We start from the raw sequence: 57,671 nt of genomic DNA, 5'->3' as shown, positions 1-57,671 counted from the left end.
CACGTCTTGTTTGGACACCTACACGTGCATCCACAGCCCCACCAGTTTAATCAGACGGTTTATTATGATCAAGCAGTCGGTTATGGGCGACCTCGTTTAAACGAATGGCAAGAGACAACTTTCATGTCAGAATGGCAACATGATTTGAAAATATTAGATTTAGCTGAAAAATAAAAAAACTTTGCAAAATGGCTTGATTTTTTATTCAAAGTTTTGTATTCTAATATAGTTGAATGATTCACGGAGGGGTAGCGAAGTCTGGCTAAACGCGGCGGACTGTAAATCCGCTCCTTCGGGTTCGGTGGTTCGAATCCACTCCCCTCCATTTTATCATTGGGCTATAGCCAAGTGGTAAGGCAACAGGTTTTGATCCTGTCATGCGCTGGTTCGAACCCAGCTAGCCCAACTACCAAACAGTCACTTAGGTGGCTGTTTTTTTGTGCCTTCATACGCAATTTATGAATTTATATTAATATGCTGGTTTTGAACGTATTTGTCTAACTATTTTAAAGTGTTTTGCTTATCAAGTTGTCGTTCTATTGGTATAGTAAGACTAATTGAGAATTATGAGCGTGTAAGCTTTACAAAACAAACTGATATTTGTACGATAAAATTTATTATGACTAATTGGTTAACTTAAGGAGCGAATTATAAATGAAAATTGGATTTATCGGTGCCGGCAACATGGGCCGCGCGATTATTGATGGTTGGCTCAAGACTAAGGCCGTCAAACCAGATGAGTTATATATTCACAGCGCTCACACGGCCAGCTACGAACCGTACGCCAAGGCTAATGGGTTGCATGCAATGGCCTCTAATTTAGCCGTTGCTGAAGCGGCTGACGTCATTGTATTGGCAGTGAAGCCTGATATTACATTAAAGGTACTCAAAGCCGTTAAACCAGCTATTACAGCTGGTAAATGGGTGATCACGATGGTTTCTGGAATTGAATTAGCCGATTATGAGGCCGCAGTCGGCAAATTACCAATTTTGCGAATTATGCCGAACGTCAATGTTGCGATTGGCGAAGGCATGACGGCGTTGGTTGGCAATCAAAGTTTGACTGCTGATCAATATGCCGCCGGTCAAAAATTATTTGATGCCATTGGTGAAACTAGTGAAATTTCAGAAAAACACTTTAGTACGTTTTCAGCATTAGCTGGTAGTTCGCCGGCTTACGTTTACTTTTTCATTGATGCGATGGCACGCGCAGGTGTGAAACATGGACTGGACAAGGCCACTGCCACTAAGATTGCGGCACAGGCAACGCTTGGAAGTGCCAAGATGGTCCTAGCTTCAGACAAAATTCCTTTCGACTTAATTGATCAAGTTTCTTCACCAGGTGGTACGACAGTGGCAGGCTTGTTAGCCATGGAAGAAGCGGGCTTCATGACATCGGTGGTTAAAGGAATTGATGCGACGATTGCTAAGGAACTCGGAGAATAGGTTGGTTTTGATGCACTGGATGAAACAAGCTTAATAGCTCTGGCACTGCTGGTACTCTTTGAGGTTGCATATTTGGTCTATACCGATTATAATGGAACCAGTAAATCCAAGGAGGAATTGTTCATGAGCAAAGTTTTAAAACATGCCATCATTTATACTGGTCTAGAAAAGATTGATGACGGCTACATTCGTTTCGGTAAGGAAATTGAAGCGGTCGGGCCAATGGACGAGTATGTTGCCCAACCTGACGATGATATTGAGTTTGTCAGCGGCAAGACAATTGTACCTGGTTTCATCGATGTGCATAGCCATGGTGGTTATAGTTTTGATTCAATGGATGGTAATCCAGCAGAAATTAATGAAATGGTCAACGATATGGTTGCACGTGAAGGGATTACGTCATACTTCTGTACAACGATGACCCAATCTAACGAAAATCTGGATCATTCGATGGCCGGTATCAACAAAGCCGCTCAAGAAAATCCTGTGATTCAAGGGGTTCATTTGGAAGGACCATTCATTTCAGCCACTTTCAAGGGTGCTCAACCAGAAAAGTATATTAAGAATCCTAATGTCGACTTACTTGATAACTGGAACAAGTTATCTGGCGGTCGTGTTAAGTTAATTACGTATGCCCCAGAAGATCCTGGTTCGCGTGAATTTGAAAAGTACTGTCTGGAAAATGGCATCGTGCCTTCAGTGGGTCACAGTAATGCGACTCGTGAACAATTGTTAGCAAGTAAAGCAACCCACGTGACCCATTTATACAATGCGCAGCGTGAATTCAAGCACCGTGAACCAGGGGTTACTGGTCACGCCATGCTTGAAAATAACATGTATTGTGAATTAATCTGCGACGGCTTCCACATTGTCCCAGATATGATTAAATTAGCTTATGAACAAAAAGGTGCCGACCGGATTGAATTAGTTACTGACTCAATGCGTGCCAAGGGCGAACCTGATGGTATTAGTGAATTAGGTGGGCAAAAGGTCATCGTTAAAGATGGTCAAGCACGCTTGGAAGCTGGTAACTTAGCTGGTTCCGTTTTGACTTATATCAACGCCTTTAAGAACGTTCAAAAATTCACTGGTTGTGGCATCTTTGAAGCAGTCAAGATGTCGTCAGTCAACCAAGCTAAGGAATTTAAGTTAACCTCTAAAGGAACTTTGGAAGCTGGCAAGGATGCTGACATCAACGTTTTGGATGCCAACCAAGACTTAGTTGCAACTTACAGTTACGGTAAAAAAGCAGTTAAATAAATAATAGAAGACAGGGATGAGATCCATGAGTTCGCCAATTTATATTCAAATTCATAACCAAATCAAACAAGCCATTGAAGCCGGTCGTTGGGCAGTTGGTGATCGTATTCCATCTGAACGCGAACTTGCTGGTCAATTTGATGTGAGTCGGATGACGTTACGCCAAGCGATTCAAACCTTGGTTGATGAAGGAATACTTGAACGGCGAGTGGGCGCTGGTACTTTTGTTGCAAATCAAAAAGTGCAGGAAAAGATGTCTGGGGTCACCAGTTTTACTGATTTAATGCTGGCTCAGGGAAAAGTTCCTTCTAGTAAAACGATTTCTTATCATGTGACCAGCCCATCTCTTTCTGAAAGTGAAAAGCTAGCGTTACAACCTAATGAGCAAGTGCTACGAATGGAACGGATTCGCTACGGCGATGATGTGCCGATTTGTTTTGAGGTTGCAACCGTCCCAGAACGTTTGGTTAAGCAATTTACAAAGGATGAAGTGACGAGTTCACTTTATCGAACTTTGGAAGAAAAAGCGGGCTTTGTCCCTGGTAAGGCGCAACAAACGGTATCAGCGATGTCTGCTTCAGAGCGGATTGCAGAATATTTATCTGTTCGTCGCGGTGACGCCTTGTTACGCTTGCGTCAGATTTCTTATTTGCAAACTGGTGATCCGTTCGAATATGTGCGGACACAGTATGTGGGTAATCGATTTGAGTTTTATTTAGAAAAATAAGTTTGTCTGTTCAAAAAAACGATTCACCAGTTTAAAAAACTGATGGATCGTTTTTCGTTTATTTATTTGATTGTTTTGCAATCTTTTTGACTAAGCGCAGGTACCGTGGCAGGACGAGCATTCGTTTGAAACGACTAGGTTCTTGAATCAAACGATATAGCCATTCGATATGGTGCTTTTGCCAAAATTTTGGGGCTCGTTTGACGGTTCCGGCAAGGACGTCGAAACTACCGCCGACGCCCATCCATAGGCCATCAACACGATGACGATATTTGGCGATAAAGAATTCCTGTTTGGGGAAACCGGTCGCAATGAAGATCATGTCCGGATTGGCGGCCACGATTTGGTCGACAACGGCGGCTTCATCGTCGTAGTAGCCATCTAAAGCCCCGACGATAACGAGGTCGGGGACTGATGATTTTAAGTTTGCCACGACTTGTTTCAGGACAGTGGGCTTAGCCCCAAGCAGGAAAACGCGCTGGTGCTGCTGGGCGCCCCATTTTAACAATTCCTGTAAAGTATCATAACCGGTAATCCGTTCTGGAAGTGGTGTGCCCAGAATCTGTGCCCCTTGAATCACGCCAATACCGTCTGGGGTAATATAGTCTGCCTGCCGGAGAACTTGTTGATACTCGGGATGTTCACGGGCGTACATTAAAATCTCAGGATTCGCGGTAACGACAAACCGGTTTTGATGAGCTAGGATCTCTTGCTCAAGTTGGGCAACAAAAGCCTGGTTAGTCGTCTTTATAAACGGAACTTCTAAAATCGAAACGGTATCAAATGGTACAGACATAAGCGGCCTCACTTTCAACAATTAATTAAAGTATAGATATTTCAGAAATTTCTGCAACTTTTTCAGGTGCTTACATTCATTAGTTTTACAAAAAATGATAGAATAGGTTTAACTAAATACAATGTCGTTAACAACCTATGAAATGGAGAATTAAACTCATGACTCAAATCTATCCGGATGATAGTTTAACCTTGCATACGGATGCTTATCAGATCAACATGATGCAAACTTATTGGGAACAGGGAATTCACAATCGACACGCGGTGTTCGAAGTCTTCTTTCGGAAGATGCCGTTCCAAAATGGCTATGCGATTTTTGCTGGTCTTGAGCGAGTAGTTAATTATATCAATAATCTTCACTTTACGGAGACGGATATTGCGTATTTACGTGAAGCTGAAGATTATCCAGAAGGGTTTTTAGATTATTTAAAGAATTTCAAGTTTGATGCCACGATTCGTTCTGCGCGCGAAGGGGATCTCGTTTTTAACAACGAACCTTTGATGCAGGTTGAAGGGTCATTGGCTACTTGTCAGCTCATTGAAACGGCTTTGTTAAACATTATCAACTATCAAACATTGATTGCGACCAAGGCAGCCCGAATCAAGTCAGTTGTCGGTGAAGAAGATGGCTTACTAGAATTCGGTACCCGGCGTGCACAAGAAATGGATGCGGCCATTTGGGGGACGCGGGCCGCTTATATTGGTGGCTTTGATGCCACCAGTAATGTCCGTGCCGGTAAGATTTTTGGCATTCCAATCAGTGGGACACACGCGCATGCGTTAGTTCAAACCTATCGGAATGATTATGCCGCGTTTAAAGCCTACGCTGAAACGCATCACGATTGTGTCTTTTTAGTGGACACGTATGATACGTTGCGGAGTGGGGTGCCTTCTGCCATTAAGGTTGCTAAGGAAATGGGCGACAAGATTAATTTCCAAGGGGTTCGGATCGATAGTGGCGATATGGCTTACTTGTCGAAGCGAGTGCGTGAACAATTAGACGAAGCTGGGTTCCCAGATGCTAAAGTTTATGCTTCCAACGACTTAGACGAGAAGACAATTCAAAACTTGAAGATGCAAGGTGCCAAGATCAGTGTTTGGGGTGTTGGGACCAAGCTAATCACCGCATTTGATCAACCAGCTTTGGGGGCCGTTTATAAAATGGTTTCCATCGAGGATGATAATGGTAAGATGGTCGATACGATCAAGTTGTCGAACAACGCCGAAAAGGTTTCAACGCCAGGGCGTAAACAAGTTTGGCGAATTACGAAGCGTGCCGATGGCAAATCTGAAGGGGATTATGTGACCCTGTATGACGAAGATCCACGCAACGAAGAATCTATTTACATGTTCCATCCAAGCTATACGTACATTAACAAAACAGTCAGCGATTTTGATGCGCGGCCAGTATTAGTGACGATTTATGATCAAGGTAAGCAAGTTTATGAGCTGCCCGCGTTGAAAGAAATCAAACAGTACGCGTACGATAGTTTGGATTCACTCTGGGATGAATATAAGCGAGACTTGAATCCACAAGATTACCCAGTTGATTTATCACAGAAATTATATGATCACAAAATGAATATTATCCACTCGGTCCGTGACTGGGTAAGCAAAAAAGATTATTAGGAGGACCTTTACCGATGCGGCCATTACAAACTGAAATTATTAACGCCTTACATGTGAGTCCCAAAATTGATCCAGAAACTGAAATTCGACGTAGTGTGGATTTCTTAAAGGCATACTTAAAGAAGAATTCATTCTTGAAGACGTATGTCCTAGGTATTTCGGGTGGCCAAGACTCGACGTTAGCCGGTAAAATGACTCAAATGGCCATTACGGAAATGCGAGAAGAAACTGGTGATCAGGATTATCAGTTTATTGCAGTCCGCTTACCCTATGGTGATCAAGCCGATGAATCTGATGCCATGGATGCGATCAAATTCATGCAAGCAGATGTCATTGATCGTGTGGATATCCAGCCCGCAACGGATGCGATGGTTGCTGCTTTGGAAGCCACTGATTTAACGATTCATGATTTTAACAAAGGCAATATCAAGGCACGTCAACGGATGATTGTGCAATACGGGATCGCCGGCGAACGCCATGGTGCCGTTGTTGGCACGGACCATGCCGCAGAAGCTGTGACTGGCTTCTATACGAAGTACGGTGACGGTGGTGCTGATATTGTGCCATTGTATCGTTTAGACAAGCGTCAAGGCCGCGCCATGCTGGAAGTCTTACAAGCGCCAGAACATCTTTACAAAAAGGTGCCAACGGCTGATTTGGAAGATGATCGGCCAGCCTTACCAGATGAAGTTGCCTTAGGTGTGCATTATGATGACATCGATGACTATCTGGAAGGCAAAGACGTTGCTGTTGCCGCAGCTGAGAAGATTGAAGCTTGGTATTTGAAGACGGCCCACAAACGGCATGCCGCCATTAATGTGTTTGACGATTTTTGGAAATAAATTGCTTATCGCTGACTGCTGAAAAGTGGTTGGCGTTTTTTGTTGAAGTTGGCTAAAATTGTCCCTCCGGCTTGACTGACTGAGGCTGGAACGTGTGCCCACCACGTTCCAGCCACGGCCAGCTCGCTCGGAACGGAATTAGACACGCAGTCAAAAAAATCGTATCAGTAGACAGTCCGCAGGGAATCTGTTATATTAACCATACAATCATAAGGGAGTAACTAGCAGTGTAACTGCGGCAATATCGTCAACAAGAAGCCAATCCGGTATTGTCTTAAATAGTGAGACTTATGTATGTCACAACTACACGTGCATACATGGGTCTCATTTTCTATATCTGGACCATTTAGAAAATGAGGCTCGGATGCGAGGAGGAGACACACATGTCAAAACAACCTAAGTACCAACAACCGTTAGAGACAATCTATCAGGAGCTCAAGGCTGACGAACGGGGCCTGCAACAGAGCGAAGCGAGTCAGCGCTTGGAACAATACGGCCACAACGCCTTGAATCAGCAAAAGACAACATCGATGCTACAGAAGTTCTTCGCACAGTTTAAGGATTTCATGATCATCGTTTTATTGGTGGCGGCCCTAATTGCGGCCTTTACCGGTGAAGTGGTGGACGCTGTTATTATTCTCTTAGTCGTCGTACTGAATGCGGTCTTTGGGGTGTTCCAGGAATCCAAGGCAGAAGAAGCCATTAATGCTTTAAAAGAGATGGCCGCGCCGGATGCGACCGTTTTACGTGACGGCGAGTTTAAAACGGTCAAGAGTGATGAATTAGTTCCTGGCGATATTGTCACTTTGGAAGCTGGCGATATTGTTCCGGCTGACTTACGTTTGATTGAAAGTGCGTCGTTAAAAGTTGAAGAATCCGCATTGACCGGTGAATCTGTCCCAGTCGAAAAACAAGCTGAAACATTGACCGCTGATGATTTAGCGATTGGTGACCGATTAAACATGGCTTATATGAACAGCAACGTGACTTACGGCCGCGCGACTGGGATGGTCGTTGCGACTGGGATGCAGACCGAAGTTGGCCGAATTGCTGGCATGATTGAAGCTGCCGATGAAACAACGACGCCACTACAAGCCAACTTAACGCAACTTGGAAAATCGTTGACGATTCTTATTTTAGTTATCGCTGCGGTGGTCTTTGGAATTGGGATGCTTCGTGGTAGCGAGAGTCTGATCAACATGTTGCTGACGGCGATTTCTTTAGCGGTTGCAGCTATTCCAGAAGGACTACCGGCCATTGTTACGATTACGTTAGCTTTAGGAACGCAACGGATGGCAAAGCGGCACGCCTTAGTACGGAAGTTGCCAGCCGTTGAAACTCTGGGGAGCACCGACATTATCGCTTCAGATAAGACTGGGACGTTAACCCAAAATAAAATGACGGTTGAAAAGTTGTACGTGAATCAAGAATTAGTTGACGCACGACCGACCCATTTGCCAACGGACAGCCACTTAGCCCAGGTCATGATCTTGAGCAATGACACGAAAATTATGGCGGACGGCTTAGCCGGTGATCCAACCGAAACGGCGTTAGTCCAGTACAATTTAGATCAAGACTACCCAGTCGATCAATTATTAACTGATCGGCCGCGAGTCAGCGAAGTACCGTTTGACTCTGAACGAAAATTAATGTCAACTGTCCATCCGCTTGATAACGGTAAATTTTTGGTGGCGGTCAAAGGGGCACCCGATGAATTGCTCAAGCGACTCACAGCCGTTGAAATTAATGGCGAAGTGACGCCGTTTACGAAACCATTGCGTGACCAAATTTTAGCAACAAACCATGACTTAGCAACACAAGCGTTACGGGTCTTGGCGTTTGCTTACAAAATTATTGATGTCATTCCAACAACGGTCAACTCTGAGACCCTGGAAAATGACTTAATCTTTGCCGGTATGGTTGGTATGATTGACCCTGAACGCCCAGAAGTGGCGCAAGCCGTGGTTGAAGCTAAATCTGCCGGTATTCGGCCATTAATGATTACCGGTGACCATCGAGATACCGCCGAAGCCATTGCGGTGCGGTTAGGCATCATTGATGAAGGCGATGACGCCGCTGTTATTACTGGGGCTGAACTGGATGACATGAGTGACGCAGATTTTGACAAAAAAGTCAGTGATTACTCGGTTTATGCACGAGTGGCACCTGAACACAAGGTTCGAATCGTCAATGCTTGGCAAAAGCGTGGCAAAGTGGTCGCGATGACCGGTGATGGTGTCAACGATGCTCCAGCTTTGAAGGCTGCCGATATTGGGATTGGGATGGGAATCACCGGGACTGAAGTCTCTAAAGGGGCCAGCGATATGGTCCTTGCTGATGATAACTTTGCGACGATCGTTGTGGCGGTTGAAGAAGGACGGAAGGTCTTTGCGAACATTCAAAAGGCCATCCAATACTTGCTTTCTGCTAACTTAGGGGAAGTTTTAACCTTATTCATGATGACCATGCTTGGTTGGCAAATTTTGGCACCGGTCCACATCTTATGGATCAACTTAGTGACTGATACGTTGCCAGCGATTGCGTTAGGTGTAGAACCAACGGAAAAGAACATTATGGCGAATAAGCCGCGTGGTCGAAATTCTAATTTCTTCTCGGGCGGTGTGTTCTCAAGTATCATTTATCAGGGGCTGCTTGAAGGTGGCATTACCTTGCTGGTTTACTGGTTGGCAATTACCTATCCAGTCCATGCCAGCGCCAGCTTAGCACATGCGGATGCGTTGACCATGGCCTTTGCGACCTTAGGCTTAATCCAGTTGTTCCATGCGTTCAACTCAAAGTCGATTCACGGTTCGCTGTTTACGGTCGGGTTATTCCGTAATAAATTTTTCAACTGGGCCATTTTAATCGCGTTTGCCCTCTTAGCGATGACGATTATGGTGCCAGGCTTTAATAGCTTGTTCCACGTCACTCATTTGGATGCTTACCAATGGGGAATCGTCTTCGCCGCCTCACTTGCGATGATCGTGGTCGTTGAAATTGTTAAGTTCTTCCAACGCCGTCATTTACGGCAAGCATAATCTCAGTGAATAGGGTAAAATAAGGGATAACTTAATCTAAGAAAAGAGCTTATCATAATGAAAAAAGCAACGATGGCAACTTATATGCCAGTTTTATCAAAAGTGATCGAAAGCACTGAAAAGATGGGTGAAGAACTCAATCCTTCATTTGAAAAATTGCGTAAAGCGATTGACGACGATGCGGTTGCTAAAATGGTTCCAGCTGAATTCAATGATATTCAGATGGAATTTACCGATGGGACTGAACAATATCAACAGAATGTGCAACTGCTTAAAAAGGCTAACGTGCCAGCACGATTGATTGGTCGGCATCGTAACTTGTTAGCCGCTTACGAATCCTATACTAATGGGTGTGCTGCCATGACTGCTAGCTTGAATGTTGCGGATCAAACCGTTGATGTTGACGCTTTTAATGCCGCCGAAAAAGTGCAAGAGACCGAAATGGAACGCGTTTCCAATGACGTGCAACGTATTATGAACATGGTGATGTAACTGTCATTAAATTAAAGACCAATGACTGAGCTTTTTCAGTGATTGGTCTTTTAATTTCACGAAAAATCGGGGTTAAACGCGTATAATAATAGTATTAAGCAAGCTAAAGATTGGGTGAAAAAATGGATAATGAAATTTTAAAACTCGTGCAACAAACACTGACTAATTTTAAGCCACAACAGATTAAAGCGGTTTTGAACATGATGGATGAGGGCAACACGGTGCCCTTTATTGCGCGTTACCGGAAGGAACGAACCGGTGATTTAGACGAAGTTGAAATTCGTGATATTAAAGAAAACTATGATCGCCTGGCTAGTTTAGAAGGCCGTAAAGCGGATGTTATCAAACTTATCGCGGAGCAACAGCAATTAACGCCGGCTTTGAAAAAGGCGATTGAAACGGCGGACAAGTTACAGGACGTTGAAGACTTGTATTTGCCATACAAACAAAAACGGCGGACTAAGGCGACGATTGCCAAGGAAGCCGGTTTGGAACCGTTAGCGGCTTGGTTACTCAGTTTTCCAAAGTCATCGCCAGCGCAACGGGCGCAACAATTTATTAATTCTGAAAAAGAGATCTCGGATGCGACTGCGGCATTGGCTGGTGCGCATGAGATATTGGCAGAAGCCTTTGGTGACAATGCGCAGCTGCGAAATTGGGTTCGTAATGAGACACGCAATCATGGCGAGCTAGTGGTTAAGGTTAAACCCAAGGCCAAAGCATTGGATGAACAGGGTGTTTATCAACAATATTATGATTTCACCAGTCCAATTAAGCAGTTAGTGCCCTATCGAGTGCTCGCGATTAATCGTGGCGAAAAAGAGAAGATTTTGCGTGCCAGCATCCAAATTGATCAAACTGGGATTGAACGGTATTGTCATTTCCGGTTTATCGGCCAACATCAAGGACCAGCTGTACCGTTGATTGAAGCGGCCTATCAAGATGCTTACAAACGATTTATTGGCCCAGCAATCGAGCGAGAACTACGCAATGAATTGTCGGATGCGGCGGATGAACAAGCCATCAAGGTGTTTGGTGATAATCTGTATCATTTATTGATGCAAGCGCCATTGAAGGGCCGTGTCGTACTAGGCTTTGACCCAGCTTATCGAACGGGCTGTAAGCTCGCGGTGATGGATGCCAATGGAAAGTTTTTGGACAAATTGGTCATTTATCCACATAAACCAGCCAATGCCGAGAAACGTGCCGCTGCGGCCGGTGAGTTCAAGGCCTTTTTGGAAAAGTATCAAGTTGAAATGATTGCGATTGGGAATGGGACCGCTTCGCGTGAGTCCGAAGAATTTGTCGCCAACATTTTGAAGACGTTGACGCGGCCAGTTTATTACGTCATCGTGAATGAAGCAGGCGCCTCGGTTTATTCTGCCAGCGATAATGCTCGAGCGGAATTTCCAGGGCTGCACGTGGAACAACGTAGTGCTATCAGTATTGGTCGGCGGTTACAAGATCCATTAGCTGAATTGATTAAAATTGATCCCCAATCGGTTGGCGTTGGTCAGTATCAGCATGACGTGCCACAAAAAGCTTTAACTGCGCAGTTGGATGTTGTGATCGAAACGGCGGTTAACCAGGTCGGGGTGAATTTGAATACGGCTAGTCCAGAACTGCTGACACATATTTCAGGATTATCGAAGACAATCGCGCAAAATGTGGTTGCTTATCGAGATGAAAATGGTGAATTTAGTAGTCGGCCACAATTGAAAAAGGTACCACGTTTAGGACCGAAAGCCTATGAACAAGCGGTGGGGTTCTTGCGGATCGTTGCGGGGAAGACAATTCTTGATAATACGGATATTCATCCCGAGAGTTATCCGGCTGCGAAAGCCTTACTCAAAGCCGCTAGTTTGGCAACCACGGATGTTGGTACCGCGAAAGCGCAAAAATTATCCCAACTTAATTTAACGAAATTGGCTGTTGAAACTGAAGTCGGTGAGTTGACTTTGAAAGATATCATCAGCAGTCTGCAAAAGCCGGGTCGTGACGTTCGTGACACGATGCCAGCACCGCTATTACGCCAAGATGTGTTGAAGATGAGCGACCTAACTCCCGGGATGCAGTTACAAGGCACGGTGCGCAACGTTGTGGACTTCGGTGCCTTTGTAGATATTGGTGTGAAACAAGACGGGTTGGTTCATATTTCAAAATTAACTGATAAGTTCCTAAAAGATCCACGTCAGGCAGTTGCCGTCGGGGATATCGTGACGGTTTGGGTCGAGGAAGTGGACGAGCAACGTCAGCGCATCGCTTTAACCATGATTGAACCGAAAGTGACGGCACATGACTGATGGCCAATTGCAACAACTAGTCATGCAAATCTCAAGCAATGACTTCCATCAACCTTTTTGTCACCGGGCTTATTTCAATGCACGGTTACGCACGACGGGTGGTCGTTACCAGTTAGAAAGTCATAATATTGACATCAATCCGAAGATGTTAACGGATTTTGATGAACAGACGTTAATTGGGGTTATCAAGCATGAACTCTGTCATTATCATTTACATTTGTCTGGTAGTGGTTATCGGCACCGTGATGCAGATTTTAAACAGTTATTGGTACAGGTTGGCGGGTCACGTTATGCGCCGACACCCAAGCAGCGTACCCAAGTGAAAACGCGTTATATCTATCAGTGTCAACGTTGTGGCCTCATCTATCATCGGAAGCGCCGGCTGGATACGACGCGGTATACTTGTGGCCGTTGTCGTGGGCACATCAAACTGGTTTGAAAAGGTTTGCTTATCCTGCAGTGATTCGATAGAATTAGGCTAACTATTAAGAATTTAGGAGGTTTCAATCGATGGAAACAATCAAAATTGGGATCGTCGGACTCGGCACAGTCGGGAATGGCGTCGTCAAAATGTTACAAGCCCATCAAGCCAAAATTTCTGAGATTACCGGGCGTAATCTGGAATTGGCTTGTGTGGTCGTCCATAATTTAAAAAAGCATCAACAGACTGATCTGGGGGATGTTCGTTTGACCGACCAAATTGAGACATTGATCGATGACCCCGAAATTCAGATTATGGTTGAAGTGATGGGATCAATCCATCCAGCCAAGGAATATATCACGCGCGCCTTACAAGCTGGTAAGCATGTGGTGACGGCCAATAAGGATTTAATCGCCCAATATGGTCGTGAATTGGTCCAGATTGCGCGTGAAAATCACCGTGACTTGTTCTACGAAGCAAGCGTTGCGGGTGGGATCCCAATTTTACGGACGATTGATAACAGTTTTGCGGCGGATAAGATCCAACGGGTGATGGGAATCGTCAATGGGACGACCAACTATATCATGACGCAAATGCTGACGAAAAATTGGTCCTATGACCAAGCGTTGAGCTCTGCACAGGATTTAGGCTTTGCGGAAAGTGATCCCACTAATGATGTTGAAGGGTTAGATGCGGCGTACAAGATGATTATCTTGACCCAATTTGCCTTCGGAATGAGCTTGTCGATGGACCATATTAAGGTGCAAGGCATTACTAATATTAGTCCAGAAGATATTGCAGAAGCACATCAACTCGGTTACACGATCAAGCTATTAGGGATTGCAGAAGAAATTGATGATCGCATTGCGGTTTCGGTCGGCCCCGTCCTCGTGTCAGATCATCACCCATTGGCAACAGTTCAAAATGAAAATAACGCGGTGATGGTTACTGGGACTGCGGTTGGCGATACGATGTTCTATGGCCCTGGTGCCGGTGAATTGCCGACTGCCAATAGTGTATTGAGTGATATTACCACGGTGGCAAAGAATATCGCCTTGAATACCACTGGCAATACCTTTAATTCTTATCGGCAAGAAACGGTTTTAGCTGCGCCAGTAGATGTCGTATATCCCCATTTTATCGCGTTAAAAATGCGAGATGTTCCCGGGATGATGCTGCGTTTGACCGAAATCATGACTGGTGCCAAGGTTTCGTTCAGTCGAATTATCCAGAATCAGTTGGGTGATGGCAATGCCCGAGTTGTGATCATTACTCATGCGATGAATGATCAACAGTTGGCTGAAATTACCACGGCGATTGCAGGTCAAACTGACATGCGATTGTTGGCGAGTTATAAAGTTTTGAAGAATGCGTAGGTCTTATCAATGTTAAAAATTTCCGTACCAGCTACCTCTGCCAATTTGGGGCCAGGCTTCGATTCAATTGGTTTGGCTTTAGATTTGCAACTGACATTAACTGTCATTGGTCCTAGCCAGACTTGGCAGGTCGATCATCCGTTTGGACAGGAAGTGTCAAACGATGCCAACAACCTGATCGTCAAGACGGCCTTATCCCTAGTGCCGGATTTGACGCCACAACGGATTCAAGTGACTTCTAAGATTCCGCTAGCGCGAGGCCTTGGTAGCAGTTCAACAGCTATCATTGCTGGGTTAGCAATGGCGAACGAACTAGCGTCTGCACCAGTTTCTAAGCAAGCACTATTACTCAAAGCGACTGAATTAGAGGGTCACCCCGATAATGTGGCACCCGCAATTTTGGGCGGCTTAGTGGTTGCAACCTATGTCGATCAAAAGGTGCAGGCGGTTCAACTGCCCACACCAGACCTGTTTGCCAGCGTTTATGTGCCTAATGAAGAATTGTTAACTTCTGCGAGCCGGAGTGCTTTACCAGCAACCTTGCCATTCAAGCAAGCCATTGCTGGTAGTAGTATTGGGAATACCTTGGTCGCGGCATTAGCGATGAAAAACTGGTCGTTGGCATTAGCTCTGCTAGAACAAGACCAGTTCCATGAGCAGTATCGTGCCAAATTGGTCCCAGCGCTCGCACTGATTAGGAAAATGGCTCATGAAATGGGGCTGGTAGGAACTTATTTGAGCGGTGCTGGGCCAACGATTGTGACACTTGGCAAGCAGGCAGATTTACTTAAATTACAAACAAAGCTACAACAAAATCCGGCTTTAACCGGTCAATATCATCTGTTACCAGTTGATGCACAAGGTGTAACCGTCACTAAATCTTAATTAGACCTTGTCAGACTCACGACATTTTGTTAAAATGGTTTTTGTGAGTTATTGATGCGGCCATGGCGGAATTGGCAGACGCGCAAGATTAAGGATCTTGTGAGGGTTAACCTCATGGAAGTTCGAATCTTCTTGGCCGCACTAAATTGTTGAAGCACTATAAACGTTGTTAAAACGGCGTTTGTGGTGCTTTTTTGTCTTAAAAAAAGAGGCGTTCTTTCTGACGTCGTTATGGGGTGAGAGTGGTTAGACTTGTTTTTTATTACATTATTTATAAGCAGTTTTACTTCAACCCAACAATTACCAGCATTATAATTAACCTAATCAAATTGTCACTTGAGTAACAATTAAAGAGGCGGTTAATATGCACAACAAACAATGGGGGTTAGTTGGGACATTCAGTCTGTTATTAGGCTTGGGATTAAGCCAGGTCACTCTTGCAAAAGCAGCAACTAGTGATCGCATTACCGGAATTCGAACGACTGAAGTCAAGACTTTTCGGACCAATAGTCAAAATGGCAATGGGTATCATATCACGGTCTTACCACAACAACGTGTGCGTTTACGGCCGAACCTACAACTGGCACAGCATCAAGACACGATTTGGACCCGGTCGGAGCAAGCCTATATCACCCGCCGTGGTCAGAAGCTTCTATATTATTATGTTGAAAATGCCGCTGGTCAAAGTGGTTGGATCTGGCAAGGTTATTTGAAGCCAACTAGTTATCATTTGGCTGTACCGATAGTTTCTCAGCTGCCGGAATTACCAACGGGTTGCGAAATTACCGCGGTTGATATGATGTTGCAATATGCAGGGGCGAAGGTTAATAAACTACAGCTGGCGAGTGAGATGCCTCGGAGCGATGATCCTAATCAAGGATTTGTGGGCGAACCAGATTCGGAATATGGCTATGGCCTCTATATTTATCCGCGTGGACTGCTCTCAACGGTTCAGCGCCATGTGGGGAGCGCGGTTGACTTGACTGGGATTAGTTTGACGCAACTCAAGGCCCAGATCCTACGAAGACATCCAGTCGTGGTGTGGGTTGCGAACATTGACGGCTTTGCCACCCATGCCTTAACGGTGACGGGTTTTGATGAAGATCGTATTTATTTCAATGATCCATGGACCGGACAAGCGACGCACTTATCGAGTGGTGCGTTTAATATTGCTTGGCAAGGTAACCAGTTTCGCGCGTTAAGTTATTAAGATAACGAAATAAGGGTTAAGAATATCAATTGTTTCGTAAAATTACATTAAAAAATACACTAATTTGATACACAAATTGCAATAGTGACCACTGTATCATAATTAGTGTATCAATTAAAAAGCACTAATACCGGCAATTGGCATTTAGTGTATTTTGGCACGGAATTTGCATATATAATAGTGAGTGCGAAAAGATTGCGCTTACAGAATCACAATAACTTAGGTTACAGGCTATTTAGACATTATTTATTCATTTCCTATGACTGTAACAAAAAAATAGGAGGTACAAAGATGGTAAGCATTATCATTGCTAGTCATGGCGAATTTGCCAAAGGCATCTATCAATCTGGTTCAATGATTTTCGGCGAACAAGAAAACGTTCAACCCGTTACGTTGATGCCTAGCGAAGGCCCTGACGACATTAAGGCTAAGTTGGAAAAAGCTATTGCTTCTTTCGACGATCAAGACCAAGTCTTGTTCTTAGTCGATCTTTGGGGTGGCACACCTTTCAACCAAGTCAACGGCTTGTTTGAAGCACATAAGGACAAATGGGCGATTGTTGCCGGTTTGAACTTACCAATGTTAATTGAAGCCTATGCATCACGGCTCTCAATGGACTCAGCTCATGAAATCGCCACTCACATTATTGAAACGGCGAAGGATGGGGTTAAAGTTCGCCCTGAAGCATTAGCACCTAAGGAAGCCCCTAAAGCGGCTGCTAATAGTGGTGCAAGTGCTGGCCGTCCCGGCAAGTTCGAATATGTGCTTGCACGGATCGACTCACGTTTGTTACATGGTCAGGTTGCAACAGCCTGGAGCAAGACGGTTAACCCAACTCGGATTATCGTCGTTTCAGATAACGTTGCCAAAGACAACTTACGGACACAAATGATTATCCAAGCTGCACCAAATGGTGTTAAGGCCCACGTGGTCCCAATTGATCAAATGATCAAGTTAGCTAAGGATGATAAACACTTCGGTGGTCAAAAAGCCTTGTTATTATTCGAAACACCACAAGATGCTTTGAAAGCCATCAAGGGTGGCGTGCCGTTGGATACCTTGAACATTGGTTCCATGGCACATTCCGTTGGTAAAGTTCAACCTAACAAAGTTTTGGCATTTAACCAAGATGATATCGACACTTACCATGAATTGGAAAAGATGGGCATCAAGATGGATGTTCGTAAAGTTCCAACTGATGGTCAAGATAATCTCGATCACATTATGGATAAAGCTGAAAAGATGCTGAAAGAACAAGCGAATAGTTAATTAACTATCGGAGAAAAATGGAGGATTAAATCATGAATTTGAACGCGATTCAAATGATTTTAGTCGTGTTAGTCGCATTTTTAGCTGGTATGGAAGGTATTTTGGATGAATTCCATTTCCATCAGCCAGTTGTAGCCTGCGCATTAATCGGCTTAGTTACCGGACAATTAGTCCCATGTATTATTTTAGGTGGTAGTCTTCAAATGATCGCTTTAGGCTGGTCAAACGTTGGTGCCGCTGTTGCCCCTGATGCCGCATTAGCAGCTATTGCATCTGCAATTATTTTAGTACTTGGTGGCCAAGGCCGTGCCGGAGTTTCATCAGCCATTGCCATTGCCGTACCTTTGGCTGTTGCTGGTTTGTTACTTACCATCCTTGCACGTACGATTGCAACCTTGATCGTGCATATCATGGACCGTGCTGCTGAAGAAGGTAGCTTTGCAAAAATTGACATGTGGCAAATGATTGCCATTGCAATGCAAGGCTTACGTATCGCTATTCCAGCTGCATTGATCTTAGCCGTTGGTGCTGGTCCCGTTAAATCTATGTTGAACGCTATGCCTACTTGGTTGACAGATGGTTTGTCAATCGGTGGTGGGATGGTCGTTGCCGTTGGGTATGCCATGGTTATTAACATGATGGCTACTCGTGAAGTATGGCCATTCTTCGTTTTAGGTTTCGTCTTAGCTGCGATTTCTGAATTGACACTTATTGCCTTAGGTGGTATCGGTGTTGCTATGGCCCTCATCTACTTGAACCTTTCTAAAATGGGTGGTTCTGGTAATGGTGGCGGTTCTGGTACCGGTGACCCTGTCGGCGATATCATCGACAAGTATTAGCGAAGGAGGAAAACTAAAATGGCTGATCAAATTAAATTAAGCAAATCAGATCGTATTCATGTTTGGTGGCGTTCAACGTTCCTCCAAGGTTCTTGGAACTATGAACGGATGCAAAACGGTGGTTGGGCTTACTCATTAATCCCAGCTTTGAAAAAGTTATATACGACTAAAGAAGATCGTGCCGCTGCTTTAAAGCGTCACATGGAATTCTTTAACACTCATCCTTACGTGGCTTCACCAATTATTGGTGTTACCATGGCGCTTGAAGAAGAACGTTCTAATGGGGCTCCCATTGACGACGTTACCATTCAAGGGGTTAAAGTTGGGATGATGGGTCCATTGGCCGGTGTTGGTGACCCAGTCTTCTGGTTCACGGCTAAGCCTATTATCGGTGCCTTAGCTGCTTCCCTTGCACTGGGTGGTAGTATCATGGGTCCTATCTTGTACTTCGTTGTTTGGAATATTATGCGGATGGCATTTATGTGGTACACACAAGAACTTGGCTACAAAGCCGGTTCTGCAATTACTGAAGATTTATCAGGTGGTATCTTACAAGACATTACCAAAGGTGCTTCTATCTTAGGGATGTTCATCTTACCAGCCTTGATCGAACGGTGGGTCAATGTTGACTTCAGTCCGGTTAAAGTTTCATCAATCAAGCAAGCTAAGGGTGCTTACATTGACTGGGATAAATTGCCAGCCGGTGCTAAGGGTGTCAAGGAAGCTTTAGTACAACAAAAAGCTGGTTTATCATTGGACAAGTACAAGGTTACGACCTTGCAAGATAACTTGAATCAATTAATTCCAGGTTTAGCAGCCTTGATCATTACTTTCCTTTGCATGTGGTTATTAAAGAAGAAAGTTTCACCAATCTGGATCATCTTCGGTTTATTCGCCTTTGGTGTTATCATGCACGTTCTTGGTGTTATGTAGAGATGATTTGATTCAATCTGAGTCATTGACTTAGGTCTTAAGAGATGGACTCATCTGAGTTCATCTCTTTTTGTCAAAACGGGGCTTTGCGAAAAAAGCGTCGGCGCCGTATAATCGGTGTTATCAAGAGAAAGAAATGGAGACATTTAAATGGTTCAATCGCTTAATACCAAGGTTGATATGGTTGTTGACGGCAATTCGCATTTAGGCCTGACTGATTACGGCAAAATTATGGTTGGTGATCACGGTTTTGAATTTTACGATAACCGTAATGCCAAAAACTACATCCAGATTCCTTGGAAGGAAGTTGACGTGGTGATTGTGTCAGTGATGTTTAAGGGCCGTTGGATTCCACGTTATGGTTTTCGAACCAAGAAAAACGGGACTTACACGTTTTCATCTAAGCAACCACGGAAAGTTTTACGGGAAGTTCGTAAATACATTAAACCGGACCATATCGTTCGTTCATTAACATTTTTTGATGTTTTGAAACGGGCTTTCAAAGGTAAAAATCAAAGCAGTTATTTGAAATAAGTACCAGTAAGCTGAAAAGGCGACCAGTGATGGTGGCCTTTTTTGCTGTCTAAAAGGCTAACAAGAATATCCGTAGTGTATTGATACACTTGTGTGTTAAGATTAGACATAATTAAGCGTTTACTAGAACGTAACGACTGTAATCCAAAGGAGTGGCTCAGTTGACTAGAAAAGCACGAATATTTGAGTTTGTCCGCCAGCATTGTGATGCCGCGGGACTGACAACTGAGATGGTTGCACAAGCGCTCGCATTGGCGCGCTCAAATGTTAGTAAGGAATTAAATACGTTAGTTCGTGAGGGTCAGCTGACCAAACTAACTGGCCGGCCGGTGCGATACACACAACCGGAACTGGCACCAACCAGCGCCGTGGCTCCCGCACAATCTCGGCCGACACAAGCTAAGCATCAGTCAAAATCCGTGGGGACAACGACTGCGCCAAAAGTGGCGGCAACGGATATTTTTGAGAGTATGATTGGCACCCACGAGAGCTTACAAAATCAGGTTGAACAGGCGAAAGCGGCGATTTTATATCCGCCACGTGGCCTGAATACATTGGTGATTGGCCCGACCGGTTCTGGGAAAACTTATTTTGCGAATACGATGTATGAGTTTGCTGAAACGCAAGGGGTATTGACGAATCCTCAAGGGCTGATTACTTTCAATTGCGCGGATTACGCCCACAATCCTGAACTCTTAATGTCACATCTGTTTGGCTACATTAAAGGGTCATTTACTGGTGCGAATGAAGATAAAGATGGTCTAATTCAAGAAGCTGATGGGGGGATGCTCTTCCTTGACGAAGTGCATCGGCTGCCACCAGAAGGTCAAGAAATGATCTTCTATTTTATGGATCATGGCACTTATTCTCGACTCGGTGAAACGGCTAAGAATCATCATGCTAACGTCCGCTTGGTTTGTGCGACAACTGAAGATCCCAAAAGTTCGTTATTACAGACTTTTGTGCGCCGGATTCCGATTACAATCCAATTACCTGCCTTTAACCAGCGTTCGGCTAAAGAACGTTTGGCCTTGCTTAAGGCCTTGCTTTCTTTGGAAGCAGCCCGGATTAATAAACAGATTCGGCTCACTGAAGACGTGGTACAAGCTTTACTCGGGTCAGTGACTTATGGGAACGTTGGACAATTAAAGTCCAATATCCAGTTGGTTTGTGCCCAAGGTTTTGTAAACAGCATTGAAAATGATACAGAAATCAACATTACCATGGACGATTTGCCCCAAAACATTCGTAGTGGCTTGATGACTGTGGCGTCAAATCGCCATGAACTTGGTGCGATTTCAGAATTGTTGGATCCGGTTTTGATTGTTAAGCCGAATGATGGGCCAACACCATTGCGCAACAAGAATGATAATTATGAATTACCTTATAATTTGTATGAAATTATTGGCGATAAAGCTTCTTTATTACGGCGAGAAGGATTAGACAAAGAACATATTAACCGGTTCATCACGACGGATATTAATTTACATTTGAAGTCATTTTATAAGCAGACTCAATTGAATGTTTCCCCAGAAAATAAACTTGCTGAAATTGTGGATCAAGATGTCATCGACTTTACGAAAACGGCGCAAGCAACGATTCAGGAAATGCTCGGCTATAATTTTAAAGATAATTTTATTTATGCCGTTAGTCTACACATTAGTTCGTTCATCAAGCGAATTCAGGCTGGCAAACCGATGCGTCAGATGAGTGCGGATATGTTGGCAATGGTTAAGGAGTATCCCGCTGAAATTAAGGCGGCCCAAGTCTTAAAGCAGAGCTTGGATGAGCGTTACCATTTACCAATCCCACAATCAGAAGTGTATTATTTAGCGATTTTATTGATTTCATTGAAATCCATGCAATTGGACGGCAAAGTTGGGGTGTTTGTCGCGGCCCATGGAATGAGTACGGCTTCTTCAATGACGCAAGTCGTCGGCCAATTACTGGACGATTACGACGCAGCGGCGTTTGACATGCCGCTTGATATGGACCCGGAAGTGGCATATGGTCACGTTAAAACTCAGATTCAAAATTTGGATGCTGGCAATGGTGTCTTAATGTTAGTTGACATGGGTTCACTGACGACCTTTGGCAAACGGCTACAAAAAGAGACCGGGATTCCTATTCGGACGATTGATATGGTGACGACACCGGTCGTTTTGGAAGCAGTTCGTAAGTCGGGACTGATCGATAGTGATCTGGAAACGATTTATCGTGAATTGGTCGGTTTTAAGGGCTACTCGCGAATTTCTCGTAATTTGCCGACCGAAAAGGCGACTGAGTTGATTGAACCAGCCACGTCCACGACACCAGATGAAAATCATCGAGCAATTATCGCCATTTGTGCGACCGGTGTGGGGACTGCTGAACGAATTAAGACCATTCTTGATAGTTTGTTAGCGCAAAACTTTATTGAAGGGATTACGGTCTTTCCGATTTCGGTTGTGGACATGTCGACTCGACTGGCACAAATCAGCCGTAGTTACAAAATAATTGCGGCCACTGGGATTGCTAAGCCCAAGTTAGATGTGCCATTTATTTCGTTAGAGGAATTGTTACAGGGCGGTGGTGAAAAGTTTATCGATCAGTTGGCGATGGGCTTGAATTCACCACAAAGTAAGTTAACCGATGCTCAGAAATTAACCCCGGAGTTATGTGAAAAGTATCTTGGCGATTATTTCACTTTCTTAAATCCGCGTAAATTGACCCCAATCCTGTGGCAATACAGTGAAGTAATTAGCCAAAAACTAGCTGACCCGATGTCAAATGCTTTTCGAATTGATTTGATTATGCATTTGGCCGGGGCGTTGGAGCGCACAGCGATTAAGGATCAGATGACGGCACCGGAGGAAGAACTGCCGACGATGACCAGTTCCAAGTGGTATCCAGTTGTCCAGCAGGCGAACCAACAGTTAACAGATCAATTACAATTATCATTTTCTGACGCGGAAAATTATTATATTGTGCAATTATTAGAAACCCATCAGGCTAAGTTAGCTTAACCTGATACACTACTTGGCATGTTTCTTGCATGTATAGTAGTGATGAGATTATTAAAGAAAAAGGGAGGCTATTTTAAAATGCTAGCGTTTGTCGTTGTAAGTCACGGTGAGTTTGCCAATGGCGTGGTCAATTCATCTTATATGATTTTTGGACAACAGGAAAAAGTACAAACGGTCACGTTCAATTTGGACGAGGACCCCGAAGATTTAACAGAAAAGCTCGATGCTGCGATTGCCACGTTTGATGTTGATGATCAAGTCCTATTCTTAGTTGATTTGTGGGGTGGCTCACCATTCAATGCGGCCAGTCGGATTGTCGCAGAACATACCGACCGGATGGGCTTAATTACGGGGCTCAATTTGCCGATGCTGATTGAAGCCTATACTGTTCGTGATAAACCAATTGATGAAGTTATTGCGCATTTGGAAGAAACCGGTAAGATCGGAATCAAGCATCTTGAACTATTACAAGATGGCGGGGAAGATGACGTCCTATGACGATGACGGTCCGGTTAGCACGGATTGATAGTCGTCTATTGCACGGCCAGGTTGCAACGGTTTGGACGAAAACAGTCGCGCCAAATCGTATTTTGGTCGTGTCTGACAGTGTTGCCAAAGATGAATTGCGTAAAATGTTGATTGTTCAGGCCGCGCCACCTGGTGTCAAAGCGAATGTCATTACCGTTGATAAAATGATCCAGATCTATCATGATCCGCTATTTGATGGCGTCAAACCGTTGATTTTGACTGACACACCACAAAATATGGCGCGCTTAGTCGCCGGCGGCTTGGATTTTCGGGCGACGGGAATTGATATTGGTAGTTTGGCTTATACAGCAGGCATGGTGATGGTGACTAATGCGATTGCGGTCGGTCCAAGCGAGGCGGCGGCTTTGTATCAATTGCAGGCGGCTGGCTTAGCAATCTTTGCCCAGAAGGTTCCGACTGATAAACGTGTTGACGTCATGCCTTTGCTAGCAAAAAATGGCTTTGAAGCGACAACTAAATAGCTGTCTATGAATAAGTGCTGTCGGTTTCTGACTGAGACAGTACTTTTTTAGTACGATTGCTAACTATGTCAGCAGTTTTCACACGTTAATGAATGGGCGTTCCATGGCGCTTGTCTAAGGATTTGACTAAAATTCAGGCGCAAACTTTGACCTGACGCATTTTATTGATAAAATTAAACCAATAAACATAATTATATTGCGTCGAAAATTACGGGGGTCAGCAGATGACAATCTATAGTAAGATCACCGCCGCTGGGCAGTACGTCCCACAGCGCGTGGTTACCAATAATGAATTAGCAGCAATCATGGATACGACGGATGACTGGATTCAATCACATACCGGTATCGTGACACGTCACTTTGCCATGGATGATGAAAATACGTCGGCGCTCGCGACCCAAGTGGCGCAGCAATTGTTGACGAAGAGTGGGTTGTCGGCGAGTGCCATTGACTTGATTATTGTGACGACGATTACGCCGGATGCTTTGACGCCAGCCACCGCTTGTTTAGTTCAAGCGAATATTGGTGCGGACAATGCTTTTGCTTTTGACATGAGCGCGGCTTGTGCCGGCTTCACCTTCGGCCTGTCGACCGCTGACAAATTTATTCGAAGTGGTCAATATCAAAACGTGATGGTGATCAGTGCGGAAGTAAATTCCAAGATGATGGATTTTAAAGACCGAACGGCGGCCGTGTTTTTCGGCGATGGTGCTGGTGGTGTCTTGATGCAACCAACGAGTCATCCAGCCGAAAATAGTATCTTGGCCGAAAAACTCCAGACACAAGGTAACGCAACGGTGATTCATTCGGGCCGGGTCCAACCAATTAAGAACATTAGTGCCGATAATTATCCCCAAACGGATGCCTTTTATCAGGCCGGTCGCGAAGTGTTTCAATTTGCGACGACAGTCGTGCCTGAACAAATGAAAACGTTACTGAATACTGCTGAAGTTTCCCCTGAAGACTTGCAATACGTTATCTGTCATCAAGCTAATTTACGGATTATTGAACAAATTGCCGCGAAATTAGCGTTGCCAATGGCGAAGTTTCCACACAATGTGCAGAAATTCGGTAATACATCTTCGGCAGGTGTGGCCATGGCGTTAGCCGGGGTCTTCGACCAGTTGACTGGTCCAGTTTTATTGACGGCTTTTGGTGGCGGCTTAGCCTACGGATCAATTTTAATTAAAAAATAGAGGTAATCATGATGGACTTAAAGGATTTAGATCGGTTAGTTGAGAAATACGACCGGCAAGGCTACCAACAGATTCGCGTTAAAGCAGGCGAACTAGAAATTGAAGTCTCACGTCAGGCGACTGTGGCGAAGACTGATACAACCGATGTTGCGGCAGCTACGGATGAGGATCAGACCATTACGAGTCCAATGGTTGGGGTCATGCATTTATCGCCGGACTTAACAGTTGGTCAAACGGTGACGAAGGGGCAAGAATTGGGACAAATTGAGAGTATGAAATTATTCAATCCCTTGGTTTGCCCACAGACTGGGACGTTGACGACGATTTTAGTTGAAGAAGGCGCCACTGTTGAATTTGGACAACCATTATTTAAAATGCGAGAGGATCGGTAGGAATGTTTCACAAGCTGCTAATTGCTAACCGTGGTGAAATTGCCATTCGGATTATCAAAGCCTGTCGACAACTGAATATTAAAACGGTGGCGGTGTGCTCAACAGCGGACCGCCAGGCTTGGTATACACAATTGGCCGATGAAGTCGTTTGTATTGGACCAGCGCCAGCGACTGATTCGTATTTAAACGCGGAAGCAATTCTCATGGCTGCTATTAATACGCATGCAGATGCCATTCATCCCGGTTACGGATTTTTAGCAGAAAACGCGGATTTTGCGGCGATGTGTGCGGAATGCGGAATTACTTGGGTTGGTCCACAGGCAAGTCAGATCAAGCTGATGGGAAACAAGTCGCGGGCCAAAGACTATGCGCGTCAACAACGGGTTCCGGTTTTAGCTGGTGCCTCAATTCAAGGGTTGGCGTGGCCACAAATTAAGCGCTTGGCGACAGAAATGGGCTTTCCACTAGTTTTAAAGGCCAGTCACGGTGGCGGCGGCAAGGGAATTCGAGTGCTTTCAGATATCCAGGCGCTACACCAACAATTACGAGCTGCACGGCAGGAAGCCGCGGCCGCCTTTTTAAATGATGCGATGTATTTGGAACACTTTCTCCCCAGAGCCCGGCACATAGAAGTGCAGGTCTTAGGCGCTGGTGACCAGCTTTATATTTTAGGCGATCGGGATTGTAGCCTGCAGTTACATAAGCAAAAAGTGTTAGAAGAAAGTCCGGCGAGTGTTTTGACTGATGACCAGCGGCAGCAGTTGTATCAACTATCACGCCAATTATTAGTCAAGTTGGCCTATCAGAGCTTGGGAACGATTGAGTATTTATTTGCTGATGGCGCGTTTTATTTCATGGAAATGAACACCCGGCTACAAGTCGAACATGGCGTGACCGAATTGACGACTGGGATTGATATTGTCGAGGCGCAGCTTAAACAAGCGGCGGGAGCACCCTTGGAACTGCCGCGGTTGACTGGTAAAAAAAAGCCTTGCATTGCGATTGAAGCCCGACTGACGGCCAGTTTGCCTTTAAAACAAACTTTGATTAAGCAACTTGATTGGCCGAGCGGAGTTCGAGTCGATACGGGGTATCGGACTGGCGATCATTTTGTCACCATGTACGACGGTTTGATTGCAAAGTTGATGGTGACGGGGGCGACACGTGCAATTGCGGTTAAACGATTGCAAGCCGCTTTAGCAGCAGTCAAACTAGTCGGGCCAACGACTAATTTGGCCTTTTTACAGCAGACGGTTGCGCGACCGGAATATGCGACCGATACTTATTCGATCCACAGCTTAGCACAATGGGAGGATGAAAAATGAGCCATTATCCAGCAGCAGGGACTTGGACGAGCTGCCCTGCCTGTGGTCGTCACGTGCATCAAAGCCAATGGGGACACTGGCAACAATGTCCATATTGTCATTATTGGCAACGATTGACGGCGACTGACCGGGTGGCACAATTAGTTGATTCTGGGACTTTCATGCCCTTAAAAACAACGGCGAAATCACATAATCAACTGAATTTTCCTAATTATGATGAAAAGCTTGAACAGGCTGAACGGAAGACAGGTGAAGCTGAGGCAGTGACGACGGGATGGGCTACCATTGGGTCTTGGCCGGTCATGTTGATGGTGATGGATTCTCATTTTATGATGGGGACCTTGAACACGAGTGTGACCCGTCGAATGATTAAAGCAATGCAGGCCGCTCGGCAGCGAGCAGTTCCCGTGGTGATTGTCACGGCTTCTGGTGGCGCGCGGATGCAAGAAGGCTTGTATGCGTTGGTCGGCATGAATTTAATTTTGGCGGAAGTCGCGCGTTTAGCCGCCGCTAAGTTGCCGTTGATTACTGTTTTGACTGATCCCACGATGGGTGGCGTTTCCGCGAGCTTTGCCTTTAAAGGTGATGTGATTGTGGCAGAAGCTGGTGCAACGATTGGCTTTGCCGGTGCGCGCGTCATTCAGCAGACCATGCCAACCACGTTGCCAGTGGCATTTCAATCTGCGGAGCGTTTACTTGAACACGGGCAATTGGATGCCGTTGTCGTACGGCCAGAATTAAGGTCATACTTAATTAATGTTTTAGCGAGCTATCAACAGTTAGGGAGGCCTGATCATGGATGAACGACTACGACGATTACGGGCAGCTGACCGAATTAGCGCGCCGATGGTCATCAAGGCCCTATTGCCAACATTAGTACGCCAACATGGCGATCGTGTTTTAGGCGATGACCAAGCATTAACCGCAGGCTTTGGGCGCACGGCGCAACAACAAGGATTGGCTGTTTTAGGCGTTGATCGCGGGCATGATTTGGTCACGCGCCGGCAAAAAAATGGCGGGGCATTGACTGTGGCCGGATATCGAACGGCTTTACGAGTTATCGAGCACGCGGAAAAGTTTGATTTGCCAGTCGTTAGTTTAATTAATATGCCGGGCGCGGATGCTAGTCCGAAGTCGGAACGCTTTGGTCAAAGCCAAGCGATTGCTGACCTGATTGCTGCGATGGGGCAACTAACCGTACCAAACGTGGTCGTATTTTTAGGTGAAGGCCATAGTGGCGGTGCGCTTGCGTTTGCCAATGCAAACGCAATTATCATGTTAGATGATAGTCTGTTTAATGTCGCGTCACCAGAAGCGGTCGCGGCGATTTTACATGGTCAACAGACCGTTAGTGATGCAATTGACCTACTACCGATGACGGCAAGTGATTTGCAGCAGCGAGGGTTGGTTGATCATGTTATCGATCATACGCAGCCTGATTTGGTCCAAGTGATCTGTCAGCAAATCATGGCAACGGTCACTGACCTAAAATCGCAGACTAATTTGACGCAGCAACGTGAAGCTAAGTTCCAAAGGTTCATGGACTGGTGGTCAGAACAATAATAGTAATTTTATTGTAAAAAATCATCTAGAGTAGACTTGTCCAAATTCAGCGCTCCGTCAGTCAAAATCGGTGTGCTGTGGGGGATGGTGCCAGCCCAAGGACGGTCTAGCGTCTCAATTCAAAGCCGATAACCCCGTCTTTGAATTGTCCCGCAGGATTAGTTGGCCAAGAACACGCCGACTAATCTTGCCGACACCGCACACCGATTTTGACTGACTCCGCTAAGCGGCAATATCTGACTATTTCCCGTAGCCTGATTATTGTCGTGGTGGAACAGAAGAACTTTCAACTTGCAACCTTTAAAAGATCAAAAAAGAAGCGTCTCCCTGAAATTTGGGAGGCGCTTTTGGTATTTAATAACCTTGTTGGGTAGTCGTTGTTGTACCTTGACCTTGAGTCGGGGTTGTTTGTGTATTGTCATAAGTTTGGGTCGAGTCTGTCGTTGTCCCATCCGTGGTGGTCGTTGATGAAGAAGACAATGTTGAACCACTGCCGGTTCCTGTTGACGCGGTCGTTTCAAAATATGACTTGGTTAAGCTAGCCGTTGAAAGTTGTAGATCTTTACGAATTCGCTTTGAGGTGTTGTAGCGTTCCGTTGCGGAGGCAACTTGATAGGAAAGCCCGTCAATAGTCGCATCCGTTCCTTGCAGTGTATAGGCGCGAGCATGATGTGAAGCGTTTTTGTACTTCGTATCAAGGGTGACCATATCGCTCCAAGTTAAATCAGTCCGCATATTGTTAGCTAATTCTTTGGTGATTTTTTCGATGTTAGCAATTGAACCCAATGAGTTCGACTGACTGACCATCGCCATGATGACTTGGCGTTGCCGCTTTTGGCGACCATAGTCACCTAATGGATCGTCATAACGCATCCGTGAATAATCCAAGGCGGCTGCCCCATTTAATTTTGTTTTGACGCCTTTTTTGACATCGGCGTGACCGTATTTAAATGTCAGGGATGGGGTAATAGTGACGCCCCCCATAGCGTTAACAATCTGCTTGAGGCCACCCATGTTAATGAGGACGTAGAAGTCGATCGGGAACTTAAGTAACTTTTGGACGGATTTGACGGCACCACTTGGCCCACCAATCGTGTACGCGGCATTGATCTTTTGAGATTGCCCGTTAATATTCACGAGCGTATCACGTGGAATACTCGTGAGGGTCATTTTTTCTTTTTTAGGATTAATTGTTGCCACAATCATGGTATCTGTCCGTGCGGAGAAAGATTTACCACGACCTAGCGCACCAGTATCAGTCCCTAACAATAGGATAGAGAAAGGTTTATTCTTTTTTAGAACAGCATCAACATTCCGTAGTTTCGCAGAACCAGTGCCTTCATAGGTTGTATTCATGGTGTTTTGAGCGGCATTCCAGGTTTTGATACCCCAGATTGACCCCACGGAACCAAGCGCGACAATGACCAGTAAGGCGATCAGGAGCCACGGGCGTCGCTTATGTGGTCGTAAATGTGGATTGCGTTGTTGACGTCGTCGGTAGCGTGTTTCTCGGGGGCCCATTGGCTCATTGTTATTTTCTGACATTTTAGTTCCTCGTTATCTCGTATTTTTACTGATCTCATTTTATGCCGAATATCAATTTTTCGTCCCAAAATTAGATTGATTTAAAAAGATTTTAACAATCAATGATTGACTGAGTTCGATTTAGCTAACTGGAACACAATTATAGAATACTATAAGTAAATTTGTAGGCGGTGTCAAACAATTGCGGGTTTGAGTTGGCTACAAGCGACTTAAAAACAGTGGTATACTTGAAGAATTCTCATGGAATTGTTATTTTTAAGGAGGGACAGCAGTAATGGCGATCTTTTTACATAGTATTCAAGGCGTTGTCATCATTATTGTCATGATTGCTTTGGGGTATTTGTTAGCTTCTTGGGGCTGGTTCAGCGAAGATTCCACGAAGTTAGTGGCACGCTTGGTCACGCAGATTGCGTTGCCAGCATATATGATTGCAACAATCACAAAGGACTTTACCGCGCAAAAGTTGTTATCGACCTTACCAGGGCTAAGATTTCCAGTTTTAAATATGGCGATTTTATTCGGATTGTCATTCGGTGTCATGCGCGTTCTTAACATTAAAAAGGGACACCGGGGGCTGTTTTCGTCGATGTTCCTTAATTCCAACACGGTTTTTATTGGCTTACCAGTTAATGAGGCTTTGTTTGGCAATAGCGCTTTACCATATGTTTTAGTCTATTATATGGCGAATACGACGATTTTTTGGACACTGGGTGTCTACCTGATTCAGCGTGATGGGGTGGGTGCTGCCAAGTTCGACTTGAAACAGACCCTCTCTAAAATTTTTTCACCACCACTATTAGGTTTCCTCATCGGGGTCGTTCTGGTCCTGTGTCACATTCAATTACCGAACTTCTTAATGCAAGACTTTACCTATATTGGTGGGTTGACCGTGCCGCTGTCGATGATCTTTATTGGGATTTCGATGGCCAATGCTGGTCTCAGCAGTATGCGTTTTGACAAAGATAGTATCGGGATTCTACTGGGACGTTTCATTTTTGCACCCGTTTTAATGACTTTGATGTTGATTCCAATGTCGATGCCAGTGGAAATGAAACAAGTTTTCATTTTACAATCGGCAATGCCAGTTATGACTAATGCGCCAGTGGTCTCTAAGTTATATGGCGCTGATGCGGACTATGCCGCGATTATGGTGACAGAAACGACACTGTTGAGTTTGATTGTGATTCCAATTTTGATGATGATTGTCCAGTCAAACATTATTCATTAATTTGAAAATTTACTGAAAATGGTGCTATACTAGACGCCGTTGACTATTAAATTTTTATTAAGAGGGAAGCGAACGATTCGTGAAGAAAGCATATCTTTACATTGCAATTTCAACGTTGATGTTTAGTTCAATGGAAATTGCCCTAAAGATGGCGGGCAGCGCATTTAATCCGATTCAGTTAAATTTGATTCGGTTCTTTATTGGGGCAGTTGTTTTACTACCATTTGCCTTGAGCGCGTTAAAGCAAACTGGTCGAAAATTGGTTGGCGCTGATTGGCGCTTATTCGGTCTCACTGGTTTGGTCTGTGTCATTGTTAGTATGTCGCTTTATCAACTGGCGATTACGGTAGATCAAGCCTCAACCGTGGCCGTACTTTTCAGCTGTAACCCGGTATTTGCGTTACTATTTTCATATTTGATTCTCCATGAACGCTTAGGCCGTTCAAACTTGATTTCCGTTGTGATTTCAGTGATTGGGTTACTAATCATTGTTAATCCGGCGCATTTGACGAATGGGTTAGGCTTGGTCTTGGCGATTGCTTCGGCGATCACCTTCGGCCTATACAGTATCGTTTCACGGTACGGTTCCGTTAAACGCGGCTTAAATGGGTTGACCATGACCTGTTTCACGTTCTTTGCCGGGGCTTTCGAATTATTGATTATTGCCTTAATTACAAAAATTCCAGTCATTGCCAGTGGCTTACGGTCAGTTGGGTTACGCCAATTTGCCGCCATCCCAGTGTTGACGAATGTTAATATGAACTATTTCTGGCTATTATTCTTTATTGGCGTCTGTGTTACCGGTGGGGGCTTTGCCTTCTACTTCCTAGCCATGGAACAAACCGACGTCTCAACGGCGTCCCTAGTTTTCTTCATCAAGCCAGGGCTAGCACCAATTTTAGCTGCGCTGATTTTACATGAAAAAATTCTACCAACGACTATTGTTGGGATTATCGTGATTTTAATTGGTTCTGTAGTAACCTTTGTCGGGAACCGCTTCAAGGAACGCGACAGTACTATGGGCAAAGAAGCTAAGGCAGCCGCCGAAGCCGAAACTAAAGCCACGGTTCGTGAACAAATCGCGACGCATTCGAACGCGATTTCAGAACAAGAAGATTAGTGATTAAGTTTAGGAGGGCTGAGTTGAAAGACTCAAGCCTTTTTTCTTTGGGGCAGCTTGCGTTTGCCCAGTAAAATCGATTATGATAGAGATATTCAAGGCGACAGGTGGAGAGAAATTTTATGACAGAATTGGTAATTGTCCGACATGGTGAAAGTACGGCCAACCGTGATAATACGTATACTGGCTGGAGTGATGTTCCCTTGACGGCAATCGGTATTCAACAAGCACATCATGCGGGAAAACGGCTTCGTGAAGCAGGACTACAATTTAGTGCGGTGCATACGTCAGTCCTCAAGCGTGCCATCGTCACTGCGAATATTATTTTAGATGAGATTGACCAAGCATGGTTACCCGAATATAAAACTTGGCGGCTTAACGAACGGCATTATGGGGCGTTACGTGGTCAGAATAAAGATGAGACCAGACGCCTCTATGATAAGGCACAGGTCCAACAGTGGCGGCGAAGCTTTGAGACGGTGCCACCATTATTGGCGCCCAACGAATTAAGCCATGATCGGCGTTACACGAAATATGGCCCAGCAGTTGAACCACGCGGCGAAAGTCTAAAGATGGCCTATGATCGTATTATGCCTTATTGGATTGATGTGATTGCGCCGCGGTTACTGGCGGGGGAAAATCAATTGATCGTGGCTCACGGTAGTACGCTGCGCGCATTGATCAAATATTTGGAACAGATTAGTGATACTGGCATCGATGGGGTGGAAGTCGCGAATGGTGTGCCAATTCAATATCATTTAGATGACCAGTTACACGTTTTAGGTAAAGATGAACTCTAATTGCAGGTTATCAGCTGGCTAGTGAGCTAACGATAACTTTTTTTGTGTTTGGCTCGTTTACGGTTGTAAATTGTGTGTGAATCGTCTACACTTGTAATCAAAATGAAGTTAACGGGGGGTTCAAGCACATGAAGGCAAGTAAATGGGGGCTAATCGGGGTAGTCAGTTTAGGACTACTTGGTATTGGCATTGCAATTAGACAAACTCGGCCAACGATGATGGGCCAAACGACGCATGGGTCGGGAATGATGTCACGTTCGACGACCTCGACTAAGTTAGCGACAACGCCGACGGCCAGTCACAAACTCGCTTTACCCCCGCTACTCAAGCCAGATCGGTCGGATGCCAACGCGGTGTCGTATACCGTTACGGCCCAAAAAGGTGCCATGGCTTTTAAAGACGGGCGTAAGACGCAAACCTTAGGCTATAACGGTAATTATTTAGGTCCGGTTTTACAAGTGAAACAAGGCCAAACTTTAAACATCACGACCAAAAATCAATTGAACGAAGCGACTAGCTTTCATTGGCATGGCGCGGTGGTCCCTGGAGAAATGGATGGCGGTCCCCACGAGCCAGTGGCGGCAGACGCTACGAAGCAAGTCAGTTTTAAGGTTACCCAGCCAGCGGCAACGTTGTGGTTTCATCCGCACGTGATGGGAAGCACCGCCAAACAGGTCTATCAAGGTCTGACCGGCCTGATTTATGTCAACGATCAGGCAAGTCAGAAGCTCAATTTACCACATGATTATGGCAAAGATGATTTTCCGGTCATCATTCAGGATCGCCAGTTTTCGGCAGCAAATCAGTTTGACTACGACAAGGCTTATTCGGCTGACGGGACGACCGGGCCAACATTATTGATGAATGGGACGCTCAATCCATACGTTAACGTTAAGACAAAGTTAGTCCGGCTCCGGCTGGTTAATGGTTCCAACGCTCGGAATTATCACTTGACGTTGAGTAACCAGCAGGCGATGCAACAAATTGCGGATGATGGTGGTTTATTGGCAAGGCCAGTGGCGGTTAAGAAGTTAGCGTTAGCGCCTGGCGAGAGAGCCGAAGTGGTGGTCGACACGAATAAGTTAGCCGCGGGTCAGCCTTTAGCTGTGATGGCCGGCAAGCAGCGAGTTTTGCAGCTGCGCCTGGCTAAGCACCGCCGCACGAGTGGTCAATTGCCGACGAAACTTGCTACGCTGCCAACGGTGGACACAGCTGGTGCCCAACATCAGTCCTTAACTTTCAGCGGGATGGGCCATATGGTGGCGATTAATGATCAGACATACAGCGCTAAGCGCATTGATCTGACTGCCAAAGTCGGCCAACCCCAAGTTTGGACGTTAAAAAATGCGCGTGGCATGATGAGCGGGCGTAGTCATCCGTTTCATTTACATGGTGTTCAGTTTCGAATCCTGAGCATTAATGGAAAACAGCCACCGGCAAATGAACGGGGCTGGAAAGATACCGTTGATTTGGCTTCCGGTAGTACCGTGAAAATTGCATTTACTTTTAAAAATCGTGGCATCTATATGTATCACTGTCATAACTTGGAACATGAAGAACAAGGAATGATGGGCCAAATTAAGGTGAGTTAAACAAAAAATCCAATTTCAGCTAATCAACTTAATGATTAACTAAAATTGGATTTTTATGACTCAGCGATTATGCTAAGGCGCCCATTGGATCCCAAGGTGCTAAGACCGTTGGCTTTTCTGCTTGAGCCGTCTTGAGTTCATCAGGTAAGAATTGTTTGTTAACAACAACTTGGTAACAATATTCGTCCATCCAGGCATCACTCATAACGAAGAAGCCCTTTTCGCCGACTTTGTCACCCCAGCTGTTTTCAACCTTCCATTTAGTTGGTTGACCGTTAACGAGGTCGACACCGGTGATAACCATAGCATGAGTCATCAGACTTTGACCGTAATCTAGGCGTTCTGCCTTAGACATAGCGAGGTCAATATCAAATAATTCATCAGTCCCATAAACGTCGGTTGCCATGACACCCTTTTGACGGTCGGATGATTTACCAACATCACAACCGAACCAAACAGATTGACCAGCTTGAAGTTGGTTGATTGCAAGTTGTTTGAAGTCAGCCATCGTAACGTTCAAATGTTTAACTTCGCGGCCACCCAAAACGTTACCTAACATTTCAATCGTGTAGGTGTGGTTGTATGGTTTGTCATCGGTTGGGGCGTTGATGATTGAAACGTAATCGTCCAAGTTCCAGCCAATGTACTTCTTGAAGAAGCTTTGTGGTGTTAAGCCTTGGTCGATATGATAATTCTTATCATCATCACGATATTCCCAGTCAAATTCGTTAACGGGTTCGCCAAATGCATAAGACAACATCCGGTAAACTTCATTTAACATTTTTTCTTTGCGGTCTTGAATTTGATCGTTGGTAGCTTTAGCAGCGACCAATTCACGTAATTCGACAGCGTCTTTACGTAACTTTAAGTTTAAAGTACTGTTGATTTCAGCAGACTTTGAACTGTTATAAGTTTCAGGCATGACACTCTTAGGCACAATCCCGTATTTTTGGATAATGGCGACGAGCATATCCCATTGGCCACCATCTTGTTGTGGGGTGGTCATTAACCAAGCCACTTTACGACTGCTGGTTGGTTGATCAGCAGTTGCCAAGACATTTTCGTAGAAGTAGTTTGCTTTTTCGAATTTGTCCCAGAAGAAGGTGTAGTTTTGTGATAATTCGAAGTTTTTTAATTTGAAACGATCGGCTAATGAGTGACGCATCGTGTTTAATGCGGCAAACATCCAGCAACGACCACTTTGTTTTTGGTTAGCAACGCCACCGGTATCCAAATCAATGGAAAATACTGGGGTCGTTTGACTCATGGCTTGCGTATCTTGGCTGCTTGCTAAGATACCATTCTTGGTAACGGCGCGTTCGATGACTTTTGCCTCTGCGCGTTGATCTAAATCAGCTTGGAAATTAGCGATTTGATCCATACTAATTGCTTTACTCAAAAAATCACACTCCTTTAATCTTATTTTAATTGTATCGGTAAACCGACTTTCCGGCAAGTGTTCTGAAATTATTTAAATTAAGGGCGTGTTTCAATGACTTCGGGACCGTTTTCATGACCGACAATAATCGTATTGACCATATCTAAAAATAGACCATGTTCAACCACACCGACCATGTGAATTAAATCTTCGGCCAGTGCATGGGGATCGGTAATGGGGTTCAGGTGCAGGTCGATGAGATAATTATTAGAATCTGTTCGGACAAATTCACCGTCGACTTTACGGAAAACGGGATGATACCCTTTAGCGGCCATCTTTTCGAAGATATGTTGGCTACCGTAAGGGATCACTTCAACGGGTAGACCAAACGCACCCAGCTGTTTAACCATCTTGCTTTCATCAACGATCCACATCACCTTGTCAGAATTAATGGCCACGATTTTTTCAAATAATAAGGCCGCGCCACCGCCTTTAACGCCTTGATAGTCTGCGGAAATTTCATCCGCACCATCAATCGTCAAGTCAAGGTGGTCGACTTCATCAACGGACTTCATGGGAATTCCTAAGCGTTTTGCTTGCGCTGCTGTTCGATCAGAAGTTGAAACGCCAACAATATTGAGGTGTTCCTTTTTTACACGCTCGCCGAGGGCATCTACCATGAATTTAACGGTAGAACCAGTGCCGAGACCGACTTGCATGCCATCTTTGATATATTCTACGGCCTTTTGACCGACAAGTTGTTTCAATTGATCTTGAGTCATTTTGGAATGCTCCTTAATTTTGATTGGCTAAGACATCTGCTACCTCAGGGTGACGATCAAAGAATGCTTTAGCGTAAGTGCAAAGCGGTTTGATTTTTTTATGCTCAGCACGGGCGGCGTCGATGACAGCCATCACTAATTGCCCGGCGATACCTTGATGACCGAAGTCGTCGCGGACAAAGGTGTGTTCAATAACCCAAACCTGACCGTCTTGGATGGCAGGAAAGGTGATTTCGCCGGCTAGCTTTCCAGCTTGATCATTAAAGTAAAATCGATTTGGTTCACGCGTGAATTCCATTGTTGTCACCACCTTGTAAAGGGTTTTAATACTCATGGTAATTAAACCGATAAATGCCTGATTTGTCAACGATACAACTAGCTGAAGTATGGTAAAATATTAACGATATCGGGTGTGTTTTATTATCACTGAAACAACTGTGAAAAATAGGCACATCGATTTAGCATGAGTCGACAACTAGCGATGATCTATAGAAATGAAACCATACAAGAAAGTAGGAAATAAAAATGGCACGTGGCTTTAAAATTGTGAGTAAATATGCACAGGCAGGATTAACAATTCCTTATCGAACAACTAAAAAGGCCGCCGGTTATGATTTTGAAGCGGCCGTTGATTTTACGTTACCGTCAATCTGGAAATTTAATTTCATTAAAGTACTTTGGCAACTACGACATGGTGAAACGTCTTCAGCGACTGATCTAGATGCGGCTGCCAAGACACTCAAACCCTTCTTGGTACCAACAGGGATCAAAGCCTATATGAATGATGATGAATACTTAATGATTGCTAATCGGTCTAGCAATCCCCTCAAACGTGGCTTGATTTTGCCCAATGGGATTGGGGTAATTGATGCTGACTATTATGATAATGATAACAATGAAGGCGAAATTTTTATCCAGTTGATTAACATGGGCATTCGAGATGTTCATATCAAGAAGGGTGAGCGAATCGGTCAAGGAATCTTTACCCAGTATTTGATCGCAACGGATGAAGCTGAGATCAAGACGACCAGAGCTGGCGGCTTTGGTTCGAGTGGTAAATAACTAAAAATAGGTTAAACCAAGGTAATTTAACGGCTTTCAGAGCCATTAATGGTAGAATAAAAGGTGACTATATTTAATCAATGATCGAGCTGTTAGATTGGAGGAAATGATTAGTGGCAAAAGTTAAAACACAATTCGTTTGTTCCAATTGTGGGTATTCGACGCCGCGCTATTTAGGACGTTGTCCCAATTGTGGTGAGTGGAATACTTTAGTTGAAGAACATTTTGATAAAACACCTAATCGGAAATCACGGGTTAGTTTTGCTGGCAAACAAGCTAAGCCACAACGACTCAAGGAAGTTTCTTTGACGAAGACGCCCCGCGTGAAGACTAAGTTACAGGAATTCAATCGGGTTCTTGGTGGCGGTGTGGTACCGGGCTCATTGGTCTTAATTGGTGGCGATCCTGGAATTGGGAAATCAACCTTGCTGTTGCAAGTTTCTGGTCAATTAGCTGAAACCGGTGGCTCTGTTTTATACGTGACTGGTGAAGAGAGTGCTTCACAAGTTAAAATGCGAGCGGAACGGTTAAAAGTTGAGAGTGAAGACTTTTATTTATATCCAGAAACCGATATGAGCAATATTCGGTCAACCATTGAGACCACTAAACCACAATACGTTGTGATTGATTCGGTCCAAACGATGCAAGAACCAGATGTCGATTCAGCGATTGGGTCAGTTTCTCAAATTCGTGAAATTACGGCTGAATTACTGCAGATTTCGAAGACGAATGGCATTACTATCTTTATTGTGGGTCATGTGACCAAGGGTGGTGCGATTGCCGGGCCAAAGATTTTGGAACATATGGTGGATACCGTGCTTTACTTTGAAGGCGATTTACACCACACCTACCGAATCTTACGGGCGGTTAAAAACCGTTTTGGCTCAACTAATGAACTGGGGATTTTTGAAATGCGGACGGGTGGCCTATATGAAGTCGCCAATCCGTCAGAAATATTCTTGGAGGAACGGCTTAAAGATGCCACCGGTTCGGCAATTGTGGTTTCAATGGAAGGTACGCGGCCGATTTTAGTTGAAGTCCAAGCTTTGGTGACACCAACTGTGTTTGGTAACGCCAAGCGGACGGCCAGTGGTCTGGATCATAATCGGGTATCACTGTTAATGGCGGTACTGGAAAAACGGGCTAGTCTAATGTTACAGAACCAGGATGCTTATCTAAAGGCGGCTGGTGGTGTGAAATTGGATGAACCAGCGATTGACTTAGCAATTGCAGTCAGTGTGGCTTCAAGCTATCGCGATCAACAAACACGGCCAAGTGACTGCTTTGTCGGTGAAGTTGGCTTGACTGGTGAAATTCGCCGGGTCAATCGTATTGAGCAACGGGTTGGTGAAGCGGCTAAATTAGGCTTCAAACGAATTTTTGTACCAAAGAACAATTTGCAAGGCTGGGATATTCCAAAGGGGATCGATGTCATTGGTGTCGCCACTTTAAAAGAAGCACTCCAATTGGCTTTGCAACAACCAAAATAAACGTAAAAAGGGGCTGACGCCATGAAGAAATTAACGGTGCGACTCGTGTTCATTGTCGTTGGTGGGACGTTGGGATTAACTTACCTGCCATTTTTGTGGAGCACGATTTGGGCGCAACCGAATCCGTTATTAAATAATATTTTGACTAACTTTTTGTTGGGGGCACTCGTGCTTTGGGTGTTATCACTATTTTTAGCGAATGCGGCAATGCGATTAGTTGATCGTGTTGAAAAGAATTTATCAAAGCAAAATCCGATGACTTTATTATTCGGGAGTGTCGGGTTCATTATTGGGTTACTGATCGCGGTTCTGATTTCGCAATTATTCAATCGCAGTCCATTATTCTTATTGAACACGGTCGTCCCGATTATTCTAATGCTGTTTTTCGGTTACATTGGTGCCCGGGTTGGGACCACTCGAATCGACGAATGGCGAAAAGTCTTCAATTTCCGTCGGCGCGAAAAAGAAACGTCACCAGAAATTACAGATGCGCAACCGGATCAGAACTATCACCATTATAAAATTTTAGATACGAACATTTTAATTGATGGCCGCATTTATGATTTGGTCAAAACGGGTTTTCTCGAAGGAACTTTGTTAGTGCCTAACTTCGTCTTGTATGAATTGCAATACATTGCGGACTCCGCTGACAGTATCAAACGGGTTCGGGGCCGCCGAGGTCTGGATATTTTAAATAAGTTACAGAGTGAAAATATCATTCCGGTTGAAATGTATAAAGGTGATTTTGAAGATATTCCGGAAGTTGATACGAAATTGATTCAGTTGGCTAAAAAGGTCAACGGGGTCATTGTCACTAACGACTATAACTTGAACAAAGTGATTGAGTTTCAGAATGTCCAAGTCTTGAATATTAACCAATTGGCTAAGTCGCTCAAACCACGAGTTATTCCTGGTGAAGAAATGAATATCATGGTCGTTAAAAACGGGAGCGAACGACAACAAGGGGTCGGTTATTTGGATGATGGCACGATGGTCGTCGTTGAAGATGGGAAGTTCTATATCAACGAAAAAGTCGATGTCGTCGTCACTAGTGCGCTACAAACGGATGCCGGTCGGATGATCTTCGCTCGCTTGGCGCATGCTAACCGTGGTATTTCGGATAAACCCGAGCATGAGAACCAGAACAATAATCATCATAATAACAATCACCGCAATAAATAGCCGGAATGCGCTGGAGTCCTTTATTTTTAGTGCTAAAAATTGTAAACTGGACTAGCAAGCGTGTGAAGTCAGGCCGGTAGCTTGGCCGAGCACATTTCGGCTATCTAGGTAAAGAGTCGAAGACGGAATCTAAAACTTCCGTGTCGTAACTAAAGCTTTGATAAAAAATGAAAGAGGCGTTAATCACATTGGCAAAGAGCAAGATTCGTGTGCGTTACGCACCAAGTCCAACTGGCCATTTACACATTGGTAATGCGCGGACGGCATTATTTAACTATTTGTTTGCCCGGCATAATAAAGGAAAGTTTATCTTACGGATTGAAGACACCGATTTGAAGCGGAATGTCGCTGACGGCGAAAAGAGCCAAATGGATAACTTAGCCTGGTTAGGGATTGACTGGGATGAAGGTCCTGACAAGGGTGGCGACTTTGGCCCTTATCGTCAATCAGAACGGAAATCAATCTATGATCCTTTGATTCAACAACTTGTTGATGAGGGTAAGGCCTACGAATCATACATGACGGAAGACGAATTGACGGCACAACGCGATGCTCAAAAGGCACGCAAAGAGATGCCACATTATGTCTATGAATTTGCCGGCATGAGTGAAGATGAAAAACAGGCTAAAATTACTGCCGCTAAAGCAGCTGGCATTACACCGGTTATTCGTTTCCATGTCCCAGAAGGCCAAACTTATGCTTGGGATGACATGGTTAAAGGTAACGTTTCTTTCGAATCCAAGACTGTTGGTGGTGACTTTGTCATCAAGAAGCGGGATGGGATGCCAACGTATAACTTTGCCGTTGTTGTTGACGACCACATGATGCAAATCAGCCACGTTTTCCGTGGGGATGACCATGTTGCCAACACGCCTAAACAATTGATGATTTATGAAGCCTTTGGTTGGAATCCCCCAAAGTTTGGTCACATGAGCTTAATTATCAATACCGAAACCGGTAAGAAATTAAGCAAGCGTGACGAAACGGTGCTCCAATTTATCGAACAATATCGTGAATTAGGTTACTTACCAGAAGCGATGTTGAACTTCATCATCTTACTTGGTTGGTCACCAGTTGGTGAAAACGAATTGTTCACCAAGCGTGAATTCATCAAGATGTATGATGAAAAGCGTTTGAGCAAATCACCAGCTTCATTTGACGGTAAGAAGCTTGAATGGGTCAATAACCAATACATTAAGAAGTCTGACGAAAATGAAGTCTTCGCAATGTCGATTCGCCAATTGATCAAGGCTGGTCGGTTACCAAAACGACCAACGCAAGCTCAAATCGAATGGACCCGGACGTTAGTTTCACTTTACAAGAATCAAATGAGCTACACGGGTCAAATCGTAGAATTAGCTGACTTGTTCTTCAACGGTCCGGCTGAAATCAACGATGAAGCCAAAGCTGAATTAGCCGTTGAGACCGCACCAACGGTCTTGAAAGAATTCCGCAAGCGCATTGAAGACGTTGATGTCTTCGAAGCCACTGAAATTCAAAAGACCATCAAGTCAATTCAAAAAGACACGAAGATCAAAGGCCGTCAATTGTATATGCCAATTCGAATCGCCGTTTCTCACGAAATGCACGGTCCTGAATTGCCAGAAACGATTGAATTATTAGGTCGCGAAACGACGATGAAGCACTTAGATGCCATGATCGCGGAATTAGCTAAATAAGTGATAATAAGAGTAAGCTTGAAGAAGTCTTCAGGAAACGGCGGGAACTGAGAACGTCGTGGCGAATCAAGTTGAAGTGCGATTATCATACTTGTCATCGGGTGGCCGTTATCCCAGCAATGAGACCGGTCAACGGTGAAACAAGAGTGGAAGCACGCGGAAGCGTCTTTTGTATCAGAGGAGGAATCCTTTGATATGAAAGTCGCTTTTTTGATAGCGGCGTGCGAAACTAGTTAGCATAAGAACTAGCAACTGAAAAATGATTGAATGGATTTTGAAAGGAGCGAAAACGCGATGTTACAAGTATTTAATACGTTAACCCGCACGAAAGAACCATTTAAACCTATTACTCCCGGTGAGGTCAAAATGTACGTCTGTGGTCCCACTGTTTATAACTATATTCATATTGGGAATGCTCGCTCGGCAATCGCTTTTGACACGATTCGGCGTTACTTTGAATATCGTGGCTTTAAAGTTGACTACGTGTCGAACTTTACCGATGTGGACGATAAAATGATCAAACGGGCTAAGGAGGACCAGACAACCGTCCCTGCGATTGCCGACCGATTTATTAAAGCCTTTATGGCTGACACTGAAGCAGTCAATATTGAACCAGCCACGGCGCATCCACGGGCTTCTGAGAACATTCCTGAGATTATTGACTTTATTAAAGTTTTAATTGAAAAGGACTACGCGTATGAATCTGATGGCGATGTCTATTATCGGACACGAAAATTTAAAAACTATGGTCAATTATCCGATCAACGCATCGATGATCTAGAGGTTGGCGCTAGTCAGCATACCGCTGATGAAGAAACTGACCGGAAAGAAGATCCAATTGATTTTGCTTTGTGGAAAGCAGCCAAACCAGATGAAATCTCGTGGCCTTCCCCATGGGGCGCTGGTCGGCCAGGCTGGCACATCGAATGCTCGGTGATGTCAACGAAGTATTTAGGTGATAGCTTTGATATCCATGGTGGTGGGCAAGATTTGGAATTTCCGCATCATGAAAATGAGATTGCACAAAGTGAAGCCAAAACTGGTCAAAAGTTTGCGAACTATTGGTTACACAATGGGTTTGTCACGGTCGGCGATGATAATGAAAAAATGAGTAAATCTTTAGGCAACTTTGTGACAGTTCATGATATTATTAAACAAATCGATCCGCAGATTCTACGGTTCTTTATGGCCACGACCCAATATCGGCGTCCAATTCAGTACAGTCAGAAGAATTTAGATGAAGCGGCTAATAATTTGAGCAAATTGCAGAATGCTTATCGTAACTTGGATTATCGCTTGCAAGATGCTGAAGCCGGTGATGATGCCGAGGTGCAAGGCCAATTGACCACATTGACTGACCACTTTGTCACGGCGATGGACGATGACTTCAACGTTCAGAATGGGATTGCAGCCGTTTATGAGTTGGCTAAATTAGCCAATGTCTATGCTGGTCAAACAACTGTCCAGCAGACAACGGTGCAAGCCTTACAAAAGGCGTTGACGACGCTAGCGAGTGTCTTTGGGGTCAAATTGACTGCCAGTGCACCGGAACTTGCAGATACCGATATTCAAGCGTTGATCGATGAACGGGAAGCTGCGCGCAAAAATAAAGATTTCGCGAAAGCAGATCAAATTCGCGATGATTTAAAGGCCCAGGGGATTATTTTAGAAGATACACCTCAAGGGGTTCGTTTCAGAAAGGATTAATATGACAGTCGACTATCAACAACTAAACGGCATTGCCCTCGCTTATCTGGGAGATGCCGTGTATGAACCATTTATTCGCCAACATATGATTGAACTCGGGTATACGAAGCCTACCAAGTTACACCACCATGCGACCCATTACGTTTCTGCCAAAGCACAAGCGGCATTGATTGCACGGATGCAAACCGAGGACATTTTGACTGAAACTGAGGTCGATGTTTTTAAACATGGTCGGAATGCGAAAAGTCATACTTCAGCAAAGCATACGGATGTGGTGACGTATCGAATTTCAACCGGTTTTGAAGCAGTATTTGGCTATCTACAATTGACTCAACAATCAGAACGGATTGCCGAACTAGCCAATTGGTGTATTGAACAAGTAGATGAAGGGAGGGTTTCAAATGTCAACTGATGAACAACAAACAACCCAAGAACCAGCTGATTTCGTGATTGGCCGCCATCCAGCCATGGCCGCGATTAAGAGTGAACAACAAATTAATAAGGTGTTTATCCAAAGCGGATTACAGGCAGATGTGTTAAATGACATTGCGAAAATTGCGAAGAAGCGAAACTTAATTGTCCAATATGTGCCAAAACAAAAATTGGATCGTTTGACCGATAATGGTAACCACCAGGGGGTTGCCGTCGGCGTTGCTGCCTTTGAATATAGTACGATTGACGACTTATTCGCCGTGGCAAAGGCCAAAAACGAACCACCATTTTTCTTGATTTTGGACAACATTGAAGACCCACATAACTTAGGCTCAATCATGCGGACTGCGGATGCAGCCGGTGCACATGGGATCATTATTCCTAAACGGCGGGCAGTTGGCTTGACTAGCACGGTTGCTAAGACATCGACTGGTGCAATCGAACATGTCAAGGTTGCTCGGGTTACGAACCTAGTTCAAACAGTTAAGCAACTGCAAGAACAAGGTCTATGGATCTTTGGAACCGATATGAATGGGACTGACTATCGTCGCTGGGACGCAAGCGGTGCCGTTGGCTTAATTATTGGGAATGAAGGAAAAGGTATCTCGCCACTATTGAAGAAGAGTGTCGATGAAATGCTGACGATTCCGATGGTGGGACATGTTCAGAGTTTGAATGCGAGTGTTGCAGCCAGCTTATTAATTTATCAAGGCTATACTTCGCGTCATCCACTTGGAAATTAATTATGAAACAACAATTATTGATTGTGGATGCATATAATATGATTGGTAATTGGCCAGAACTCGCCCAGTTAAAACAAACCGATCGACTGCCAGAAGCACGTGATGAGCTTTTGAACGTTCTGACTGAATATAAAAAAATTAGTGGCTTAAATATTACCGTTGTTTTTGATGCCATGTATGTTCCGGGCAATTCTAAAAGTTATCGGCAAGCTGATTTAGAGATTGTTTGGACGAGCAAGGATCAAACCGCTGACAGCTACATTGAAAAATTGGCAGCCGATAAACAGTCGCGGGTCTTGCAAGTTACGGTGGCAACTAGTGATCAAGCCGAGCAATGGGTGATCTTTTCCGAAGGCGCCTTGCGAATTCCGGCCTTGGAGTTACGTAAACGTGTCCATGCAGATCTCAAGGAAGTTCGGCACACGGCTTTGCGGAGTCAAGATCGTGGTTCAGTTCGGAAATCACCGTGGAATGAGCATCAATTGTCAGCACTGGATGAATATCGCCAGCAGTTGGAACGAGAACATACTAAGCATCATCATTAGTCCAACGATATCAATAAAAGTGTTTTTTCGATCAATTAACCTGATTTTTGAAATTAGTTAATTGATGAACAAGTTTCTAGTGTGAAACAAGAACGCTTGTTCGCTTGTATGTGTGTTAAACCGCCTGTATATTAAGGTTTACAGATTCAACGGGGTGGTTTCTGAATACGTATAAGTCGAGAAAATACTTTGGATGAACAGCATTTGATTGGTTTAGCCGGCGCGGGTGACACAGAGGCCCTGTTACTACTTTCCAAACGATATGTTCCGGTAGCTCAAAAACTACAGCGCCAATATTTTATCCGGAGTTATGATACTGATGATTGGAAACAAGAGGCTTTAATTACCATGCATCGGGCGGCACAGCAGTATGACCACCGGCAAGCTAGCAGTTTTGGCGCTTTTTACCGGTTACTGTTGAGTAATCGGATCATTGACTTGATTCGGCGAACACAGGCCCAAAAAAGGCAACCTGCTCAAGAATTATTATCATTAGATTATGAAGATGCGATGGTTTTAGAAGAGTTAGTTGGCCCGGAACAACTGGCCATTGATATTCTCTATATTCACGAAGTCATCAAGCGTTTCGTGATTGAGTGTTCTTATTTTGAAAATCAGGTCTTCGCAGCGTTACTAAACGGTCTCACGCCGCAAGGGATTGCTCTCAAACTACAGCTTGAGTTAGCACCAGTCTTGAATGCGATTGATCGTTGTCGCCGGAAGTTACGCGCATTATTGTTCGCCTAGGCTTAAATTGACATTCGAAACGGTCCATGATAATGTTAGACCTGATAATTATGGAGGTAGACTCGATGGCACAGAAAAAAATTGCGTTGGCTTGTACCGTTTGTGGTTCACGGAACTACACGATTGACGCCAACCCCAATCGAACTCACCGCTTAGAAGTAAACAAATTTTGTAAATTTTGTGGAAAACACACACTTCATCGTGAAACGCGGTAGGGGGATTAATTATGCGATTATTTAAGTTCTTTGGTTCAGTCGGACATGAGATGAAAAAAGTGACTTGGCCAACTTGGGCCGAAAATCGGCGCGATTCTTGGACCGTTATTTCGACTTCGTTGTTCTTCGTTGCTTTCTTTGCCCTGTTTGACTGGGTCATCCAATTGTTATTAAAACTATTGATGGCTTGGCATTAATGGTCTTTTAGCTAAAAATTTGTTATAATACGTTTATTGGAGAAAAAACTTCGTTGCGACGAGGTTTTTTTATTTTACCTAAAAGACATTCTTAAAGGAGTTTAATCATGGTCGAATCTGTTGAAAAAAAGTGGTACGTTTTACACACTTATGCTGGTTATGAAAACAAAGTTAGTTCAAATTTGGAATCTCGGGCCCAATCAATGGGTATGGAAGATAATATTTTTCGGGTTGTTGTTCCTGAAGAAGAATCCCATGAAGTAAAAAATGGGAAAGACAAAGTTGAAATGAAAAAAGTTTTCCCTGGCTACGTATTAGTTGAAATGGTGATGACCGATCAAGCTTGGTATATTGTCCGGAATACCCCAGGTGTAACTGGGTTCTTGGGATCACATGGTCAAGGAAGTAAGCCAACACCATTGTTACCTGAAGAAGCAGAGAGCATCTTGCATCAATTAGGCATGAGTGCGCGTCATACTGAATTGAATGTTGAAGTTGGCGAACATGTTACCATTATTGACGGGGCTTTCTCCGGTCTTTCTGGTGAGATTACCGAAATTGATAATGAAAAGTTGAAGTTGAAAGTTAACATCAACATGTTCGGTCGTGAAACGAGTACGGAATTAGATTTCGACCAAGTTGATCAAATTCAATAATTATAAGTAAGCTGGTGGGAAACTGTGGCACAACTGGTGTTGATTATTATTGGGATTATTGTGCTGGGTCTCTTAGGCCGGATTGGGTTTAAGTTTATTCAGTATGGTCAACCTCAACATTTAGCACCGTCGCCGCAACCACAGACTGCGGATGATAGTGCGGTGACGTTATTTATTCCAGGTTATGCGGGTAATCGTTTCTCATTTGGTGGAATGTTACAGCGTTTTGTGCGTAGTCGTGTCGCCAATAAATCGTTGGTCGTCGTGATTGATCGCCATAACCACCCGCACGTTACGGGGCATTTAGATTCGTATCGGCCGATGGTTCAGTTGATTTTTGCGACGCCACGCGTGGCTGTGCGGCAACAAGCGGCCGGTGTTTTAGCGGTTGTGAAGTATTTGTTGGCCCACGAACATGTACAGACGATTAATTTGGTCGCCCATTCAATGGGGGGCGTCGTGTTGTTTCAGTATTTAACAACCGCTGCAGAATTGGTTAATTTACCAGAAGTACGCAAAGTGGTGACGATTGGTGCGCCATTCAATGATAGTGAAGTAGGACAGAATACGTATCCCATTGAAAATCATCCGTTGACCACACTGGGACCGACAAAGACCACGCCCGTTTATAATTATTTTTTGCGGACGTTGCAGCGATTACCAAATACGATCTCTTATTTAAATATTGCTGGCGATGTCGGTGATGAGGTTCAAAGCGATGGCGTGGTTGCGTTAAACAGTGCGTTGTCCTTAAAGTTTTTACTGCGGCCAGTCGTGTCCCGTTATCATGAATTTGTTGTTCATGGGAAGAACGCACGACACTCGCGGTTACATGAAAATTATGAAGTTGATCGACAAATCGTTCAATTTTTATATCCGGAACTGGCAAAAACGGTTGCTGATAAAAAATAGATGTGGTAGAATATCGTTTGTGCGTCACGTATGCACGTTCACGTGGGAGGAGCAAAAACTCAGCTCCATTTACCACATCACGGACTAAGGAGGAATGTCTCGTGGCTAAAAAAGTAGCTAACGTTGTTAAATTACAAATTCCTGCGGGCAAGGCAACACCAGCTCCGCCAGTTGGCCCAGCATTAGGTCAAGCAGGTATCAATATCATGGGCTTCACAAAGGATTTCAATGCTCGTACCGCTGATCAAGCAGGTATGATCATTCCCGTTGTGATTACGGTTTATGAGGATCGTTCATTCGACTTCATTACCAAGACCCCACCTGCTGCCGTTCTTTTAAAGAAAGCTGCCGGTGTTGAACATGGTTCCGGCGAACCTAACACGAACAAAGTTGCTACGGTAACTTCAGCTCAAGTTAAAGAAATCGCTGAAACTAAAATGCAAGATCTAAACGCAGCTGATGTTGAAGCAGCTATGCGCATGATCGAAGGTACTGCTCGGAGTATGGGATTCACTGTCGAAGGCTAATTCAGTACTGAGAGTATGTCGGACACTTCATCAAAATGGATGTGTCAAGTGGGAGGAAATCTCCGTTTGAACCACATTTGCAAGGAGGAAAACACTTAGATGGCAAAGAAAAGTAAACAATACCAAGAAGCCGCTAAGCTAGTTGATCGTGACAAAGCTTACGATGTAACTGAAGCGGTAGACTTGGTCAAAAAGATGGATTTCGCAAAGTTTGATTCAACTGTTGAAGTTGCTTTCAAATTAAACGTTGATACAAAGCAAGCTGACCAACAACTTCGTGGTGCAGTTGTCTTACCAAATGGTACCGGTAAAGAACAAACCGTTATCGTTTTTGCTAAAGGCGACAAAGCTAAAGAAGCTGAAGAAGCTGGTGCTGACGTAGTCGGTGAAGCCGACTTAGTTGCCCGGATTCAAGACGGTTGGTTAGACTTTGACGTTGCAATCGCAACCCCAGACATGATGGCCCAAGTTGGTCGTTTAGGTCGGGTACTTGGTCCTAAAGGATTAATGCCTAACCCTAAGACTGGGACGGTTACAATGGACGTTGCTAAAGCGGTTAACGATTCAAAAGCCGGCAAGGTAACTTACCGGACAGACCGTGATGGTAACGTGCACGTTCCTGTTGGCAAGGTATCATTTGATACTGACAAGCTTGTTGGTAACTTCAAGACCATTGAAGAAACCATCACTAAAGCTCGTCCAGCCTCAGTACGTGGGACTTTCGTTCAAAACTTGGTCGTTACTTCAACCTTTACACCAGCTGTACGGGTTGACTTAGCCTCATTTTAAGGACTAGTTTCTGAAAACAATTGACCCCGTGGGTGATCTGTGATAGATTACTAGAGGTTAAGTAATATCTCTACCTAAGACTCAGGCGGCCAATATGGCCTTAATCTACCTGCCGAGGACATTGTTTTTTCTCTATGTCTTGGTGGACATAGGGATTTTTTTATAAATCCCTGAACAAAAAATTCCGGGAGGTGAATCATTTGAGTAAAGAAACTGTTGCTGTAAAAGCACAAAAAGTTGAAGAAGTCACTGAACAATTGAACAAATCTGTATCTGCCATCGTGGTTGATTACCGTGGTTTGACAGTTGAAGAAGTCACCGACTTACGTAAGCAATTGCGTGATGCAGGTGTTAAGATGGAAGTCATTAAAAACAAAGTTATGGTCCGTGCCGCTGAAAAAGCTGGTTACGCTGACATGAATGATGTTTTTTCTGGCCCAACTGCCGTGGCCTTCTCTGAAGAAGATCCAATTGCTCCAGCAAAGATTTTAGCTAACTTCGCAAAGACTGCCGATGCCCTACAATTAAAGGGTGGGATGGTTGAAGGTAAGGTTGCTACTCTTGAAGAAATCCAAGAATACGCTACTATGCCATCACGTGAAGAATTATTGGCTACTATCGCTAACTTGTTACAAGCACCTGTTCGTAACGTTGCATACGCTGTTAAGGCGATTGCTGAAAAAGGCGACGAAGACGCAGCTTAGGCTGTTGGTGTAAACCTAAAAAATAATTTTCACCCAAAAATGGAGGAACATAAAATGGCTTTTGATAAAGATACTATTATTGCTTCATTAAAAGAAGCATCAATTTCAGATTTAAACGATTTAGTTAAGGCTATCGAAGAAGAATTCGATGTCTCAGCTTCAGCACCTGTTGCTGTTGCTGGCGCTGCTGGTGGCGACGCTGCCGCTGCTAAGGATTCATACGATGTTGAATTAACTGAATCTGGCGACCAAAAGGTTAAGGCTATTAAAGCCGTTCGCGATATCACTGGTCTTGGCTTGAAAGATGCTAAGGGTCTTGTTGATAACGTACCTTCAGTTGTTAAGGAAGGCGTTTCAGAAGACGAAGCTAACGACATCAAGGCTAAACTTGAAGAAGTTGGTGGCGTGGTTACTCTTAAGTAATTCACCCTTTTCTGAAAAATTTAACAGCACCGTTGCAGTCATTTTAGATGACTCAGCGGTGCTGTTTTTTTGCGTTCAGTCAACGTTATCATGAGTACAATTAGTGAAAGTAACGCTACGTTGCTTGACAAAATTGCCTTGTGCAATCGTCATTGCCAACAAAATTTTAGAATGTGGTATGGTGGAAGTAATGACTTTGAGACTAAGACACTGAGGGGGAGAAAATTTGATGCAACCAACTTTCAAACATGGCTTTATTGAGATTAAGGATGCTACGCAGAACAATCTACAGCATGTGAATTTGCGGGTGCCTAAGTATGAAACGACGGTGTTTGTCGGCCTATCTGGTTCTGGCAAGTCTTCATTGGTTTTTGATACGATTGCGGCGGCATCTCGTCGCGAATTGAATGAGACCTTTCCAAGTTTCACGCAACAATATTTACCAAAATTTGGTCAGCCACATGTGGCTGATATTGCACATTTACCGGTTGCAATTGTGATCGAACAACAACGCTTAGGCAAGAATGCCCGCTCGACGTTGGCCACGTATACGGGAATCTATTCATTATTGCGATTACTGTTTTCACGCATTGGTCAGCCATTTATTGGTTACTCTGACACGTTTTCGTTTAATTTACCACAAGGCATGTGTCCGAGCTGTCAGGGTCTTGGTTATGTCGATGATATTGACGAGGAAAAGCTCATTGATCCCAATAAATCCTTGAATCAAGGGGCCATTACTTTTGTCAGTTTTGGTCCCGACACTTGGCGCTGGCGACGGTATGCGACTAGTGGGTTGTTTGATGATGATAAGCCCATTAAAGATTACACGGCTGAAGAATATGAGTTATTGATGCACGCGCCACAACAGAAGCTGGCTCATCCTGGTGAAGGCTTTCCACGGACTGCCTTGTATGAAGGGGTGGTGCCACGGATTCGACGGTCAGTTATTGGCAAAAAGGAAGCAGAACATCATCGCGAGGCAATTGCAGCAATTGTGACGCGTAAACCATGTCCAACTTGTCATGGTAGCCGGTTGAAGCCAGCAGTTTTGACCAATCGTATCCATGGAAAAAATATTGCTGAAGTGGCTGCCATGGATCTCCGACATGTTTTGACTTTCTTAGCGCAGATTACGGACACGTTAGCGACTGATGTTGTTCGTGAGCTCAGCACGAAGATTCAATCGCTGATCGATATTGGTTTAGGCTATTTAACGCTAGATCGTGGGACAAGCTCATTGTCCGGTGGGGAAGCTCAGCGGATTAAGATCGCCAAATATTTGACAAGTGCGCTAGTCGATATGGTCTATATTTTGGATGAACCAAGTGTAGGGTTGCATCCGCACGATATTCAATTGGTCAAGCAAGCTTTAACACGGTTGAAGACCAAAGGGAATACGATCTTAATTGTTGAGCACAATCCGGCCATGATTGATTTTGCGGATTACGTCGTGGAAATGGGCCCCGAAGCTGGTCAAGGCGGTGGGACGGTCACCTTTACGGGAACATACTCGGAGCTGATGGAATCAGAGTCGCTAACTGGCAGTTGGCTACGGCAACCCCATCACTGGGGAACGGAGCGGCAACCGACTGGGCAGTTAGCGTTACGCCAGGTGACACAAAATAACCTGAAAAACGTGGACGTTGATGTGCCACTTGGTGTCATGACTGTTATTTCTGGTGTTGCCGGTTCTGGGAAATCTTCACTGGTCACGATTTTGAAGTCTCAGCTTAAGGAAGCTTATATTGACTTGGCGCAAGCCCCAGTCGGGCTCAATAGTCGTTCGACTCCGGCAACTTACCTTGGTATTTTGGATGAGATTCGCAAACTTTTTAGTACCGCGAATAATCACGTCGGCACAAGTTTGTTCAGTTATAATGGCAAGGGTGCGTGCCCACGTTGTAAGGGTAAGGGCGTGACTATCACGAATATGGCATTTATGGATCCGGTCGTCCAGACCTGTGAGTTGTGCCATGGTAAACGATATAGTGAAACGGCGTTGCAATATCAATATCACGGTAAGAATATTGCAGAGGTGCTGCAATTATCTGTTAAAGCAGCGGCAAGTTTTTTTGAGACATCTGACAAACTAGCGCATCAATTAGCGAATTTGGATCGAGTTGGTTTAGGTTATTTAACGTTGGCACAGCCATTGACGACGTTGTCTGGTGGTGAGTTGCAGCGGTTAAAGCTGGCCGTAGAACTCGGAAAACGAGGAACCATCTACTTGTTGGACGAGCCTACCGCAGGGTTACATTTGAAAGATACCGCTCGGTTGTTGACTTTGTTCAATGACTTGGTGGCGGCTGGCAACTCGCTGATTATTATTGAACATAATTTGGACGTGATTGGTCAGGCGGATTGGTTGATCGATGTTGGTCCCGATGCTGGCCGGTACGGCGGTCAAATCCAGTACAGTGGGGTACCAAGAAAGTCGATTGATGTGGCAAAGTCTCGGACTGGTGTCGCGCTAAAAGCTTGGATTGATGAAAATTAGGCGCAAGCACTAGGATTGTCACGACCGGTTTGTAATAACAACGATTTAGACAACTATGATAATTGAAAAAGACCTCTGACAGAATTGGTTGTCAGAGGCCTTTTCGGTGTGTCAGGTTAAGTCTATTTAGTTGGCGACTCGACTCGTTCCGTCGTTGTAGTTGAGTGTCATCCCAGCTTGAACGTTGAAGATATAAATATTGAAACTGACGTCATCGCTCCCAACGGATTGGCCGCGCATCTGGACGCCACGAGCTAACAATTCGTTACCTTTGAAGACTGGTGTCACCTCGTAGCGAACGTAGTGTGAAGAATTAGTTTTCAAGTAGTCGGCAACTTGATTCTCGTAAGTGACCATTTCAGGCGCATTTAAGGAACGCGTCCCAGTCATCAGATTTTTAAAATTATTATTTTGACCGGTAAGCTGATAGCCGATTAAATGACTGCGGTTATACAGCCAGCCGCTCGCAATTTTTTTGTTGCGCCAGCCAGTTGGATTGACATTAATCGGCTCACGCTTGGCTTTGGGCATTAAGGATTGGTTCAATAACGCATTAGCAGCGGTGACCCGATTTAATTGATCCAAGTTACCATAGCGTTGCCAAGCACCATTGTCGGTACTCAAGTCTGACGAACTAAAAGCAGGATGATTGTTATTCACGGTAATCGTTTGTTGACCACTATAAGTTTTATCGGCCAAGCTGTCCGTACTAGGATTCGTCCCGGTATCAACGGCAGTTGTGGCAGTTGACTTGGTCGCGCCGTCTTTTTGGTTCTGTTGCTTATCGTGATCAATTTGAGACTTTTGTTTGGCAAGATCACCCGTTTTTGTTTTTAAACTTTCAGCTGAACTTGAATTGGCCTTCTGGAGGGCTTTTAGTTTAGTGTCATTTTTAACAGTAATCGTGTGGTCTTTTTTAACTGTTTCAACTTTAACTTTGGTGGTCGGTGTCGCAGTTGCGGCGTTAGAACTGCCGAGCATGCCAAAACTAATGAACAACAGCAGAATGATTGGCCAGCCATGTTTGAGCAGCTTTTTGCCGCGATAGTGGTTGTGTGCGATGAGTCGCCAGCCCCAGTAACCGAGTAGACCTAACAGTAACAGGCCACTAATGGTACCTCCCAGCAGGGTAAAACTAATTAGTAGTGGCAAAATTGCAGGCCAGGCATGTCGACGCCATTGTTTGCCCTGACAGTGCTTGCGCTGAGTTAAGGTCCAACCCCAGTAAACGGTGGCGCAGAAGATAATTAAACCGAAAAGAATTTTCATTGTGGGTCTCCTCCAAATTGATTAACGCATTGATTTCCGATATCCAGCAGCTTGTGCTTCGGCTTCGCTACTGAATGTAACGACATTTTTACCAGACATGTGGTAATTGTGTTGGGTCTCAACGTGATAGATTTTGGAGCGACTATTCCCGATGATGCGACCATTCTGAGCAGTATCAGTGTCCCCGGAAAAGTTATTCGCATTGCCAGTTGTTCCGGTTGAACTTTTTTGGGTTGAACTGGCCGCTTCGGATACGGCTTTGGCGGAACTAGCTGCCGTTTCAGCGTCTTTTTTCGACTGCTCAGCTTGTGACGCAGCTAATTTTGACGCGGCTGCTGCTGATGAACTAGCCGCTTTTTCCGATTCCGCCTTGACGGATTCACGACTTTCAGCGAGTTGACTAGATTGTGAGCTGGCTTCACTCGACGCCTTGTCCAGCGTCATGGCTTGTTCACTCAACTTTTTAGCTGAAGCTGCATTGGCACGACTCTCAGCTTTGGCAGCCGACCAAGCAGCCGCGTCAGCTTTTGTCCGTTTGTCAACGTAACTAATTTGATGCTTGGTGACTGTTTTGGGCGCCGTCGTGGTGCTTGTCCCGCAGCCACTGAGTAGTGTTAGTCCGACAACGGCTAACCAAACCGTTTTTCTAAATTGCATATGGATCTCCTCCAAAGATATGATAACTAAAGTATACAGGGGTGGAAACTGGATGATAAGCCCCTTTCCTAAATAATTACTGTGATGAAGATTAGGCTTTAATGATACGTTCGATTAGACTAGTTAAATTCCAATTGACTTGAGTTAGACTGATTATTAAACGCGCACATGAATGATAATTAAGTGGCCTTAGCCGAAACCGCGGGTGGTTGTATAAATTCTTAAAGCTTGAGATAATGGGAATAATTAGATTACTGGGGGAATTATTTTTGAAAGCAACATTACAAAAAATGGGGGCCATCTTGAACAAGCGAATGGGATTGATCAAAGCACTGTTTATTTTTTCAGTGCTCCTATTTGTGATTACCGAAGTCGGCAAGATTGCTAAAGAAGTCAGTGGCGCTCAACTTGCAACTGCTTTGGCCTCACAATCTTGGTGGCATTTACTGAGTATGGTGATTATTGGGATCATCGCGGTGACGCCAATGCTGACCTACGATGTGATGATTACGAAGTTTTTGCCTAATCATTATTCCAAAGCTTATATTCTAAAGGCAGGTTGGATCACCAATACATTTACGAATATTGGCGGTTTTGGCGGCGTGCTGGGAGCCTCGTTACGGGCTAACTTTTACAATAAAGAAGCGACCAAGAAACAAATTGTGTTTGCTATTTCAAAAATTGCACTTTTTCTCGTTTCCGGACTGTCATTATATTGCATGATCTCACTGGTGCTGGTCTATGGTTTCCGGATCGGTGGGGTGTACGATAGTTACTGGATTTGGTTAGTTGGTGGCGCACTATATTTCCCAGCTATTTTTATTTTTACGCGCTTGAATGATTCGGAATTTTTTGAAGGTTTAACGATGGGCAATGTCGTTCGCTTATTGAGCGGGTCTTTTGGTGAGTGGACTGGCTGTGTGCTTTTCTTCCTGTTAATTGGGAATTTCATGCAGCTGCCAATTGACTTTGCCGCAGTGGTACCATTATTCGTCATTGCTTCGGTGGTCGGGGAAGTATCTATGGTTCCAGGTGGGATTGGGTCATTCGATGTTTTCATGATCTTTGGCCTCGGCGCGGTCGGTGTTTCACGACCGGATGCCGTTGCGTGGCTGTTATTCTATCGGTTATTTTATTACATTATTCCGTTTGGGATTGGTCTGACGTTATTTGTGCATGATACCGGTCATCGGTTGAATGTTCGCTTGGAAGGATTGCCTAAAATTGCGCTCCAACGGTTTGCACAGATTACCTTAACTTTATTCCTGTACTTATCTGGTTTTATGATGTTATTGATGTCGACCGTTCCAAACTTTGCGTATAATAATAAATTTTTTCTACAAGTCTATCCGTTTACGTTCTTCTTCATTAATCAGGCTAGTAGTATTGTAATGGCTTTTCTCCTAATCGGTGCTGGCTTGGGGACGGCCGGTCGGGTTAAAAAAGCCTTTTGGCCAACGGTGATCATTCTCTTAGTGGCCATTTTAAATACGATTCGTTGGCTAGTCGTTTACGATGCCATTTCGATGAAGTTTATCGTCTTTTTAGTGATCTTATTGGCCTTGGTTGCTTTATCACGCCACGCTTATTATCGAGAACGTTTGGCTTTTTCATGGGGGCAAACACTCTGGGTGAGTTGTGTCTATGTCGTCACCTTTGTGTTGTATACGATCGTTGGGGTCTATAATGCACCACAGATCCATCATCGGCATGCCGTCCCAGAAGCGCTATTTTTCCCATCCCAGAAGTTATGGTTGTTTGGGGTCTTGGGTTTGGTCATCGCCGCACTGATTTTAGTGGCGATGTATGGTTACTTAGCACGCGGTCATCAGGCACGCTTAGGCCAAAAGCTGGATATTGATCGGATGAAAACACTTATCGCAACATTTGGTGGGAATGAGATTTCCCAACTGGCCTTTCTAAATGACAAGTTGGTTTACTACTATCAGGTTGATGGTGTGGATCAATTGGCCTTTCTATACCAACAGAAGGCTGACAAGCTGATTTTAATGGGTGAGCCGTTTGGTAACCAGGAATATCTACAACCGGCCTTAGAGCAGCTCATGGACGATGCTGACAGCGATGGCTGCTCGTTGGTCTTTTATGAAATTAACGAAACGCTGACGATGCGGCTGCACGAAATGGGCTTTGATTTTATCAAAACAGGTGAGGAAGGCCACGTTAATTTAACTGAATTTAGTTTAGCGGGGAAACGGCTGCGGGGTGAACGCGCGTTGATGAATAAATTCACACGTGATAACTATACCTTTGAAGTAATCAAACCACCGTTCTCGGCGGAA

General features: G+C 44.5%; 55 protein-coding genes, 3 tRNA genes and 1 other annotated feature (2 of these 59 cut by a window edge). Of the genes, 51 read left to right on the top strand and 7 right to left on the bottom strand.

Annotated features, from left to right (window positions below):
* The 6 genes from FFM64_RS02250 to FFM64_RS02225 all read left to right on the top strand — a co-directional run.
* Nucleotides 1-174, top strand: partial view of a metallophosphoesterase gene (locus tag FFM64_RS02250; protein WP_137606388.1) — the 3' end only. The gene continues 660 nt to the left of window position 1, outside the view; only the last 174 of its 834 coding nucleotides appear in the window; its start codon lies off the left edge, out of view; it ends in the stop codon at nt 172-174.
* 68 nt (nt 175-242) lie between these two features.
* A tRNA-Tyr gene (locus FFM64_RS02245) sits at nt 243-325 on the top strand.
* 9 nt (nt 326-334) lie between these two features.
* Nucleotides 335-406, top strand: a tRNA-Gln gene (locus FFM64_RS02240).
* 248 nt (nt 407-654) lie between these two features.
* Nucleotides 655-1,446: a pyrroline-5-carboxylate reductase gene (proC, locus tag FFM64_RS02235; protein WP_137606361.1), complete on the top strand. Its 792-nt coding sequence runs from the start codon at nt 655-657 to the stop codon at nt 1,444-1,446.
* Between the two features lie 123 nt (nt 1,447-1,569).
* Nucleotides 1,570-2,706, top strand: a complete 1,137-nt coding sequence (gene nagA / locus FFM64_RS02230; protein WP_137606360.1) for an N-acetylglucosamine-6-phosphate deacetylase — start codon at nt 1,570-1,572, stop codon at nt 2,704-2,706.
* Nucleotides 2,707-2,731: 25 nt separating this feature from the next.
* Nucleotides 2,732-3,433, top strand: coding sequence for a GntR family transcriptional regulator (locus FFM64_RS02225; RefSeq protein ID WP_137606359.1), 702 nt, complete (start codon nt 2,732-2,734; stop codon nt 3,431-3,433).
* A 58-nt stretch (nt 3,434-3,491) separates the two neighbouring features.
* Here the strand turns inward: FFM64_RS02225 and FFM64_RS02220 are convergent, their stop codons facing one another.
* Complete coding sequence (locus FFM64_RS02220) at nt 3,492-4,229, bottom strand: WecB/TagA/CpsF family glycosyltransferase (protein ID WP_137606358.1); 738 nt, start codon at nt 4,227-4,229, stop codon at nt 3,492-3,494.
* Nucleotides 4,230-4,387: 158 nt separating this feature from the next.
* Between FFM64_RS02220 and FFM64_RS02215 the strand changes: the two genes are divergently transcribed.
* From FFM64_RS02215 to accA, 22 genes are all read left to right on the top strand, one after another.
* Nucleotides 4,388-5,857: a nicotinate phosphoribosyltransferase gene (locus tag FFM64_RS02215; RefSeq protein WP_137606357.1), complete on the top strand. Its 1,470-nt coding sequence runs from the start codon at nt 4,388-4,390 to the stop codon at nt 5,855-5,857.
* Nucleotides 5,858-5,871: 14 nt separating this feature from the next.
* On the top strand, nt 5,872-6,699 hold the full coding sequence (gene nadE / locus FFM64_RS02210; RefSeq protein WP_137606356.1) for an ammonia-dependent NAD(+) synthetase: 828 nt from the start codon (nt 5,872-5,874) through the stop codon (nt 6,697-6,699).
* 383 nt (nt 6,700-7,082) lie between these two features.
* The gene (locus FFM64_RS02205; protein ID WP_137606355.1) at nt 7,083-9,737 is read left to right on the top strand and encodes a cation-translocating P-type ATPase; all 2,655 of its coding nucleotides are present in this window, start codon (nt 7,083-7,085) and stop codon (nt 9,735-9,737) included.
* Nucleotides 9,738-9,794: 57 nt separating this feature from the next.
* Complete coding sequence (locus FFM64_RS02200; RefSeq protein WP_137606354.1) at nt 9,795-10,229, top strand: hypothetical protein; 435 nt, start codon at nt 9,795-9,797, stop codon at nt 10,227-10,229.
* A gap of 122 nt (nt 10,230-10,351) precedes the next feature.
* Nucleotides 10,352-12,532, top strand: a complete 2,181-nt coding sequence (locus FFM64_RS02195; protein ID WP_137606353.1) for a Tex family protein — start codon at nt 10,352-10,354, stop codon at nt 12,530-12,532.
* Entirely contained in the window at nt 12,525-12,971 is a 447-nt protein-coding gene (locus tag FFM64_RS02190; protein ID WP_137606352.1) for a SprT family protein, read from the top strand. The genes FFM64_RS02195 and FFM64_RS02190 overlap by 8 nt, the downstream gene beginning before the upstream one ends.
* 71 nt (nt 12,972-13,042) lie before the next feature.
* The gene (locus tag FFM64_RS02185; protein WP_137606351.1) at nt 13,043-14,329 is read left to right on the top strand and encodes a homoserine dehydrogenase; all 1,287 of its coding nucleotides are present in this window, start codon (nt 13,043-13,045) and stop codon (nt 14,327-14,329) included.
* A gap of 9 nt (nt 14,330-14,338) precedes the next feature.
* A complete protein-coding gene (thrB, locus tag FFM64_RS02180) occupies nt 14,339-15,214 on the top strand; it encodes a homoserine kinase (protein WP_137606350.1) in 876 nt (291 codons plus the stop codon).
* Between the two features lie 56 nt (nt 15,215-15,270).
* Nucleotides 15,271-15,355: transfer RNA gene (locus tag FFM64_RS02175), tRNA-Leu, on the top strand.
* Nucleotides 15,356-15,578: 223 nt separating this feature from the next.
* A complete protein-coding gene (locus tag FFM64_RS02170) occupies nt 15,579-16,424 on the top strand; it encodes a C39 family peptidase (RefSeq protein WP_137606349.1) in 846 nt (281 codons plus the stop codon).
* A 291-nt stretch (nt 16,425-16,715) separates the two neighbouring features.
* Nucleotides 16,716-17,693 carry a mannose/fructose/sorbose PTS transporter subunit IIA gene (locus tag FFM64_RS02165; protein ID WP_137606348.1) on the top strand — a complete coding sequence of 326 codons (978 nt, stop codon included), beginning with the start codon at nt 16,716-16,718 and terminating at the stop codon, nt 17,691-17,693.
* A gap of 32 nt (nt 17,694-17,725) precedes the next feature.
* On the top strand, nt 17,726-18,532 hold the full coding sequence (locus tag FFM64_RS02160) for a PTS mannose/fructose/sorbose transporter subunit IIC (RefSeq protein ID WP_137606347.1): 807 nt from the start codon (nt 17,726-17,728) through the stop codon (nt 18,530-18,532).
* Nucleotides 18,533-18,550: 18 nt separating this feature from the next.
* On the top strand, nt 18,551-19,465 hold the full coding sequence (locus FFM64_RS02155; RefSeq protein ID WP_137606346.1) for a PTS system mannose/fructose/sorbose family transporter subunit IID: 915 nt from the start codon (nt 18,551-18,553) through the stop codon (nt 19,463-19,465).
* A 150-nt stretch (nt 19,466-19,615) separates the two neighbouring features.
* Nucleotides 19,616-19,999 carry a DUF956 family protein gene (locus FFM64_RS02150; protein ID WP_137606345.1) on the top strand — a complete coding sequence of 128 codons (384 nt, stop codon included), beginning with the start codon at nt 19,616-19,618 and terminating at the stop codon, nt 19,997-19,999.
* 161 nt (nt 20,000-20,160) lie between these two features.
* The gene (locus FFM64_RS02145; protein ID WP_137606344.1) at nt 20,161-23,004 is read left to right on the top strand and encodes a sigma-54-dependent transcriptional regulator; all 2,844 of its coding nucleotides are present in this window, start codon (nt 20,161-20,163) and stop codon (nt 23,002-23,004) included.
* Between the two features lie 78 nt (nt 23,005-23,082).
* Nucleotides 23,083-23,502, top strand: a complete 420-nt coding sequence (locus tag FFM64_RS02140) for a PTS sugar transporter subunit IIA (protein ID WP_137606343.1) — start codon at nt 23,083-23,085, stop codon at nt 23,500-23,502.
* Nucleotides 23,499-24,014: a PTS sugar transporter subunit IIB gene (locus FFM64_RS02135; RefSeq protein ID WP_137606342.1), complete on the top strand. Its 516-nt coding sequence runs from the start codon at nt 23,499-23,501 to the stop codon at nt 24,012-24,014. Before FFM64_RS02140 ends, FFM64_RS02135 begins: the two co-directional genes overlap by 4 nt.
* Nucleotides 24,015-24,238: 224 nt before the next feature.
* The gene (locus tag FFM64_RS02130; protein WP_137606341.1) at nt 24,239-25,210 is read left to right on the top strand and encodes a beta-ketoacyl-ACP synthase III; all 972 of its coding nucleotides are present in this window, start codon (nt 24,239-24,241) and stop codon (nt 25,208-25,210) included.
* An 11-nt stretch (nt 25,211-25,221) separates the two neighbouring features.
* A complete protein-coding gene (locus FFM64_RS02125) occupies nt 25,222-25,602 on the top strand; it encodes an acetyl-CoA carboxylase biotin carboxyl carrier protein (protein ID WP_137606340.1) in 381 nt (126 codons plus the stop codon).
* Between the two features lie 2 nt (nt 25,603-25,604).
* On the top strand, nt 25,605-26,927 hold the full coding sequence (locus tag FFM64_RS02120; protein ID WP_137606339.1) for an acetyl-CoA carboxylase biotin carboxylase subunit: 1,323 nt from the start codon (nt 25,605-25,607) through the stop codon (nt 26,925-26,927).
* Nucleotides 26,924-27,730 (top strand): acetyl-CoA carboxylase carboxyltransferase subunit beta, encoded by an 807-nt coding sequence (locus tag FFM64_RS02115; protein WP_137606338.1) that lies wholly within the window; start codon nt 26,924-26,926, stop codon nt 27,728-27,730. Before FFM64_RS02120 ends, FFM64_RS02115 begins: the two co-directional genes overlap by 4 nt.
* Nucleotides 27,723-28,490: a carboxyltransferase subunit alpha gene (gene accA, locus FFM64_RS02110; RefSeq protein WP_137606337.1), complete on the top strand. Its 768-nt coding sequence runs from the start codon at nt 27,723-27,725 to the stop codon at nt 28,488-28,490. The genes FFM64_RS02115 and accA overlap by 8 nt, the downstream gene beginning before the upstream one ends.
* 354 nt (nt 28,491-28,844) lie before the next feature.
* On the opposite strand, the gene FFM64_RS02105 is transcribed toward accA, so the two are convergent.
* Nucleotides 28,845-30,035: an LCP family protein gene (locus FFM64_RS02105; RefSeq protein ID WP_137606336.1), complete on the bottom strand. Its 1,191-nt coding sequence runs from the start codon at nt 30,033-30,035 to the stop codon at nt 28,845-28,847.
* A 274-nt stretch (nt 30,036-30,309) separates the two neighbouring features.
* Here FFM64_RS02105 and FFM64_RS02100 point away from each other — a divergent pair, with 274 nt between their 5' ends.
* The 4 genes from FFM64_RS02100 to FFM64_RS02085 all read left to right on the top strand — a co-directional run bounded on the left by FFM64_RS02100 (nt 30,310) and on the right by FFM64_RS02085 (nt 34,775).
* Nucleotides 30,310-31,263 (top strand): AEC family transporter, encoded by a 954-nt coding sequence (locus FFM64_RS02100; RefSeq protein ID WP_137606335.1) that lies wholly within the window; start codon nt 30,310-30,312, stop codon nt 31,261-31,263.
* A gap of 79 nt (nt 31,264-31,342) precedes the next feature.
* Nucleotides 31,343-32,383, top strand: coding sequence for a DMT family transporter (locus FFM64_RS02095; protein WP_137606334.1), 1,041 nt, complete (start codon nt 31,343-31,345; stop codon nt 32,381-32,383).
* 122 nt (nt 32,384-32,505) lie between these two features.
* Nucleotides 32,506-33,183 (top strand): 2,3-bisphosphoglycerate-dependent phosphoglycerate mutase, encoded by a 678-nt coding sequence (locus tag FFM64_RS02090; protein ID WP_137606333.1) that lies wholly within the window; start codon nt 32,506-32,508, stop codon nt 33,181-33,183.
* Between the two features lie 128 nt (nt 33,184-33,311).
* Nucleotides 33,312-34,775 (top strand): multicopper oxidase family protein, encoded by a 1,464-nt coding sequence (locus tag FFM64_RS02085; protein WP_137606332.1) that lies wholly within the window; start codon nt 33,312-33,314, stop codon nt 34,773-34,775.
* A 67-nt stretch (nt 34,776-34,842) separates the two neighbouring features.
* On the opposite strand, the gene FFM64_RS02080 is transcribed toward FFM64_RS02085, so the two are convergent.
* The 3 genes from FFM64_RS02080 to FFM64_RS02070 all read right to left on the bottom strand — a co-directional run bounded on the left by FFM64_RS02080 (nt 34,843) and on the right by FFM64_RS02070 (nt 37,269).
* Nucleotides 34,843-36,174, bottom strand: coding sequence for a C1 family peptidase (locus FFM64_RS02080; protein WP_137606331.1), 1,332 nt, complete (start codon nt 36,172-36,174; stop codon nt 34,843-34,845).
* 77 nt (nt 36,175-36,251) lie between these two features.
* Nucleotides 36,252-36,935 (bottom strand): ribose-5-phosphate isomerase RpiA, encoded by a 684-nt coding sequence (gene rpiA, locus FFM64_RS02075; protein WP_137606330.1) that lies wholly within the window; start codon nt 36,933-36,935, stop codon nt 36,252-36,254.
* A 13-nt stretch (nt 36,936-36,948) separates the two neighbouring features.
* The gene (locus FFM64_RS02070; RefSeq protein WP_379857970.1) at nt 36,949-37,269 is read right to left on the bottom strand and encodes a GNAT family N-acetyltransferase; all 321 of its coding nucleotides are present in this window, start codon (nt 37,267-37,269) and stop codon (nt 36,949-36,951) included.
* Nucleotides 37,270-37,460: 191 nt separating this feature from the next.
* Between FFM64_RS02070 and FFM64_RS02065 the strand changes: the two genes are divergently transcribed.
* The 18 genes from FFM64_RS02065 to FFM64_RS01980 all read left to right on the top strand — a co-directional run bounded on the left by FFM64_RS02065 (nt 37,461) and on the right by FFM64_RS01980 (nt 53,445).
* Nucleotides 37,461-37,997 carry a dCTP deaminase/dUTPase family protein gene (locus tag FFM64_RS02065; RefSeq protein ID WP_137606328.1) on the top strand — a complete coding sequence of 179 codons (537 nt, stop codon included), beginning with the start codon at nt 37,461-37,463 and terminating at the stop codon, nt 37,995-37,997.
* A gap of 113 nt (nt 37,998-38,110) precedes the next feature.
* Nucleotides 38,111-39,487: a DNA repair protein RadA gene (gene radA, locus FFM64_RS02060; protein WP_137606327.1), complete on the top strand. Its 1,377-nt coding sequence runs from the start codon at nt 38,111-38,113 to the stop codon at nt 39,485-39,487.
* 21 nt (nt 39,488-39,508) lie between these two features.
* Entirely contained in the window at nt 39,509-40,669 is a 1,161-nt protein-coding gene (locus FFM64_RS02055) for a PIN/TRAM domain-containing protein (protein WP_137606326.1), read from the top strand.
* Nucleotides 40,670-40,857: 188 nt separating this feature from the next.
* Nucleotides 40,858-42,348 carry a glutamate--tRNA ligase gene (gene gltX / locus FFM64_RS02050; protein WP_137606387.1) on the top strand — a complete coding sequence of 497 codons (1,491 nt, stop codon included), beginning with the start codon at nt 40,858-40,860 and terminating at the stop codon, nt 42,346-42,348.
* Between the two features lie 294 nt (nt 42,349-42,642).
* Complete coding sequence (gene cysS / locus FFM64_RS02045) at nt 42,643-44,055, top strand: cysteine--tRNA ligase (protein WP_137606325.1); 1,413 nt, start codon at nt 42,643-42,645, stop codon at nt 44,053-44,055.
* 1 nt (nt 44,056) lies between these two features.
* The gene (locus FFM64_RS02040; protein WP_137606324.1) at nt 44,057-44,467 is read left to right on the top strand and encodes a Mini-ribonuclease 3; all 411 of its coding nucleotides are present in this window, start codon (nt 44,057-44,059) and stop codon (nt 44,465-44,467) included.
* The gene (gene rlmB, locus FFM64_RS02035) at nt 44,457-45,230 is read left to right on the top strand and encodes a 23S rRNA (guanosine(2251)-2'-O)-methyltransferase RlmB (RefSeq protein ID WP_137606323.1); all 774 of its coding nucleotides are present in this window, start codon (nt 44,457-44,459) and stop codon (nt 45,228-45,230) included. The genes FFM64_RS02040 and rlmB overlap by 11 nt, the downstream gene beginning before the upstream one ends.
* Before the next feature lie 2 nt (nt 45,231-45,232).
* Nucleotides 45,233-45,775, top strand: coding sequence for a YacP-like NYN domain-containing protein (locus FFM64_RS02030; RefSeq protein WP_137606322.1), 543 nt, complete (start codon nt 45,233-45,235; stop codon nt 45,773-45,775).
* Nucleotides 45,776-45,964: 189 nt separating this feature from the next.
* Entirely contained in the window at nt 45,965-46,522 is a 558-nt protein-coding gene (locus tag FFM64_RS02025; protein ID WP_171000253.1) for a sigma factor, read from the top strand.
* Nucleotides 46,523-46,587: 65 nt separating this feature from the next.
* The gene (gene rpmG / locus FFM64_RS02020; RefSeq protein ID WP_137606320.1) at nt 46,588-46,737 is read left to right on the top strand and encodes a 50S ribosomal protein L33; all 150 of its coding nucleotides are present in this window, start codon (nt 46,588-46,590) and stop codon (nt 46,735-46,737) included.
* A gap of 11 nt (nt 46,738-46,748) precedes the next feature.
* Nucleotides 46,749-46,934 (top strand): preprotein translocase subunit SecE, encoded by a 186-nt coding sequence (gene secE, locus FFM64_RS02015; protein WP_137606319.1) that lies wholly within the window; start codon nt 46,749-46,751, stop codon nt 46,932-46,934.
* A gap of 107 nt (nt 46,935-47,041) precedes the next feature.
* Nucleotides 47,042-47,590, top strand: coding sequence for a transcription termination/antitermination protein NusG (nusG, locus tag FFM64_RS02010; protein ID WP_137606318.1), 549 nt, complete (start codon nt 47,042-47,044; stop codon nt 47,588-47,590).
* Between the two features lie 24 nt (nt 47,591-47,614).
* Entirely contained in the window at nt 47,615-48,502 is an 888-nt protein-coding gene (locus tag FFM64_RS02005) for an alpha/beta hydrolase (RefSeq protein ID WP_137606317.1), read from the top strand.
* A gap of 101 nt (nt 48,503-48,603) precedes the next feature.
* Nucleotides 48,604-49,029, top strand: coding sequence for a 50S ribosomal protein L11 (rplK, locus tag FFM64_RS02000; protein ID WP_137606316.1), 426 nt, complete (start codon nt 48,604-48,606; stop codon nt 49,027-49,029).
* Between the two features lie 99 nt (nt 49,030-49,128).
* Complete coding sequence (rplA, locus tag FFM64_RS01995; RefSeq protein WP_137606315.1) at nt 49,129-49,818, top strand: 50S ribosomal protein L1; 690 nt, start codon at nt 49,129-49,131, stop codon at nt 49,816-49,818.
* Nucleotides 49,819-49,873: 55 nt separating this feature from the next.
* Nucleotides 49,874-49,988: a sequence feature (ribosomal protein L10 leader region), on the top strand.
* Between the two features lie 30 nt (nt 49,989-50,018).
* Nucleotides 50,019-50,522, top strand: a complete 504-nt coding sequence (rplJ, locus tag FFM64_RS01990) for a 50S ribosomal protein L10 (protein WP_137606314.1) — start codon at nt 50,019-50,021, stop codon at nt 50,520-50,522.
* Nucleotides 50,523-50,576: 54 nt separating this feature from the next.
* Nucleotides 50,577-50,945 (top strand): 50S ribosomal protein L7/L12, encoded by a 369-nt coding sequence (gene rplL, locus FFM64_RS01985; protein ID WP_137606313.1) that lies wholly within the window; start codon nt 50,577-50,579, stop codon nt 50,943-50,945.
* 229 nt (nt 50,946-51,174) lie between these two features.
* A complete protein-coding gene (locus FFM64_RS01980) occupies nt 51,175-53,445 on the top strand; it encodes an ATP-binding cassette domain-containing protein (protein ID WP_137606312.1) in 2,271 nt (756 codons plus the stop codon).
* Between the two features lie 126 nt (nt 53,446-53,571).
* On the opposite strand, the gene FFM64_RS01975 is transcribed toward FFM64_RS01980, so the two are convergent.
* Complete coding sequence (locus FFM64_RS01975; RefSeq protein ID WP_223876871.1) at nt 53,572-54,426, bottom strand: DNA/RNA non-specific endonuclease; 855 nt, start codon at nt 54,424-54,426, stop codon at nt 53,572-53,574.
* A 309-nt stretch (nt 54,427-54,735) separates the two neighbouring features.
* A complete protein-coding gene (locus FFM64_RS01970; protein ID WP_137606310.1) occupies nt 54,736-55,371 on the bottom strand; it encodes a sunset domain-containing protein in 636 nt (211 codons plus the stop codon).
* A 269-nt stretch (nt 55,372-55,640) separates the two neighbouring features.
* Here FFM64_RS01970 and mprF point away from each other — a divergent pair, with 269 nt between their 5' ends.
* Nucleotides 55,641-57,671, top strand: the 5' portion of a protein-coding gene (mprF, locus tag FFM64_RS01965; RefSeq protein ID WP_137606309.1) for a bifunctional lysylphosphatidylglycerol flippase/synthetase MprF. It continues 588 nt past the right edge of the window; 2,031 of the gene's 2,619 nt are visible here — the first part of the coding sequence; its start codon is at nt 55,641-55,643; its stop codon lies off the right edge, out of view.

The organism is Lactiplantibacillus daoliensis (genome assembly GCF_005405005.1).
GTDB classification, from domain to species: domain Bacteria; phylum Bacillota; class Bacilli; order Lactobacillales; family Lactobacillaceae; genus Lactiplantibacillus; species Lactiplantibacillus daoliensis.
This window is presented reverse-complemented; position numbering and strand designations above follow the sequence as displayed.

What these genes read in the sequence shown, in the direction of transcription:
- thrB (WP_137606350.1), top strand. Translation starts at nt 14,339, where the DNA reads ATGTTAAAAATTTCCGTACCAGCTACCTCTGCCAATTTGGGGCCAGGC.
- FFM64_RS02120 (WP_137606339.1), top strand. Translation starts at nt 25,605, where the DNA reads ATGTTTCACAAGCTGCTAATTGCTAACCGTGGTGAAATTGCCATTCGG.
- FFM64_RS02195 (WP_137606353.1), top strand. Translation starts at nt 10,352, where the DNA reads ATGGATAATGAAATTTTAAAACTCGTGCAACAAACACTGACTAATTTT.
- FFM64_RS02190 (WP_137606352.1), top strand. Translation starts at nt 12,525, where the DNA reads ATGACTGATGGCCAATTGCAACAACTAGTCATGCAAATCTCAAGCAAT.
- rplA (WP_137606315.1), top strand. Translation starts at nt 49,129, where the DNA reads ATGGCAAAGAAAAGTAAACAATACCAAGAAGCCGCTAAGCTAGTTGAT.
- FFM64_RS02090 (WP_137606333.1), top strand. Translation starts at nt 32,506, where the DNA reads ATGACAGAATTGGTAATTGTCCGACATGGTGAAAGTACGGCCAACCGT.
- FFM64_RS02105 (WP_137606336.1), bottom strand. Translation starts at nt 30,035, where the DNA reads ATGTCAGAAAATAACAATGAGCCAATGGGCCCCCGAGAAACACGCTAC.
- FFM64_RS02040 (WP_137606324.1), top strand. Translation starts at nt 44,057, where the DNA reads ATGACAGTCGACTATCAACAACTAAACGGCATTGCCCTCGCTTATCTG.
- FFM64_RS02150 (WP_137606345.1), top strand. Translation starts at nt 19,616, where the DNA reads ATGGTTCAATCGCTTAATACCAAGGTTGATATGGTTGTTGACGGCAAT.
- FFM64_RS01970 (WP_137606310.1), bottom strand. Translation starts at nt 55,371, where the DNA reads ATGCAATTTAGAAAAACGGTTTGGTTAGCCGTTGTCGGACTAACACTA.
- FFM64_RS02065 (WP_137606328.1), top strand. Translation starts at nt 37,461, where the DNA reads ATGGCACGTGGCTTTAAAATTGTGAGTAAATATGCACAGGCAGGATTA.
- FFM64_RS02215 (WP_137606357.1), top strand. Translation starts at nt 4,388, where the DNA reads ATGACTCAAATCTATCCGGATGATAGTTTAACCTTGCATACGGATGCT.
- FFM64_RS02115 (WP_137606338.1), top strand. Translation starts at nt 26,924, where the DNA reads ATGAGCCATTATCCAGCAGCAGGGACTTGGACGAGCTGCCCTGCCTGT.
- FFM64_RS02165 (WP_137606348.1), top strand. Translation starts at nt 16,716, where the DNA reads ATGGTAAGCATTATCATTGCTAGTCATGGCGAATTTGCCAAAGGCATC.
- FFM64_RS02225 (WP_137606359.1), top strand. Translation starts at nt 2,732, where the DNA reads ATGAGTTCGCCAATTTATATTCAAATTCATAACCAAATCAAACAAGCC.
- FFM64_RS02205 (WP_137606355.1), top strand. Translation starts at nt 7,083, where the DNA reads ATGTCAAAACAACCTAAGTACCAACAACCGTTAGAGACAATCTATCAG.
- nagA (WP_137606360.1), top strand. Translation starts at nt 1,570, where the DNA reads ATGAGCAAAGTTTTAAAACATGCCATCATTTATACTGGTCTAGAAAAG.
- proC (WP_137606361.1), top strand. Translation starts at nt 655, where the DNA reads ATGAAAATTGGATTTATCGGTGCCGGCAACATGGGCCGCGCGATTATT.
- FFM64_RS01980 (WP_137606312.1), top strand. Translation starts at nt 51,175, where the DNA reads ATGCAACCAACTTTCAAACATGGCTTTATTGAGATTAAGGATGCTACG.
- FFM64_RS02135 (WP_137606342.1), top strand. Translation starts at nt 23,499, where the DNA reads ATGACGATGACGGTCCGGTTAGCACGGATTGATAGTCGTCTATTGCAC.
- nusG (WP_137606318.1), top strand. Translation starts at nt 47,042, where the DNA reads ATGGTCGAATCTGTTGAAAAAAAGTGGTACGTTTTACACACTTATGCT.
- rpmG (WP_137606320.1), top strand. Translation starts at nt 46,588, where the DNA reads ATGGCACAGAAAAAAATTGCGTTGGCTTGTACCGTTTGTGGTTCACGG.
- FFM64_RS02185 (WP_137606351.1), top strand. Translation starts at nt 13,043, where the DNA reads ATGGAAACAATCAAAATTGGGATCGTCGGACTCGGCACAGTCGGGAAT.
- FFM64_RS02030 (WP_137606322.1), top strand. Translation starts at nt 45,233, where the DNA reads ATGAAACAACAATTATTGATTGTGGATGCATATAATATGATTGGTAAT.
- rplL (WP_137606313.1), top strand. Translation starts at nt 50,577, where the DNA reads ATGGCTTTTGATAAAGATACTATTATTGCTTCATTAAAAGAAGCATCA.
- FFM64_RS02200 (WP_137606354.1), top strand. Translation starts at nt 9,795, where the DNA reads ATGAAAAAAGCAACGATGGCAACTTATATGCCAGTTTTATCAAAAGTG.
- rlmB (WP_137606323.1), top strand. Translation starts at nt 44,457, where the DNA reads ATGTCAACTGATGAACAACAAACAACCCAAGAACCAGCTGATTTCGTG.
- FFM64_RS02070 (WP_379857970.1), bottom strand. Translation starts at nt 37,269, where the DNA reads ATGAGTATTAAAACCCTTTACAAGGTGGTGACAACAATGGAATTCACG.
- FFM64_RS02085 (WP_137606332.1), top strand. Translation starts at nt 33,312, where the DNA reads ATGAAGGCAAGTAAATGGGGGCTAATCGGGGTAGTCAGTTTAGGACTA.
- FFM64_RS02130 (WP_137606341.1), top strand. Translation starts at nt 24,239, where the DNA reads ATGACAATCTATAGTAAGATCACCGCCGCTGGGCAGTACGTCCCACAG.
- FFM64_RS02125 (WP_137606340.1), top strand. Translation starts at nt 25,222, where the DNA reads ATGGACTTAAAGGATTTAGATCGGTTAGTTGAGAAATACGACCGGCAA.
- FFM64_RS02100 (WP_137606335.1), top strand. Translation starts at nt 30,310, where the DNA reads ATGGCGATCTTTTTACATAGTATTCAAGGCGTTGTCATCATTATTGTC.
- FFM64_RS01975 (WP_223876871.1), bottom strand. Translation starts at nt 54,426, where the DNA reads ATGCTCGGCAGTTCTAACGCCGCAACTGCGACACCGACCACCAAAGTT.
- rpiA (WP_137606330.1), bottom strand. Translation starts at nt 36,935, where the DNA reads ATGACTCAAGATCAATTGAAACAACTTGTCGGTCAAAAGGCCGTAGAA.
- FFM64_RS02140 (WP_137606343.1), top strand. Translation starts at nt 23,083, where the DNA reads ATGCTAGCGTTTGTCGTTGTAAGTCACGGTGAGTTTGCCAATGGCGTG.
- nadE (WP_137606356.1), top strand. Translation starts at nt 5,872, where the DNA reads ATGCGGCCATTACAAACTGAAATTATTAACGCCTTACATGTGAGTCCC.
- FFM64_RS02170 (WP_137606349.1), top strand. Translation starts at nt 15,579, where the DNA reads ATGCACAACAAACAATGGGGGTTAGTTGGGACATTCAGTCTGTTATTA.
- accA (WP_137606337.1), top strand. Translation starts at nt 27,723, where the DNA reads ATGGATGAACGACTACGACGATTACGGGCAGCTGACCGAATTAGCGCG.
- FFM64_RS02220 (WP_137606358.1), bottom strand. Translation starts at nt 4,229, where the DNA reads ATGTCTGTACCATTTGATACCGTTTCGATTTTAGAAGTTCCGTTTATA.
- FFM64_RS02155 (WP_137606346.1), top strand. Translation starts at nt 18,551, where the DNA reads ATGGCTGATCAAATTAAATTAAGCAAATCAGATCGTATTCATGTTTGG.
- FFM64_RS02160 (WP_137606347.1), top strand. Translation starts at nt 17,726, where the DNA reads ATGAATTTGAACGCGATTCAAATGATTTTAGTCGTGTTAGTCGCATTT.
- cysS (WP_137606325.1), top strand. Translation starts at nt 42,643, where the DNA reads ATGTTACAAGTATTTAATACGTTAACCCGCACGAAAGAACCATTTAAA.
- secE (WP_137606319.1), top strand. Translation starts at nt 46,749, where the DNA reads ATGCGATTATTTAAGTTCTTTGGTTCAGTCGGACATGAGATGAAAAAA.
- FFM64_RS02055 (WP_137606326.1), top strand. Translation starts at nt 39,509, where the DNA reads ATGAAGAAATTAACGGTGCGACTCGTGTTCATTGTCGTTGGTGGGACG.